The organism is Burkholderia sp. Ed8, from assembly GCF_040761425.1.
Lineage (GTDB): Bacteria > Pseudomonadota > Gammaproteobacteria > Burkholderiales > Burkholderiaceae > Burkholderia > Burkholderia seminalis.
Genome location: NZ_CP142886.1, coordinates 3534329 through 3591411 on the forward strand (window position 1 = coordinate 3534329; position 57083 = coordinate 3591411).

A 57083-nucleotide genomic window follows, 5' to 3' on the forward strand; every position below is an offset into this window, starting at 1 on the left:
CCAGTCGGGCTTCGCGCCGGCGATCTGCAGCACGAAGCGTTCGATGATCTGGCGGCCCTTCACCGTGTGCGTGACTTCCGGGTGGAACTGCACCGCATAGTAGCCGCGCGCCTCGTCGGCCATGCCGGCGATCGGGCAGCTCGGCGTCGACGCCATCAGCGCGAAGCCCGGCGGCAGCTCGGCAACCTTGTCGCCGTGGCTCATCCAGACCTTCAGCATCCCGTGGCCTTCGGCCGTCGTGAAATCCTCGATGCCGTCGAGCAGGCGCGTATGGCCGTGCGCACGCATTTCCGCGTAGCCGAATTCGCGATGGTCGCTCCACTCGACCTTGCCGCCGAGCTGCACGGCCATCGTCTGCATGCCGTAGCAGATGCCCAGCACCGGCACGCCGATATCCCACACGGCCTGCGGCGCGCGCAGCTGATGGTCTTCGTACGTGCTCGCGTGGCTGCCCGACAGGATCACCGCCTTCGGCGCGAACTCGCGGACGAAGTCGTCGGACACATCGTTCGGGTGGATTTCGCAGTAGACGTGCGCTTCACGCACGCGCCGCGCAATCAGTTGGGTGACTTGCGAACCGAAGTCGAGAATCAGGATTTTGTCGTGCATGGCTGCGGACGGGATGAAGAGAATAAGAAAAGCAGCGCATCGAGCGCTGCGTCAAAAGCATGGACAGCGGCGTCGGGCGGCAGGCGGCTCGCGCGACGCATCGCCGGTCAATCCTGCATCGGCGGGCGTTCGTCGAGTGCGACGCCGCCGGACGATCGACTGGAACCGGATGACGCCGGCGACGATGCTTCGGGTGCCGCGGGACGGCCGACGACGGGCTCCACGCGCTGCGGTGCGGGCGACGCCGCCGGCGCCATCGCCGGCTCGGCCGGACGCTGGGCCGGTGCGCGTGCCTCGAGCGCCTGCGCCTTCTCCCGTCGGCGCACGGCCGCTGCGATCCTCACGCCGCCGAGGCCGAGCACGATCAGCGCGACGCCGGCCACGACCGACAGCACCCTGCCGGCGGCCGCCAGCGCGGGACCGCTGCCGGCGCCGAGCGACCAGACGATCGTCAGCACGCCGGTCAGCCAGTACACGTGGCCGACCGACCGCGCCACCGGCGCCGTGAGGTCACCGTTGAACGCCGCATGAAACGCGAGCCACGCGAGCCCGAGCAACGCGATGCCGAACGCCTGGCCAAGCATGACCGGCTGGATGTTCTGCAACTGCAGCGCGTTGAACAGCGACTGCCAGGGCGTCAGCACGAACAGCACGCCGAACGCCAGCAGCAGCACGGCATCGAGGATCAGCACGGCTCGCAGCAGCGGTTTCATCGGCGATCAGTCCACGTGGTAGTTCGGCGCTTCCTTCGTGATCTGCACGTCGTGCACATGCGACTCGCGCATGCCCGCCGCGGTGATCTGGACGAATTCGGCCTTGTCGTGCAGCTCGTCGATCGTGCGGCAGCCGCAGTAGCCCATGCTGGCGCGCACGCCGCCGACCAGCTGGAACAGGATCGCGTTGACCGAACCCTTGTACGCGACGCGGCCTTCGATGCCTTCCGGCACGAGCTTGTCGATGTTCGCCGAGTTGTCCTGGAAGTAGCGGTCCGCCGCGCCGTCCTTCATCGCGCCGACCGAACCCATGCCGCGGTACGACTTGTACTGGCGGCCCTGGTACAGGAACACGTCGCCCGGCGCCTCTTCGGTGCCCGCGAACATGCTGCCCATCATCACCGCGTTCGCGCCGGCCGCGAGAGCCTTCGACACGTCGCCCGAGAAACGCACGCCGCCGTCGGCGATGCACGGCACGCCGGTACCCTTCAGCGCATCCGCGACGTTCGCGATCGCGCTGATCTGCGGCACGCCGACCCCCGCGACGATCCGCGTCGTGCAGATCGAGCCCGGGCCGATACCGACCTTGACCGCGTCCGCGCCGTATTCGACCAGCGCCTTCGCGGCGGCGGCCGTCGCGATGTTGCCGCCGATCACCTCCACGTGCGGGAAGTTCTGCTTGACCCAGCGCACGCGCTCGAGCACGCCCTTGCTGTGACCGTGCGCGGTATCGACGACGATCACGTCGACGCCGGCCTGCACCAGCAGCTCGACACGCTCTTCGTTGTCCGGGCCGACACCGACCGCCGCGCCAGCGCGCAGCTTGCCGTGTTCGTCCTTGCACGCGTCCGGGTGCTCGGTCTGCTTCGTGATGTCCTTGACGGTCATCAGGCCGCGCAGTTCGAACGCGTCGTTGACGACCAGCACGCGCTCGAGGCGGTGGCTGTGCATCAGCGCCTTCGCTTCGGCGAGCGGCGTGCCTTCCTTGACCGTGACGAGGCGCTCGCGCGGCGTCATGATCGACTTGACCGGTTCGTCGAGGCGCGTTTCGAAGCGCAGGTCGCGGTTCGTGACGATCCCGACGAGCTGCGGGCCTTCGACGACCGGGAAACCCGAGATGCCATGCTGGCGCGACAGCGCGATCACGTCGCGCACCTTCATTTGCGGCGGCACGGTGATCGGGTCGCGGACGACGCCCGACTCGAAACGCTTGACCTTCGCGACTTCGCGGGCCTGTTCGGCCGGCGTGAGGTTCTTGTGGACGATACCGACGCCACCCTGCTGTGCCATCGCGATCGCGAGGCGACCTTCGGTGACCGTGTCCATCGCGGCGGACACGAGCGGCATGTTCAGGGAGATGTTGCGGGTCAGCTTGGTCTTGAGGCTGGTGTCGCGCGGGAGAACGTCGGAGAAGGCGGGAACGAGGAGCACGTCATCGAAAGTGAGTGCTTTTTGGATCAGACGCATGGCAAATCCTATGGGCGCAAAAGCGAATTATACGCGAAGCGCCGTGAATTTTCACAACACGAACAACGGCTTAGCCGGTTTCGGCCGTTCGGGGGCCGAATCGTTCGGATCGCCGTTCGGTTCGTTTTCGATCGCCTTTCGTTTCACCGCCGCATCGAACGATTCGCGCAACAGCCGGCAAAACGGCCGTCCCGCCTGTTGTGAGCAGGCCACGCGGCGGTCGCCGCCGCGCTGAAGCGAGGCCGGCGACGTGTCGAGGCGACCTGTCTGCCATGTGTTACAGCAGCCCTGCCGCGCGCGCGATCATCGCGATGCCGCCGCCGACCGCCGCGCAGCCGGCGATCCGCGCCACGCGCCAACTGGCCGGCGCAAGGCGCTCGGCGGCGACGGCGACCGTCACGGCGGCCATGACGCGCAAGTCCATCATGCCGGCCGCCAGCGCGACCACCATCAGGTTCCCGCAACAGGCGCTGCAGTGCCTGGCGGCCCGCACACCAAACCGCCAGGCTGCGCCGGCAACAACCGGCGACCGGTGCGTGTCGCCTGCCGCGTGCCGGCAGCACGCCAGCCGCCGCGCTTTCCACGCGGTGAATTGCAGCATGCCCGCGGCCAATACGACCGCACCGGCCGCGAACGGCAGCGCACGCGCCAGCACCGGCAGCCGCGCGGCGGCGGCCGTCAACGCCGCGCCAGCCGGAAACACGAGCGCCCCGAGCGCCATCCACACCGAGAAATACCCGACGCCCGCGACGACGACGAGCCAGGCCGAACGCGCCGTGGCCAGCGGGCCGACGCGCCGTGCATATCGCCAGAGCGTCGGCGCCAGCACCGGCAGCATCATCGCCACCGTCATCGCTCCCCACATTCCGGCGAACGCCGCGAACGCGTGCCCGGCGCCCCGCCCGCACGGCCGCAGCCATGCGGCCGAAGCCATCCAGCCGCCGGCCATCGGTTCGCTGCCCATCGCGGCCATCGACGCGTGCTGCGCGAGGGTCGCCATGACCGCGACGGCGAACACGACGGCGACCACCCCACCGAATGCCCGCGGATCGGGGCCGGTGTCGCCGGTCGCCGGTCGGCGGTCGGCGGTCGGCGGTCGGCGGTCGGCGGTCGGCGGTCGGCGGTCGCATCGTCGCACGCCCCGTCCGTCGCCGGCCCGCTCAGCCGCGCGCGTACTCGTCGTGGCGGCGCCACCACGGGCCGGCCTCGTTGCGTCCGCGCGGCGCGCGATCGAGCCACTGGTACATTCCCCACAGCCCGTCGAGCCCGCGCGCATAGGTCGAATACGTGTGATAGACGGCGCCGTCCTCGCGCACGAACGCGCTCATCCCCGGCCGGTCGAGCGAATAGGTGCGCGCGTCGGTGCCGCACGTCGCCGCGAACTGCACGACGGGCGCCGGCGGCGGATCCCTGTCCATCGCGTGGCCGGCCCGCGCGTAGTTGTATTCGACGTCGCCCGCGCGCTGCTGCGTTTCGGTGAACGACACGTTGAAATCGAAGTTGAAATCGCTGCCGACCGACGACGCCCACGGGAAGGCCCACCCCATCCGCTCGCGGTAGGCGAGCAGCTTCGCGAGCGGGGCGCGCGACACGGCCGCAAGCGTCACGTCGTGGTGCGCGAGATGCACGGCAAAACCGTCGAAGCCGTCGGCAAGCGCCGAGCACGACGGACAGCCGGCCTTGTAGTCGGGGCCGAACATGAAGTGATAGACGAGCAGTTGCGAGCGGCCGCGAAACAGGTCGTCGAGCGTCGCCTGCCCGTCTTCGGTGTCGAACCGGTAGGTCTTGTCGACACGCACCCACGGCAACGCCTGGCGCCGCCGCGCGAGTTCGTCGCTTTGCCGCGTCAGCGCCTTTTCGGCATCGAGCAAGGCGCGGCGCTCGGCCAGCCATTCGTCGCGTGTTCCGGTGAGATGGGTCGTCATTGCGGGGTCCTCCTTCGGTGGGTATCCGGCACGGCGGACGGCGCCGTGTGCGTGGTGCTAGATTAGTGGCGGGCATCGGACCGGAGGGAGTGACAAGTGTGTCGGGATTCGGATGGATTCGCTGATCACCGCGGCCGCGCGCGCACTCGCGGCCGGTGACGCGCTCGGCGCGCTGAACCGCGTCGCGCTGCGCGACGATGCGCCGGCGCTCGCGCTGCGCGGCATCGCGATGGCGCAGCTCGGCGATTTCGAGCGCGCGCGCACCCTCGTGCGCAGCGCCGCCCGCGCATTCGGCACGAAGGAAGCCGTCGCACGCGCGCGCTGCGTCGTCGCGGAAGCGGAGATCGCCCTCGCGTCGCGCGACTTGCGCTGGCCGACGCGCGCACTCGATGCGGCCTGCGCGACGCTCGACGCGCACGGCGACCGCGCGAATGCCGCGCATGCACGCTATCTCGGCGTACGCCGACTGCTGCTGATCGGCCATGTCGACGACGCCGAGCGGCTGCTCGCGCATCTCGATCCCGCACCGCTGCCGTCCGCGTCGCGCGCCGCCCATGAACTGATCGCGGCCGGCATCGCGATGCGCCGCCTCCGCACGCACGCGGCCCGCGCGGCGCTCGCCCGGGCACGCGCGGCCGCCCGCGACGCCGGCATCGCCGCGCTGACGGCCGAGGTCGACACCGCCGCCCGCGTGCTCGACGCACCGGCCGCGCGACTCATCGCACGCGGCACGTCGCGACTCGTGCCGCTCGACGAAGTCGAGACGCTGTTCGCATCGAACACGCTCGTCGTCGACGCGTGCCGCCACACCGTGCGCGATGCGCGCACGACCGTGTCGCTCGCGCGCCGCCCCGTGCTGTTCGTGCTCGCCCGCGCGCTCGGCGAAGCGTGGCCGGCCGACGTGTCGCGCAATGCGCTCGTGGCCGCCGCGTTCCGCGCCAAACAGGCGGACGAATCGCATCGCGCGCGGCTGCGCGTCGAGATCGGCCGGCTGCGCGCGGTGCTGCGCCCGCTCGCGAACGTCGTCGCGACACCGCGCGGCTTTGCGCTCGAGCCGCTCGGCGTACGCGAGACCGTCGTCCTCGCACGCCCGGTCGACGATCGCCACGCGGCCGTCCTCGCGCTGCTCGCCGACGGCGAAGCGTGGTCGAGTTCCGCGCTGGCGCTCGCGCTCGGCGCGAGCCAGCGCACCGTGCAACGCGCGCTCGACACGCTCGCGGAGGCCGGCAAGGTGCAGGCGCTCGGCCGCGGCCGCGCGCGCCGCTGGATGACGCCGCCGCTGCCCGGATTCGCGACGACCTTGTTACTCCCGGCGCCGCTGCCGGGCGATTAGGATGGCCGCATTGAACGACGAGGGGACGAACATGAAACGCTCCACGGCAGAGATCATTCGCGAATACGGCCCGTTTCCGGGCGTCGACGGCGTGCACGGCGTCACGTTCGACGGACGGCACGTGTGGTACGCGTCCGGCGACAAGCTGAATGCGCTCGATCCCGAGCGCGGCACGACCGTGCGCTCGCTCGACGTTGCCGCGCATGCAGGCACGGCGTTCGACGGCCGCCACCTGTTCCAGATCGTCGAGGACCGCATCGAGAAGCTCGATCCCGAATCGGGCCGCGTGCTCGCGACGATCCCGGCCCCCGGCGGCGGCGCCGACTCGGGGCTCGCGTGGGCCGAAGGCACGCTGTGGGTCGGCCAGTACCGCGAACGCAAGATTCATCAGATCGATCCGGAATCGGGCGCCGTGCTGCGCACGATCGAATCGAACCGCTTCGTCACCGGCGTGACGTGGGTCGACGGCGAGCTGTGGCACGGCACGTGGGAAGCCGACCAGAGCGACCTGCGGCACGTCGACCCGCACACGGGCCAGGTCCTCGAACAGGTCGACATGCCGGCTGGCGTCGGCGTATCGGGGCTCGAATCCGACGGCCGCGACCGCTTCTACTGCGGCGGCGGCAACAGCGGCACGCTGCGCGCCGTGCGGCGCCCGGCACGCGCGCGTGCAGCGGGCGACGGCGCGCCCGCCTCGCCCGATCCGGCCGAGGGCTGATTCGCCGCAGCCGGCCGACGCGCCGCGCCCCATGCCGAGTGCAGGAATGAACAAGACACCGCCGCGACGGCGTCGCTAAGATGCGCGCACATCAGTCATTCGTTCGGAGCGGTCGATGCAGCGCGGCGTGGTTTATGGTGTCCTGGCAGGCGCCCTGTGGGGCATGGTGTTTCTCGTTCCGCGGCTGCTGACCGACTTCTCGCCGCTGCTGCTGAGCGCCGGCCGCTACGCGATGTACGGCCTCGTGTCGCTCGCGGCCGCCCTGCCCGCCGCCCGCTCGCTGCTCGCGCGGCTGACCCGCGAAGACCTCGTCGCGCTGGTAAGGCTCGCCGTCATCGGCAACGTCGCGTATTACATACTGCTGTCCGGCGCCGTGCATCTGATCGGCATCGCGCCCAGCTCGCTGATCGTCGGCGTGCTGCCCGTGACCGTCACGCTCGCGGGCCTCGGCGACCACGGCGCCGTGCCGCTGCGGCGGCTCGCCGCCCCGCTAGCGCTGGTGATCGCGGGCATCGCCTGCATCAACGTCGACCTGTTCACGTCCGAAGCCGCGCATGCGACCACCCTCGGCCAGAAACTCGCCGGCATCGCCTGCGCGGCCGGAGCGCTCGCCAGCTGGACCTGGTACGCGGTCGCGAACGCACGCTACCTGCAGCGCCATCATCATTTCGACGGCAACGAATGGTCGGTGCTATGGGGTGTCGTGACGGGCCTGATCGGCGCGCTCTGCTGGATCGCGATCCTCGCGCTGCCCGCCGGCACGGTGCAGGCGGCCGTCCCGGCGTCGCGCTGGCAGCTGTTCTGGCTGCTGAATCTCGGGCTCGCGATCGGCGCGTCGTGGCTCGGCAACGGCCTGTGGAATGCGGCGTCGAAGCGCTTGCCGCTCACGCTGTCGGGGCAGCTGATCGTGTTCGAAACCGTGTTCGCGATGCTATACGCGTTCGTGTACGACCAGCGGATGCCGCACGCGCTCGAAATCACCGCGCTCGTGCTGCTGCTCGCCGGCGTGTACGGCTCGGTGCGGCAGCACGGCGACACGCCGGGCAGCGCGCCGACAAACGCAAACGCCGCGGCCCACTGAGCGCGCCGCGGCGTGCGATCAGGCGAATCGGAACGAAAAACGCGTCAGCGCGCGTCCTTGTGCATCCACTTGCGGCCCTCGATCGAGCCGTCGCGGCGGGACTTGTCGACGCGCCGCTGGCGCGCCAGCTTCGGGTCGACGATCAGCGGGCGGTAGATCTCGACGCGATCGTGATCGGCGAGCGGCGCGTCGAGCGGCGCGAGCTTGCCGTACACGCCCGTCTTCGCGTGCGCGAGATCGATCTCCGGATGCAGCGCGAGCACGCCGCTCGCGTCGATCGCCGAGCGTACGGTCGCGCCTTCGGGCAGCGACAGCGGAATCAGCGTCTGGCGGTCCGGCAGCGCATAGCAGACTTCGATCGACAGCATCGCGTCACCCCTTCCCGTAGCGCTGGTCCGCGCGCTTCACGAACGAATCGACGAACGTGTTCGCGATGTGGCTGAACACGGGCCCGATGATCTTTTCGAGCAGGATGCTCGAAAATTCGTAATGCAGCGCGAATTCGATCTTGCACGCATCGGCGCGCAGCGCGGTGAAGCGCCACGAGCCCGTGAACTTCTTGAACGGGCCGTCCGTGAACTCCATGTCGATCCGCGTCGGGCGCTGCTGCGTGTTGCGCGTCGCGAAATGCTGCTTGATGCCCTTGAAGTTGATGTCGATGCGCGCTTCCATCCCGCTCTCGTCCTGACGGCGAATCTCGACACCGCCGCACCAGGGCAGGAAATTGGGGTAGTCGGCCACGTCGGTGACGAGGTCGAACATCTGTTCCGCCGAATGGCGGATCAATACGGTTTTCTGGACATCTGCCATAAATCGCGCGGCATCGCTTGAGGTGGGAACGCAAGCCGGGCGATTCCCGCCCCGCTTTGCTAAAATCGTGATTTTAAACGAGTTGGGCCGATCCTTTCATGAGCATCATCGACAACAGGAAAGCGCACTTCGATTATCACATCGAGGAACGCTACGAGGCGGGGCTCGTGCTGGAGGGCTGGGAAGTCAAGGCGCTGCGCGCCGGGCGCGGCCAGATCAAGGAAGGCTACGTCGTGGTGAAGAACGCCGAGATCTTCCTGATCGGTACCCATATCAGCCCGCTGCCCGAAGCCTCGACGCACATCAAGCCCGACCCGGTTCGCACGCGCAAGCTGCTGCTGCACCGCGAGGAAATCAAGAAACTGATCGGCAAGGTCGAGCAGCGCGGCTACACGCTCGTGCCGCTGAACTTCCACTACAAGGGTGGTCGCGTGAAGTGCGACATCGCGCTCGCGAAGGGCAAGAAGTTGCACGACAAGCGCGAAACCGAGAAAAAGCGCGACTGGGAACGCGAAAAGGCACGCATCATGCGCGCCGGCACCTGACGCGCGCGACCTGCCACGCAGACGACACGGCCCGCTCGAAGCGGGCCGTGTTGCTTTGGGCGATCTGATTCCTGCCTGCCGGTCGCCCGGCTGCGCGACGATTCGCCGCACGCCGATCGCACGCGGCGGCCGCCTGGGCCGCGGTTGCGCGCGGTTCAGCCCTTCGCGGGCGTCGATGCGTTCTTGACGATCGTCAGCGCCGACGAGATCGCCGTACCGAGGTCCGACAGGTTCGACGGCACGATCAGCGTGTTGCCCTGCTTCGCGAGATTCGAGAACGCGTTCACATACTGCTCGGCGACCTTCAGGTTCACCGCATCCATCCCGCCTTGCGACTGGATCGCATTCGCGATCTTCTGGATCGCCTGCGCGTTCGCCTCGGCCACCGCCAGGATCGCGGCGGCCTCGCCCTGCGCCTGGTTGATCGCGGCCTGCCGCTCGCCTTCGGACTTCTGGATGGCCGCTTCACGCGCGCCCGACGCGAGGTTGATCTGCTCCTGCTTGCGGCCTTCCGAAGCGGCGATCAGCGCGCGCTTCTCGCGCTCCGCGGTGATCTGCGCCTGCATCGCGTGCAGGATTTCCTTCGGCGGCGTCAGGTCCTTGATCTCGTAGCGCAGCACCTTCACGCCCCAGTTCGCCGCGGCCTGGTCGAGCGCCGACACGATGTTGTGGTTGATGAAGTCGCGCTCCTCGAACGTCTTGTCGAGTTCGAGCTTGCCGACCACCGAGCGCAGCGTGGTTTGCGCGAGCTGCGTGATCGCGAGCACGAAGTTGCTCGACCCGTACGACGCCTTCATCGGATCGGTCACCTGGAAGTACAGCACGCCGTCGACCTGCAGCTGCGTGTTGTCGCGCGTGATGCAGACCTGGCTCGGCACGTCGAGCGGAATTTCCTTCAGCACGTGCCGGTACGCGATGCGATCGACGAACGGCAGCACGATGTTCAGGCCGGGCGACAGCGTCGCGTGATAGCGCCCGAAGCGCTCCAGCACCCATGCATGCTGCTGCGGCACGATCTTCACCGTCTTCGACACGATCACGATCGCGATGACGAGCAGGACAACCCAGATGATCAGCGAATCCATGAAGTATTCCCTCCTTGTTGTATCAGCGGACGATCAGCCCGCGGGTTTCGCCACGACCACGAGACAATTGCCGCGCACGGCGCTCACCTGATAGACGTGCGCATCGTCGCGCTCGCCGTGCGCGAGCTCGACATCCCAGTCGGCGCCGCGATACTGCACGCGCGCGCGGCCGTCGTGCCACGCGTCGACCGTGACGGTCGAGCCGATATCGAGATTGACGTCGGGATTCGTCGACGTGTCGCGCTTCTGCTTGCGGCCGAGCCCCGAACGGCGCAGCGCGATCATCGCGACGATCGCGACCGCGGCCGCCGCGCCGAACTGCACGTGCGGCGCGAAACCGGCCAGCTGCAGCAACCCGCCCGCGAGAAAGCCGAGCGCGATCATCAGCAGATAGAACGTACCGGTCAGCAACTCGGCGACGACCAGCACGCCCACCGCGACCCACCAGAACAGATGCCCCGACATGATTGTGGTCTCCTCGAAAACGCCCCCCGGCTTGCTCTCGCTCGCTACTCCCCGCAGGGGCGGCCCGGCGTGTACCTGTACCGACAAACAAAAACACCCCGGTGCTTACCGGGGTGTTTATAGCATGAACCTTGCATTTTGCCTTCACCGAAGGAGCGACGTTGCCGCTCCTTCGCCGATGATGCATTACCGGGCGTTACTTCCGGTTCGCGGCGAGCGCTTGCCACGTGTCGATGATCGTGTCCGGGTTCAGCGAGATCGACACGATGCCTTCGTCGGTCAGCCACTGCGCGAAGTCCGGGTGATCGGACGGGCCCTGGCCGCAGATACCGACGTACTTGCCCATCTTGCGGCAGGTATCGATCGCACGCTTGAGCAGGAACTTGACGGCCGGGTCGCGTTCGTCGAAGTCGACGGCCAGCAGTTCCATGCCCGAGTCGCGGTCGAGGCCGAGCGTGAGCTGCGTGAGGTCGTTCGAGCCGATCGAGAAACCGTCGAAGTGCTCCAGGAACTCTTCGGCGAGGATCGCGTTGGTCGGGACTTCGCACATCATCACGAGGCGCAGGCCGTTTTCGCCGCGCTTCAGGCCGAACTTCTCGAGCAGGCCGACGACACGCTCCGCCTGCTTCACGGTCCGCACGAACGGCACCATGATCTCGACGTTGGTCAGGCCCATCTCGTCGCGCACGCGCTTCAGTGCACGGCACTCCATCTCGAACGCCTGCGCGAAGTCCTCGGCGATGTAACGCGACGCACCGCGGAAGCCCAGCATCGGGTTTTCCTCGTCCGGCTCGTAACGCGAACCGCCGATCAGCTTCTTGTACTCGTTCGACTTGAAGTCGGACAGGCGCACGATCACGGGCTTCGGATAGAACGCCGCCGCGATCGTCGCGACGCCTTCGGTCAGCTTGTCGACGTAGAACTGACGCGGCGATGCGTGACCGCGCGCGACGCTCTCGACCGCCTTCTTCAGGTCCTGGTCGATGTTCGGGTACTCGAGAATCGCCTTCGGGTGAACGCCGATGTTGTTGTTGATGATGAACTCGAGACGCGCGAGACCCACGCCGCCGTTCGGCAGTTGCGAGAAGTCGAACGCGAGCTGCGGGTTGCCGACGTTCATCATGATCTTGACCGGGATTTCCGGCAGTTCGCCGCGCTGCACTTCCGTGACTTCCGTCTCGAGCAGGCCGTCGTAGATCTTGCCTTCGTCGCCTTCCGCGCACGATACCGTGACGAGCGCGCCGTCCTTCAGCACGTCGGTCGCGTCGCCGCAGCCGACGACTGCCGGCACGCCGAGCTCACGCGCGATGATCGCCGCGTGGCAGGTGCGGCCGCCGCGGTTCGTGACGATCGCGGCCGCACGCTTCATCACCGGCTCCCAGTTCGGGTCGGTCATGTCGGCCACCAGCACGTCGCCCGGCTGCACGCGTTCCATTTCCGACGGATCCTGGATCACGCGCACGGGGCCCGCGCCGATCTTCTGACCGATCGCACGGCCCGTCGCCAGCACCTGTGACTGGCCCTTCAGCTTGAAGCGCTGCTCGGCCTTGCCGGTTGCCTGGCTCTTCACCGTTTCCGGACGTGCCTGCAGGATGAAGATCTTGCCGTCGCGGCCGTCCTTGCCCCACTCGATGTCCATCGGACGCTGGTAGTGCTTCTCGATGATGACCGCGTACTTCGCCAGCTCGATCACGTCCTCGTCGGTGATCGAGTAGCGGTTGCGCTGTTCGTGCGGCACGTCGACCGTCTTCACGCGGCCCGGCTCGCCCGGTTGCGTGAATTCCATCTTGATCAGCTTCGAGCCGATCGAGCGGCGGATGATCGGGTATTTGTCCTGGGCGAGCGTCGTCTTGAACACGTAGAACTCGTCCGGGTTCACCGCGCCCTGCACGACGGTTTCGCCCAGGCCGTAGCTCGACGTGATGAACACGGCGTCCTTGAAGCCCGATTCGGTGTCGATCGTGAACATCACGCCGGCGGCGCCGACGTCCGAGCGGACCATGCGCTGCACGCCGGCCGACAGCGCGACTTCCGCGTGCGTGAAGCCCTTGTGCACGCGGTACGAGATCGCGCGGTCGTTGTACAGCGACGCGAACACGTGCTTCATGCGGTCGAGCACGTCCTCGATGCCGACGACGTTCAGGTAGGACTCCTGCTGACCGGCGAACGAGGCGTCGGGCAGGTCTTCCGCGGTCGCGGACGAACGCACGGCGAACGACAGTTCGCTCGGCGAGCCGTTCTTGAGGATGTCGAACTGCGCGCGGATTTCTTCCTCGAGGCGCGCCTGCAGCGGTGCGTCGACGATCCACTTGCGGATCTCGGCACCGGCTTCGGCGAGCGCCTTCACGTCGTCGATGTCGAGCGACTCGAGACGCTTGGCGATACGATCGGTGAGGTCGTTGTGCTTGAGGAAATCGCGGAACGCGAGCGCGGTCGTGGCGAAACCGGTGGGTACGCGAACGCCTGCTTCGGAAAGCTGGCTGATCATCTCGCCGAGCGACGCATTCTTGCCGCCCACGATCTCCACATCGGTCATCCGCAACTGCTCGAACGGAATTACATACGCCTGGTCCTTTGCGACGTTTGCTGCGTTAGTCATACAAGCCCCTAAGTGTGAAAAAAATGCTCGATCGCGCAAGTGGGCTCGAACGCGGGCGCTTGCAAAAAGGCGCGGCGCGTCTTGCGCAACCTGTTAGATAAACACTCGCAGCGGCGGAAAATATTCCGACCCGATTTGCAAAAATCCCGGCAGAAGGGCGATATATGCAGACAAATCGCCAGACTTGCCGGGAATTCTGGAATCCAGCGGTCAAGCCGCGGGCGCCGTTCGCGCCCTGCCCCCGCAATTGCTTATCCAACAGGTTGCCGCTATTCTACCGTGCCGGCTGCCGGATGTGGCGCGACCTTGTCACTGGGTCTGGAGGCGCACCTCCAGCCGCCCGCGCAACCGCCCTTCACGCTCGACGTCCAGATTCATGCTGCCTACCGTATTCATCGTCTCCGACGGCACCGGGATCACTGCCGAAACCTTCGCGCACTCGATCCTCTCCCAGTTCGACCAGAAATTCCGTCTCGTGCGCGTGCCGTTCGTCGACTCGCCCGACAAGGCCTATGCGACCGTCGAGAAGATCAACGAGGCCGCCGTGCACGACGGCCGCCGCGCGATCGTGTTCACGACGCTCGTCGACAGCGAATCGAACGACATCGTCAAGCGCTCGAACGCGCTCGTGCTCGACATGTTCCAGCGCTTCGTCGAACCGCTCGAGCAGGAACTGGAGCTCAAGTCGAGCCACGCGATGGGCCGCGGCCACCAGAATGCGGACACCGAGGAGTACAAGACGCGGATCGAGGCGATCAACTTCTCGCTCGCGCACGACGACGGCCAGTCGAACCGCAACCTGTCGGAAGCCGACGTGATCCTCGTCGGCGTGTCGCGCAGCGGCAAGACGCCGACGAGCCTGTACCTTGCGATGCAGTACGGCGTGAAGGCGGCAAACTATCCGCTGATTCCGGAGGATTTCGAGCGCGGCAAGCTGCCGTCGGCACTCTCCCCGCACCGCGAGAAGCTGTTCGGGCTGTCGATCGACCCGCAGCGCCTGTCGGAGATCCGCAACGAGCGCCGTCCCGGCAGCAAGTACGCGGCCCCCGAGAATTGCCGCTACGAGATCAACGAGGCCGAGGCGATGATGCGTCGCGAGGGGATCAAGTGGCTGTCGTCGACGCACAAGTCGATCGAGGAAATCGCGACGACGATCCTGCAGGAAATCCGTCTCGACCGGCAGTCGTACTGAGCACCGGCGCACGGGCGGCCGCATGGCCGCCGCCGGAAACGGCAAGGCCGCGTCGAACGCGGCCTTTTTTCGTCGTGCGGCGCTTGGCGCGCGCCGTGCGTCAGGCAGGCCGCTGCTGGCGCACCTGCTCGAACAGGCACACCGCGGCCGCCGCTGCGACGTTCAGCGACTCCATTCCACCTGGCTGCGGAATCGTCACGCGATGCGTGGCCGCGTCGCGCCAGAACGCCGACACGCCGGCGCCCTCGTTGCCGAACACCCAGGCAACCGGCCCCGACAGGTTGCAGTCGTAGACCGCCTGCGCGCCGTGCGAGTCGGTCAGCGCGACCGGCACGTCGAGCCGTTCGGCGAGCGCGGCAGCGTCGACATCCTCGTGGATCGACAGCAGGAAATGAGCGCCCATGCCCGAGCGCAGCACCTTCGACGACCACGCGTACGCCGTTCCCGGCGCACAGAACACGTGGCGCACGCCGGCCGCCGCCGCGCTGCGCAGGATCGAGCCGACGTTGCCGGCATCCTGCACGCCGTCGAGCACGATCGACGTATGCGCGACGCGCGCGGGCAGCGGATGTTCGGGCCGGTCGACGAGCAGCAGGAAGCCGACGCCGTTGACGACGTTCGACAACTGGCCGAACAGTGCGTCGGGCAGCGTGACGACCCGCTGCGCGTCGATACGCGCGACGATCGTCTGCGCTTCCGCGTGGCCGAGCGCGCCCTCGGTCGTCACGCACAGCTCGGGCGTCGCGCCCGTATCGAGGTACGCGCTCGCGAGATGGAAGCCTTCGAGCAGCGCCTGGCCGCTGCGGCGCTGATGGGGCGTCGAACCCGCCAGCGCCTTCAGGCGCTTGTACAGCGGGTTGTCGCGGGAAGTGATGCTTTTCATCGAATCAGGTCGAGTGCCGCACGCACCGGTGCGAAAGTGCGTCGATGCGCTTCGCACGGGCCGTGCTCGCGCAGTGCGGCAAGGTGTTTCGCGGTGCCGTAGCCCGCATGCACGTTGAAACCGTACACCGGGAAGCGCTCGTGCAGGTCGACGAGCATGCGGTCGCGCGTGACCTTCGCGAGGATCGACGCGGCCGAGATGCTCGGCACGAGCGCATCGCCGCTGACGATCGCTTCGGCCCGCACGGTCAGCGTCGGGCAGCGGTTGCCGTCGATCTGCGCGAGCGTCGGCAGGACCGACAGGCCCTCGACGGCCCGCTTCATCGCGAGCATCGTCGCGTGCAGGATGTTCAGCGTGTCGATCTCGTCGACGCTCGCCGACGCCACGCAATACGCGCGCGAACGCGTGACGATCAGCTCGTACAGCGCATCGCGCTTCTTCGCGGACAGCGCCTTCGAATCGTCGAGCCCGTCGATCGGCCGCGCCGGATCGAGAATCACCGCGGCGGCCACCACCGGCCCGGCGAGCGGGCCGCGGCCGGCTTCGTCGACGCCGCAGACGATCTCGTCGGGGCGGCTGAAGTCGAAACCGCCCTGCACGTCGATCGACGCGCGCCGGCGTGGGACGCGTACTGCGGTCATACGCGCCCCTTGCGATGTTCAAGCACGCGCACGACGGCTTCGGCCGCCTTCACGGCCGTATTCTGCCGCAGCGAAAGATGCATTTCGGTAAACACTTCGGTCAGCGTGCGGCGGTTCGCGTCGTCGCGCAACTGCGTGAGCGTCGCATCGGCGAGCGCCTCGGGCGTCGCGAAATGCTGCAGCAGCTCGGGCACGACGAACCGCCCCGCCAGGATGTTCGGCAAGCCGACGTACGGCAGGTAGCCCTGCCGGCGCATGATCTGCCCGGTCAGCCAGGGCACCTTGTACGAGATCACCATCGGCTTCTTCAGCAGCGCGGCTTCCAGCGTGACGGTGCCGCTCTTCACGAGGATCGCGTCGGCGGCCGTCATCGCGACCTGCGAGCGGCCGTCGGTGATCGTCAGCGCGAGTTGCGGATGCGCATCGACGAGCGGCTGCAGCAGTTCGCGCAGGGCGGGCGTCGCAGCCGGCATCACGAACCGCACGCCGGGCTCGCGCTGCTGCATCAGCGCCATCGCCGCGAAGAAGGTCGGGCCGATCAGCGCGATCTCGGAGCGCCGGCTGCCCGGCAGCACCGCGATCACGGGGCCGTCCGCGGGCAGCCCCAGTGCGATGCGCGCGCCGTGCGTGTCGGGTTCGAGCGGAATCTCGTCGGCCAGCGGATGGCCGACATAGGTCGATGCGACGCCGGCCTTGTCGAGGATCGCCGGCTCGAACGGGAACAGGCACAGCATGTGGTCGACGGACTTGGCGATCTTCTTGATCCGGCCGCCGCGCCATGCCCAGATCGACGGGCACACGAAGTGGATCGACGGAATGCCCGCGTCGCGCGCGGCCTGTTCGACGTTGAAGTTGAAGTCGGGCGCGTCGACGCCGATGAACGCGTCAGGCCGCTCGGCGAGCAGCTGGCGCTTCAGTTCGCCGCGAATCCGCAGGATCTCGGGAATCTGGCCGAGCGCCTCGACATAACCGCGCACGGTCAGCTTGTCCATCTGCCAGTGCGAGTCGAAGCCGTGCGCGATCATCCGCTGCCCGCCGATCCCGTAATACTGGGCCGATTCGGGCAGCCGCTCGCGCAGCCCGCCGAGCAGCGACGCCCCGAGCAGGTCGCCCGACGGCTCGCCGGCCACCATCGCGAGCCGGAGCTGATTGGTCGGAAGCGGCATCGCTTAGCGGATGATGCCGCGCTGCGACGCGTCGATGAAATCGACGAACGCCTTCACCGGCACGTCGCCGTCGCCGCCCGCCTCCGCCAGCTCGCGCAACTGCACCTTCGCTTCCTCGAACGACAGGCCGCTCTTGTAGAGCACGCGGTACGCGCTGCGCAGCGCCGAGATCGCATCGGGCGAGAAACCGCGCCGGCGCAGCCCCTCGACGTTGATCCCGTGCGGTTCGGCCTTGTTGCCGGCCGCGATCACGAACGGCGGGATGTCCTGCACGAGCGCCGATGCGCCGCCCAGCATCGAGTGCGCGCCGATGCGCACGAACTGGTGGACGCCCGACATGCCGCCGACGATCGCCCAGTCGCCGATCTCGACGTGGCCGGCCATCTGCGCGTTGCTCGACAGGATCACGTGGTTGCCGACGCGGCAGTCATGGCCGATGTGCACGTAGGCCATGATCCAGTTGTCGTCGCCGAGCGTCGTCACGCCGAGGTCCTGCACGGTACCCGTGTGGATCGTCGTGAACTCGCGGATCGTGTTGCGGTTGCCGATCACGAGCTTCGTGGGCTCGTCCTTGTACTTCATGTCCTGCGGACGGCCGCCGACCGACGCGTAATGGCCGATGCGGTTGTCTTCGCCGAGCGTCGTATGGCCTTCGATCACGCTGTGCGAGCCGATCGTCGTGCGCGCGCCGATCGTGACGTGCGGACCGACGATCGCGTACGGGCCGATCTCGACCGATTCGTCGATCTGCGCGCCCGGCTCGACGATCGCGGTGGGATGAATCCTGGTCATGCGCCGTTGCCTCTCGATGTGATGTGTCGCGTTGCGTTGCCCATGCGTGCCGCGTCGCTCAGGGCGCCGCGTCGGCCGTCTTGACCGTGCACATCAGTTCGGCTTCCGCCGCCACCTTGCCGTCCACTTCCGCCACCGCCTTGAACTTCCAGATGCCGCGGATGTAGCGTTCGAACGTCACGTTCAGAATCAGTTGATCGCCCGGCTCGACCACGCGCTTGAACCGCGCGCCGTCGATGCCGACGAAGTAGTACAGCGTGTTCTCCGGATCCTTCGGCTGCTCTTCCGCGAAGGTCAGCAACGCAGCCGCCTGCGCGAGCGCCTCGAGGATCAGCACGCCCGGCATCACCGGCCGCTTCGGGAAATGCCCCTGGAAAAACGGCTCGTTGATCGACACGTTCTTCAGCGCTTTGATCCCTTTGTGCGGTTCGAGTTCGAGCACGCGGTCGACGAGCAGAATCGGGTAGCGATGCGGCAGCAGCGTGAGGATCTTGTGGATGTCGAGATTGATTTTTTCAGTGCTCATGATGGTTCGTCTCACGCAGAGGCTGCGCGGTGGTGATGCAAAGGCTGAAGCGGGCCGCCGCGCGGCCCAGTCTGGCAAACCGGGCCGGTTGCGCTGGCCGTGCCCGGTTGGTGGTCTCGCATGATGCGCTCAGGCGCCCGTGCCGCCCTGGGCGGCGAGCGCGGCTTCGAGCGCCTTGATGCGCTCGCGCAGCTTGTCGAGGTTGCGCACGAGTGCGGCGCTCTTGTTCCATTCGCCGTGATCGACAGCCGGGAACGCGCTGGTATAGATGCCGGCCTTCGGCAGCGACTTCGATACGCCCGAGTTCGCGGTGATGATGACATAGTCGCCGAGCGTCACGTGGCCGGCGATCCCGGCCGCGCCGCCGATCATGCAGTGGCGGCCGATCGTCGTGCTGCCCGCGATGCCCGCCTTGCCGGCGATCACCGTGTACGCGCCGATCCGGCAGTTGTGGGCGATCTGCACCTGGTTGTCGATCTTCACGCATTCGTCGATGACGGTATCCGCCATCGCACCGCGGTCGATCGTCGTGTTCGCGCCGATTTCGACGTCCGGGCCGATCGTCACGCCGCCGACCTGCGGGATCTTGACCCAGCTGCCGGTGCGCGCATCGCCGTCGCCGACGAAATCCGGCGCGAAGCCGAAACCGTCGGAGCCGATCACGGCGCCCGCATGGACGATCGCGCGCGGGCCGATCTTGCAGCCGTGGTACACCGATGCGTTCGGATAGAAGTGCGAGCCGGCGCCGATCGTCGTGCCGCGGCCGACGAAGACGTTCGCGTCGAGTTGCACGCCGTCCTCGATCACCGCGCCGGCCTCGACCGTCACGTGCGGGCCGATCACCGCGCTCGCGGCGACCTTCGCGGCCGGATCGATCGTCGCGCTCGGATGCACGCCGGCGGCGCGCTGCGGCGTGGCCAGGTCGATGAACATCTGCGCGACGCGCGCGAAGTACGCGTACGGATTGGGCGTCACGATGAAGTTGCGGCCGCCGGCCGCCGCGCCCAGCTTTTCGAGATCCTTCGGTGCGATCAGCACCGCGCCCGCGCGGGTCGACTCGACCTGCGACAGGTACTTCGGGTTCGCGAGGAACGCGAGCTGCTGCGGGCCGGCCTGGTCGAGCGGCGCGAGCCCGCCCACCTTGCACTGTGCGTCGCCGGCGATCTCGCCGCCGAACCGCTTTACGAGTTCCTCAAGCGTCAATGCCATTCGTCGTCTGCTCCGTTCAGTTCGCCGAGCCGGACGCGAGCGCCTTGAGCACCTTGTCGGTGATGTCGATGCGCGGGCTGACGTACACGGCTTCCTGCACGATCAGGTCGTAATTCTGCTGCTCGGCGATCTGCTTGATGACCTTGTTCGCCCGCTCCAGCACGGCCGCCAGCTCCTCGTTGCGACGCTGGTTCAGGTCCTCGCGGAACTCGCGCTGCTTGCGCTGGAAGTCGGTATCGAGCTGGGCGAGGTCGCGCTGCTTCTGCGCGCGGTCGGCCGCCGACAGCGACGTGCCGTTCTTGTCCAGCGAGTCGGACATCGACTTCAGGCGCGCGGCCAGGTCCTGCAGATCCTTGTCGCGCTTCGCGAACTCGGCTTCGAGCTTCGTCTGCGCCGCCTTCGCGGGCGCCGACTCGCGCAGGATCCGATCCGAATTGACCGCCGCGATGCGGGCGACGTCCTGTGCGTGCACCGTTGCCGCGCCCAGGGCCAGCGCAACGGTCAGCGCGCACATCACTCGTTTCGAAAACTTACCGGTTAGCAAAATTACCCTCTCGTTGCTGTTGTCATGCGTTCGGTCAGAACGCCGTCCCGATCTGGAACTGGAATTTCTGGTACTGGTCGCCTTCGTGCTTCTGCAGCGGGAAGCCGAGGCTCAGCTTCAGCGGGCCGATCGGCGAGATCCACGCGAGACCCACACCGTAGCCGTAGCGCAGGCCGTTCGCGCCCGTACTCGTGCCGCCCGGCGCGTTGCCCCACACGTTACCGCCGTCGAGGAACGTGAACACGCGCAGCGTGCGGTCGTAGCCCGTGCCCGGCAGCGGGAACGTCAGTTCGATGTTGCCGACGACCATCTTCGAACCGCCGATCGGGTCGTTCGTCTTCGTGTCGCGCGGGCCCAGCGAGCTCGGCTCGTAGCCACGCACGGAGCCGATACCGCCCGCGTAGTAGTTCTTGAAGATCGGGTACGGGTTGCCGATACCGTTACCGTAGCCGCCTTGCAGGTTCAGGCCCAGGATGAAGCCGCGCGAGAACGAATAGTAGTACTGCGCCTGCAGGTCGGCCTTGTAGTACTGGATCTTGCCGACCGGCACGCCGTACTCCATGTTCGCCTGCGTGAAGTAGCCGCGGCTCGGAATCAGCGCGCTGTCGCGCGCGTCGCGCGACCATGCCACCGTCAGCGGCACCGTGTTCGACACGCGGCCGAACTGGTTCACGTAATCCTGGTAGCTCTGCGGCGTGTTCGAATCGACGTCGAGGCGGTTCTGCTCGAAGCCCGCGCCGAAGTAGACGGTGTCGACTTCCGAGAACGGGATGCCGAACTTCAGGTTGCCGCCCGCGCTGATGATCCGGAAGCTCGAGCTGGTCGAATAGTAGAGCGGCTGGTACGTGCGGTAGTAGACGTCCGTGATCCGCTTGATGCCGTCGACCGTGAAGTACGGGTCGACCTGCGTGACGGTCAGCGTCCGGTAGCTCTTCGCGGTGTTGACGTTCACCGACAGGCTGGTACCCGAACCGAACACGTTGTCCTGCGACACGCCGGCCGACAGCACGACCTTGTCCGTCGACGAGAAGCCGGCGCCCAGCGTGATCGCGCCGGTCGGCTTTTCGTCGACCTTCACGTTCACGTCGACCTGGTCGTTCGTGCCTTCGACCGGCACCGTCGTCACGTCGACGTTGGTGAAGTAGCCGAGACGGTTCACGCGGTCCTTCGACAGCGCGAGGCGGTTCGAATCGAACCACGAGCTTTCGAGCTGGCGCATTTCGCGACGCACCACTTCGTCGCGCGTGCGCGTGTTGCCGACCACGTTGATGCGGCGCACGTACACGCGGCGGCTCGGATCGACGACGAGGTTCAGGTTCACCTTGTGGTTCGCCTGGTCGATGTCCGGCTGCGCGTTGACGGTCGCGAATGCGTAACCGTATTCACCGAGCTTGTCGACGATCGACTTGGTGGTCTGCTGCAGCTTTTCGGCCGAGAAGCGGTCGCCCGGCTTGATCTTGATCAGCTTGTTGAGTTCGGCTTCGCGATCGAGCAGGTTGCCCGACAGCTTGATGCCCGACACCGTGTACGGCTCGCCTTCGTGCAGCGTGACCGTCAGGTACATGTCCTTCTTGTCGGGCGAGATCGACACCTGGGTCGACTCGATGTTGAACTCGAGGTAGCCGCGGTTCAGGTAGTACGAGCGTACGGCCTCGAGGTCGCCCGTGAGCTTTTCCTTCGAGTACAGGTCGTTCTTCGTATACCAGGAGAACCAGTTCGGCGTCGACAGCTGCATCTCGTCGCGCAGCGTGCTGGTGCTGAACGCCTTGTTGCCGATGAAGTTGATCTGGCGGATCTTCGCGCTCGGGCCTTCGGCCACCGCGAACAGGATCGACACGCGGTTCGCGTCGACCGGCGTGATCGTCGTCTTGACTTCGGCCGCATAGAAGCCGCGCGTCAGGTACTGGCGCTTGAGCTCCTGCTCGGCCTTGTCGACGAGCGCCTTGTCGTAGTAGCGGCCGTCGGCGAGACCGACCGCGCGCAGCGCCTTCGTCAGGTTGTCCTTGTCGAATTCCTTCGTGCCGGTGAAGTCGATCGACGCGATGGCCGGACGCTCCTGCACCTGCACGATGACGACGTTGCCTTGCGTGGCGATGCGCACGTCGTTGAAAAAGCCCGTCGCGTACAACGCGCGGATTGCTTCGGATGCCTTGTCGTCCGTGAAGGTATCGCCCTGCTTGATCGGCAGATAGGCGAACACCGAACCCGCTTCGACGCGCTGCAGCCCCTCGATCTTGATGTCTTGCACCACGAACGGTGCCGCTGCATGCGCCGCGAGGCCGTGAGCGGCGAGCGCGGCCGCTGCAACTGTCTTAGGTACAAAGCGATGAGGTTTGAACAACATGCATCCCCAATATTTAGCTGCATCAAATCGGGCGACTGCCGAGCGGCGGCCGCCTGACGCTTCAGAAATGGATTAACCGAGCCAGATCGTTGAACAGCGCGATCGCCGACAATGCGACGATGCAGATCAACCCGGCTCTTTGCAGAATCAGCTGCCAGCGCTCCGAGACGGCTTTCCCGGTCGCGGCTTCAACCGCATAATATAACAGATGCCCCCCGTCCAAAACGGGAATCGGCAACAAGTTCAGGACGCCAAGGCTAATGCTGACAAGGGCGAGGAACGACAGGAACGCCGACGGTCCGAGCCGCGCGCTCTTGCCCGCGTAGTCGGCGATCGTCACCGGGCCGGACAGGTTCTTCAGCGACGCGTTGCCCGTGATCATGCGCCCGAACATCTTCAGCGAATACACGGAGATGTCCCACGTGCGGTGCGCGCCGAGCCGCAGGCTCTCGATCGGCCCGTAGCGCACGTCGACGGACGGCGCGTGCATCGACAGCGCCGCGCCGATCCGGCCGACCTGCTGCCCCGATTCGTCGTCGCGCTGCATCTGCGGCACGATCGACACCGTCTGCGCGGCGCCGTTGCGCTCGATCCGCAGGTCGAGCGCCTGCCCCGCATGGTGCTTCACCGAATCGATGAAACGCGTCGCGCCGCCGATCGGCTTGCCGTCGAGCGCCACCAGCGTGTCGCCGGCCTTCAGGCCCGCCTGCTCCGCCGCGCTGCCCGGCTGCACGGACGCGACCGACAGCGTGCCGCCGCCGGTCTCGAAGCCCAGATGGGCCATGAAATCGTCGTCGAGCTGACTGTCGGGAACCTGCCGGAGGTCGACGCGGAAATCGAACGTCGTGTTGCCGTCGCGTGCGCCGAGCACGATCTCGCGGTGATCGAACGCGGCCGACAGCAGCTTCCAGCGCAGGTCCGACCACGACCGCACCGGCTCGGACTCGCCGCCCTGCGCGTCGCCGGTGCGCGCGTCGCGGATCGACACGACCGTCTCGCCGCCGTCGAAGCCCGCACGGGCCGCCACCGTTCCGGCGGCCGGCGGCGCGACGACCGCGGCCGGCTCGGTCACGCCGGTGGCAAACACGATCGAGAACAGCCCGATTGCCAACAGGAAGTTCGCAATCGGGCCGGCCGCGACGATCGCGATCCGCTTGTAGACGGACTGCCGGTTGAACGCCTGCCCGAGTTCGTCGGGCCGGATGCCGGGGCCCGGATCGCGCTCGTCGAGCATCTTCACGTAGCCGCCAAGCGGCAGCGAGGACAGCGTCCACTCGGTGCCCGTGCGGCGGCTGACCCAGCGTGCGACGGGCTGGCCGAAGCCGATGGAGAATCGCAGGACCTTCACGCCGCACCAGCGCGCGACACGATAGTGCCCGTACTCATGCACGACGACCAGTACCCCGATCGCCACCGCAAACGCGACCAGTTCGACCAGCACGTTCATGAGCACTCCATTCAGACGGTACGCTCCACGCGTGGCGCAGGCGCTTTTGCAATGATTTCGGCGGCGAGGCGGCGTGCCTCGGCGTCCGCCGCCAGGACGTCGTCGAGCCCGTCGGGCGCGCGGTTCGGCAGCGCGTTGAGCACCGCGTCGACCGTCGCCGCGATCGCCATGAAGCCGATCCGGCGCTCGAGAAATGCTTCGACCGCAACCTCGTTCGCCGCGTTCAATGCGGCGCTCGCGATGCCGCCTTCCTCGAGCGCCTTCAGCGCGAGCGCGAGGCACGGGAAGCGCGCGTAATCGGGCTTCTCGAACGACAGCTGCGCGATCTGCGCGAGGTCGAGCGGGCCGACGCCCGCGTCGACGCGCTCGGGGAACGCGAGCGCGTGCGCGATCGGCGTGCGCATGTCGGGGTTGCCGAGCTGCGCGAGCACCGAGCCGTCACGGTACGACACGAGCGAATGGATCACGCTCTGCGGATGGATCAGCACGTCGATGCGATCGCCCGGCAACCCGAAGATCCAGTGCGCCTCGATCACCTCGAGGCCCTTGTTCATCATCGTCGCCGAATCGACCGAGATCTTGCGGCCCATCACCCAGTTCGGATGCTTGCACGCCTCGTCCGGCGTCACGTCGGCGAGCGTGGCCGGTTCGCGCGTGCGGAACGGGCCGCCCGACGCGGTCAGGATGATCTTCGAGATCCCGCCGTGCTCGGCCGCGTCGCGCGGCATGCACTGGAAGATCGCGTTGTGTTCGCTGTCGACCGGCAGCAGGATCGCGCCATGATCGCGCACGGCGTCCATGAAGATCGCACCCGACATCACGAGCGATTCCTTGTTCGCGAGCAGGATCCGCTTGCCGGCGCGCGCGGCCGCGAGGCTCGGCGCGAGGCCGGCCGCGCCGACGATCGCCGCGACCACCGTATCGCAGCCGTCGCTCTTCGACACGTCGACGAGCGCCTGCGGGCCGTACAGCACGGTCGTCTTGCTGCCCGCCGCGCGCAGCTTCGTCTCGACGTGCGCGGCCGTCGCGGCATCGCCGACCACCGCCACTTCGGGCGCGAAGCGCAGACACTGCTCGACGAGCTTGTCGCCGTTGCGGTGCGCGGTCAGCGCGTAGACCGAGAAGCGTTCGGGATGGCGCGCGACCACGTCGAGCGTGCTGTCTCCGATCGAGCCCGTGGAACCGAGCAATGTCAGACGTTTTTGCATAAAAGAATGAATGGTTTAACCAAGCAGCAGCATCGCGAGCGGCAGCACCGGCAGCAGCGCGTCGACTCGGTCGAGCACGCCGCCATGGCCCGGCAGCAGTCCGCTCGAATCCTTCACGCCCGCCTGCCGCTTCAACAGTGACTCGAACAGGTCGCCGATCACGCTGTACACGACCAGCAGCGTCAGCGCGGCCCACGCGCCGGGCATCCCGTAGCGGGCGGCAAATGCGGAAAACAGGGTCGGCTCGAACGCATGCGCGGCCATCGCGACACCGGCGACGATCATCACGGCCAGCCAGCCGCCGATCGCGCCTTCCCAGCTCTTGCCGGGGCTGATCGTCACGGCCAGTTTACGCTTTCCGAAGGCCTTGCCCGCGAAGTATGCGCCGATATCGGCCAGCCAGACGACCAGCAGCAGCGACAGCACGAACGGCACGCCCTGCGCGCGTGCCGCGACAAGCGCATGCCAGCAGGCCGCGAACACGATCAGGCCGGCGGCGAGCAGGAACGGCCGCCAGACGCCGCCCGCGAGTTCGGGCTTGCGCCGCAGCGCGAACGGGCCGACCAGCAGCCAGAACACGCCGGCTGCCATGAAAAGGGGACGTGATCCGGCCGCGTCGACGCCGAGCGGCGTGGTGGCCGCCAGCGCAAGCGCCGCGACGACCGCATAGACGACGGGGCCGGCGCCGCCGAGTTTCAGCAGGCGCGCCCACTCCCACGCGGCGAACACGAGCACGGCGCCGATCAGCGCGCCGAACGCCGTGAGCGGCGCGAACAGCGTCACCGGCAGCAGCACTGCCAGCATCACGATCGCCGTGATCACACGGGTTTTCAGCATGAAAGGGAGTCGGCGTTCTGCGATTGCGGTTCGAGCTGCGCACTCGTGCGCCCGAAACGGCGCTCGCGCTCGGTATACGACGCCAACGCGTCGGCCAGGGCCGCGCCGTCGAAATCCGGCCAGTATTTGTCGGTGAAATAGAACTCGGCGTACGCGAGCTGCCACAGCAGGAAGTTGCTGACGCGCTGCTCGCCGCCCGTACGGATGAAGAGGTCGGGCTCCGGCGCATAGGCCATCGCCAGGTGCGGCGCGAATGCGTCCTCGGTCACCTCGACCTCGCGCCCCTCGCGCACGGCCTGCTCGACGAGCTTCTTCGTCGCCTGCAGGATGTCCCACCGGCCGCCGTAGTTGGCCGCGATGGTGAGCGTCAGGCGCGTATTGCGCGCCGTCTTGGTTTCGGCGCGGCGGATCAGCTCGCGGATGCGCGGCTCGAAACGGTCGAGATCGCCGACGACACGCAGGCGGATCCCGTTTGCATGCAGCTTGCCGACCTCGCGCTCGAGCGCGGTGATGAACAGCCGCATCAGGAACGACACTTCGTCGTTCGGCCGGCGCCAGTTTTCGGAACTGAACGCGAACAGCGTCAGGTATTCGACACCGGCGCGCGCGCAACCTTCGACCACTGCCCGTACGGCATCGACGCCGCGGGTGTGCCCCGCGACGCGCGGCAAGCGGCGTTCGGTCGCCCAACGGCCATTGCCGTCCATGATGATCGCGATGTGACGCGGCACGACGCCGACGTCAGGCACGCGAACGGTAGAGCTGGTATAGGTCATGGCCGTTGAGACAGTAATGCGGGAGGAAGGCGGCGCGCGAGGACGGTCGTCAGACCGTCATGATCTCGGCTTCCTTGGTCTGCACGAGCTTGTCGATTTCGGCGACGTGCTTGTCGGTCAGCTTCTGCACGTCGTCGCTCGCACGGCGCTCGTCGTCTTCCGAGATTTCCTTGTCCTTCACGAGCTTCTTGAGCGCTTCGTTCGCGTCGCGGCGCAGGTTGCGGATCGCGACCTTGGCCGTCTCGCCTTCGCCCTTCACGACCTTGGTCAGCTCGCGGCGGCGCTCTTCCGTCAGCGCGGGCATCGGCACGCGGATCAGGTCGCCGGCCGTTGCCGGGTTCAGGCCCAGGTCGGCTTCGCGGATGGCCTTCTCGACCTTCGCGACCATGTTCTTTTCCCACGGCTGCACGCCGATCGTGCGCGCGTCGACGAGCGTCAGGTTCGCGACCTGCGAGATCGGCACCATCGAGCCGTAGTAGTCGACCTGCACGTGATCGAGCAGACCGGTGTGTGCACGGCCCGTACGGATCTTGGCCAGATCGTTCTTGAACGCTTCGATCGAGCGCTGCATCTTTTGCTCGACGCCCTTCTTGGTATCAGCGACACTCATTTCAACCTCCGAACCTTCAAACCTTCAAAGAACGCGGGCCCCGCCCGGCGCAGGAGATACGCCGCGGCCGATGACCCGCATCCGCGGGAGTTTACACGTGGACGAGCGTACCTTCGTCCTCGCCCAGCACGATGCGCTTGAGCGCGCCCGGCTTGTTGATCGAAAACACGCGAATCGGCAGCTTCTGGTCGCGGCACAGCGCAAAGGCCGTCGCGTCCATCACCTGCAGGTTGCGGCTGATCGCCTCGTCGAAAGTGATCGTCGTGTAGCGCGTAGCCGACGGATCCTTCTTCGGATCGGCAGAATATACGCCATCGACCTTGGTTGCCTTCAGCACGACCTCGGCACCCACTTCCGACCCGCGCAGCGCGGCGGCGGTATCCGTCGTGAAGAACGGGTTGCCGGTACCGGCCGCGAAGATCACGACGCGGCCTTCCTCGAGCTGGCGGATCGCGCGGGGCCGGATGTACGGCTCGACGACCTGGTCCATGCGCAGCGCGGACTGCACGCGCGCCTCGATGCCGGCGTGGCGCATCGCGTCCTGCAGCGCCAGCGCGTTCATCATCGTCGCGAGCATCCCCATGTAGTCGGCCGTCGCGCGGTCCATGCCGGCCGCGCCGCCCGCGACACCGCGGAAAATATTACCGCCACCGATCACGACCGCGAGCTGCGTACCGAGACGCACGACTTCGGCGATATCGGCCACCATCCGTTCGATCGTCGCGCGATTGATGCCGAAGGCATCGTCGCCCATCAGCGCTTCGCCGGAGAGTTTGAGGAGGACGCGTTTATAGGCATTGGACATAGGGGCTTCCGAGCGACGAGAGGATGACAACCACGAACTGTAGGGGCGAAATACTGATTCGGGCAAGCGCCGCCGACCGGACCGGGGTTCCCGGCCGGCCGGCGGCGCCGCCGGCCGCGGCGGAGCGGACGCCCGCCGCGGATACTGCCTGACTGCTTACTGCTGCTTTGCTGCTGCGACTTGCGCGGCCACTTCGGCGGCGAAGTCGTCCTGGCGCTTCTCGATGCCCTCGCCGACGACGAACAGCGCGAACTTCTGCACGGCGGCATTGGCTGCCTTCAGCATCTGCTCGATCGTCTGCTTGTCGTTCTTCACGAACGTCTGGTTCAGCAGCGACACTTCCTTCAGGTACTTCTGGACGCTACCGTCGACCATCTTCGCGACGATTTCGGCCGGCTTGCCCGATTCGGCAGCCTTCTGCTCGGCCACGCGGCGTTCCGTTTCGATCAGTTCCGCCGGCACGTCGGCCGACGACAGCGCGACCGGCTTCATGGCCGCGATGTGCATCGCGACGTCCTTGCCGACCTGCTCTTCCGCGCCCGTGTACTCGACGATCACGCCGATCCGCGCGCCGTGCAGGTAGGTGGCGATCTTGTTCGCGGTTTCGAAACGGACGAAACGGCGGATCGACACGTTCTCGCCGATCTTGCCGATCAGTGCCAGACGCACCGCGTCGACCGTCGAACCGTCGAGCGGCAGCGCCGACAGCGCAGCCACGTCGGCCGGGTTTTGCGTCGCGACGAGCTCCGCCACCGTCTTCGAGAATGCGAGGAAGTCGTCGTTCTTCGCGACGAAGTCGGTTTCGCAGTTCAGTTCGACCAGCGCGCCTGCGTTGCCGCCGACGAACGATGCGACGACGCCTTCGGCCGTCACGCGCGATGCCGCCTTGCTCGCCTTGTTGCCGAGCTTGACGCGCAGCAGCTCTTCAGCCTTGGCCAGGTCGCCGTCGGCTTCCGTCAGCGCCTTCTTGCACTCCATCATCGGTGCGTCGGTCTTCGCGCGCAGTTCTGCCACCATGCTTGCGGTAATTGCCGCCATCATTCGCTCCTTGAGTCTGTATTCACAACGCCGCCCGCTTGGACGCGAACGGCCGAGATTCGTTTCCGGACCCGCGCCGATTCGGCGCGATCAGGTCCGGCGCACAAGCTTAAAAAAGGGGGCCTGTTCGAGAGCCCCCTTTTTGCGCCGGCTCGGGGCCAGTTACGCGTTTTCCTCGACGTACTCGTCGTCGCCGCGTGCGGCCTGGACCACTTCGTTGACCGCGTTCGCACGGCCTTCGAGGATCGCGTCGGCCACGCCTTCGGCGTACAGCGCGACTGCCTTGCTCGAGTCGTCGTTACCCGGGATCACGTAATCCACACCTTCCGGCGAGTGGTTCGTATCGACCACGGCGATGACCGGCACGCCCAGCTTGTTCGCTTCCGTGACGGCAATCTTGTGGTAGCCGACGTCGACGACGAAGATGGCGTCCGGAATGCCGCCCATGTCCTTCACGCCGCCGATCGACTTCTGCAGCTTCGCGATTTCGCGTTCGAACAGCAGCGCTTCCTTCTTGCTCATCTTCTCGAGCTCGCCTGCCTCGACTGCCGCTTCCATGTCCTTCAGGCGCTTGATCGATACCTTCAGCGTCTTGAAGTTGGTCATCATGCCGCCGAGCCAGCGTGCGTTGACGTACGGCATGCCTGCGCGCTGCGCTTCCTGGGCGATCGTGTCACGCGATTGACGCTTCGTGCCGACGAACAGGATCGTGCCGCGGTTCGCTGCCAGCTGGCGCACGTACTTCTGTGCGTCCGTGAACATCGGCAGCGTCTTTTCGAGGTTGATGATGTGAATCTTGTTGCGGTGACCGAAAATGAACGGAGCCATCTTCGGGTTCCAGAAGCGCGTCTGGTGACCGAAGTGGACACCCGCTTCCAGCATTTGGCGCATCGTAACTGCCATGTAAATTCTCCACGAGGGTTGGGTCTTAAGCCGGCCGCCGTACCGCCGCGCGAACCCGCCCCGAAGGGCGCGAATTCCGCGCGGCCGGCACCCTGGTTGCGCCGACTTGCGATTCGGCACGTGCAAAACGCCCGTGCCGCAAGCCTTTCGTCGCCATGCCGCCCCAAAATGAGGCAAGTTCGGCATTTGGACATCGACTTAGCCAAAGAGTATAGCACGCCGAGTTGTCCGCCCTCAAGTCGCCCGACACTTTCGCTGCCGCGCGCCAGCCGGCCGGACAATCCGCGAAAACCCGCATCCGCGCGGCCGGCAGGGGCTGCGAGGGCAGCCATAAGGTGCGATAATCCGTCAATTCACCGCATTCCAGGCATACCTCGATGGCTATTACGCTCAAAAACGAACACGATATCGCGGAGATGCGCGTCGCCTGCCGTCTCGCGAGCGAAGTGCTCGATTTCATCACGCCGCACGTCGTCGCGGGCATCACGACCGCCGAACTCGACCGTCTCTGCCACGAGTTCATGCTCAACGAACAGGGCACGATCCCCGCGCCGCTGAACTACCAGCCGCCCGGCTATCCGCCGTACCCGAAGGCCACCTGCATTTCGGTCAACGACGTGATCTGTCACGGCATTCCCGGCGAGAAGGTGATCAAGAACGGCGATGCGCTGAACATCGACATCACCGTGATCAAGAACGGCTACTTCGGCGACACCAGCCGGATGTTCATCGTCGGCGAAGGCTCGATCCTCGCGAAGCGCCTCGTGCAGACCACCTACGAGTGCATGTGGCTCGGCATCGACCAGGTCAAGCCCGGCGCGCACCTCGGCGACATCGGCTACGCGATCCAGAAGCACGCGGAAGCGCAGGGCTACAGCGTCGTGCGCGAATACTGCGGCCACGGCATCGGCACGGTGTTCCACGAGGATCCGCAGGTCGTCCATTACGGCCGCCCGGGCACCGGCATCGAGCTGAAGGCCGGGATGATCTTCACGATCGAGCCGATGATCAACGCCGGCAAGCGCGACATCCGCACGATGCCCGACCAGTGGACGGTCAAGACGCGCGACCGCAGCCTGTCGGCGCAGTGGGAGCACACGGTGCTCGTCACCGAAACCGGCTACGAGGTGCTGACCGTGTCGGCCGGCACGCCGGCGCGCCCCGTGTTCGCGCAACCGGCTGCCGCGGTCTGAGCGCCGTCGCGCCCGCCCGCCCCGCCCGCACCTGAACGGCTGCCCATGAGCGCTCACGCCGCCCCCTCGCCCGACGCGCTGTCGCGGCGCGCCGAATTCAAGGCCGCCAAGACGGAGCTGCTCGAGCGTTTTCGCCACGCAACGACCGTCGCATCGCTGATGCACGCGCTGTCGAAACTCACCGACGATGCGCTCAAGCGCGTGTGGGACGACTGCGGGCTGCCCGCGACGCTCGCGCTCGTCGCCGTCGGCGGCTACGGGCGCGGCGAGCTCGCGCCCTATTCCGACGTCGATATCCTCGTGCTGCTGCCCGATGCGCACGACCCGGCGCTCGACGCGCGCATCGAGCGCTTCATCGGGATGGCGTGGGATCTCGGCCTCGAGATCGGCAGCAGCGTGCGCACGGTCGCGCAGTGCATCGAGGAGGCGTCGCAGGACGTCACGGTGCAGACCTCGCTGCTGGAGGCTCGCCGCATCGTCGGCAGCACCGCGCTGTTCGAGCGCTTCACGGTGCGCTACCACGAGGCGCTCGACGCCCGCGCGTTCTTCACCGCGAAGGTGCTCGAGATGCGCCAGCGCCACGCGAAGTTCCAGGACACGCCGTACAGTCTCGAGCCGAACGTGAAGGAAAGCCCCGGCGGGCTGCGCGACCTGCAGACGATCCTGTGGATCGCGCGCGCGGCGGGCTTCGGCAGCAGTTGGCGCGAACTCGACACGCGCGGCCTCATCACCGATCGCGAAGCACGCGAGCTGCGCCGCAACGAGGGCTTCCTGAAGACGCTGCGCGCGCGGCTGCACGTGATCGCCGGCCGCCGCCAGGACATGCTCGTGTTCGACCTTCAGACGCAGGCCGCCGAGAGCTTCGGCTACCAGCCGACGCAGACCAAGCGAGCGAGCGAGCAGCTGATGCGCCGCTACTACTGGGCCGCGAAGGCCGTCACGCAGCTCGCGACGATCCTGATCCAGAACATCGAGGCGCAGCTCTTCCCCGCGACGAGCGGCATCACGCGCGTGCTGTCGCCCGATCGCTTCGTCGAGAAGCAGGGGATGCTCGAGATCGTCGATGACGGCGTGTTCGAGCGTCATCCCGACGCGATCCTCGAAGCGTTCCTGCTGTACGAGACGACCCGCGGCGTGAAGGGCTTCTCCGCCCGCACGCTGCGCGCGCTGTACAACTCGCGCGAAATCATGAACAACACGTGGCGCCGCGATCCGCAGAACCGCGACACGTTCATGCGGATCCTGCAGCAGCCCGAGGGCATCACGCACGCGTTCCGGCTGATGAACCAGACGAGCGTGCTCGGCCGCTATCTGCTGAACTTCCGCCGCATCGTCGGCCAGATGCAGCACGACCTGTACCACGTGTACACGGTCGACCAGCACATCCTGATGGTGTTGCGCAACATCCGCCGCTTCGCGGTGGCCGAGCATGCGCACGAATACCCGTTCTGCAGCCAGCTGATCGGCAACTTCGAGCGCCCGTGGGTGCTGTATGTCGCGGCGCTGTTCCACGACATCGCGAAGGGCCGCGGCGGCGACCATTCGACGCTCGGGATGGCCGATGCGCGGCGCTTCTGCCGCGAGCACGGCATCGCCGGCGACGACGCGTCGTTGATCGTGTGGCTCGTCCAGCATCACCTGACGATGAGCCAGGTCGCGCAGAAACAGGACACGAGCGACCCCGAGGTCATCAAGCGCTTTGCCGAAGTCGTCGGCAACGAACGCTACCTCACCGCGCTGTACCTGCTGACCGTCGCCGATATCCGCGGCACGAGCCCGAAGGTGTGGAACACGTGGAAGGGCAAGCTGCTCGAGGACCTGTACCGCATCACGCTCGCGGTGCTCGGCGGCGCGAACCCCGACGCGCACTCGGAGCTGAAGTCGCGGCAGGAACAGGCGCTCGCGCTACTGCGCCTCGAGACCGTGCCCGACGACGCGCATCGCGCGCTGTGGGATCAGCTCGACGTCGGCTTCTTCCTGCGTCACGATGCGGCCGACATCGCGTGGCAGACGCGCGTGCTGTACCGGCACGTGAACGCCGAAACCGCGATCGTCCGCGCGCGGCCGTCGCCGATCGGCGACGCGCTGCAGGTGCTCGTGTACGTGAAGGATCGCCCCGACCTGTTCGCGGGCATCTGCGCGTATTTCGACCGCAACGGGCTGTCGGTGCTCGATGCACGCGTCAGCACGACGCGGCACGGTTATGCGCTCGACAACTTCATCGTCACGCAGACCGAACGCGACGTGCGTTACCGCGACATCGCGAATCTCGTCGAGCAGCAGCTCGCGACGCGGCTTGCCGAAACCGCCCCGCTGCCGGAGCCGTCCAAGGGCCGCCTGTCGAGGCTGTCGCGGACGTTTCCGATCACGCCGCGCGTCGACCTGCGGGCCGACGAGCGCGGCCAGTACTACATCCTGTCCGTGTCGGCCAACGACCGGCCGGGCCTTCTCTATTCGATCGCGCGCGTACTCGCCGAGCATCGGGTCGGCGTCCATGCGGCGCGGATCAATACGCTCGGCGAGCGCGTCGAAGACATCTTCCTGCTCGCGGGCGCCGGCCTGTCCGACAACCGCCTGCAGATCCAGCTCGAAACCGAATTGCTGCGTGCGATCGCAGTCTGAATGAATTCCAGCGTTTATGCGCACCAAACTAACCGTCAAGAATCCGAAGCCGGCGTCGCCGACCCGCGCCCCTGTCCGCTCCGGCAGCCTCGTCGCCCGCAAGGCGGTGCGTCCCGCCGCGCCGCCCGCGGGGGACAAGCCGGCCCGTCCGAAGAAGGCCGCCCCGGCCGCCGCTGGCGAACGCTCGTTCAAGCCGCGCGGCGCCGCCGGCGCCGAGCGCCCGGGCACGGATCGCGCACCGGCCAAGCGTGCGCCGCGTGACGGCGGTGCCGAACGCGGCACGCGCGCGCCTTATCGCGACAACGCCGCCGGCGAAGGTGCGAAGCGCAGCTTCGGCGACCGCCGCCCGTCGTCCGATCGTCCGCCGCGTCGTGACGACGATGCCCGCCCGCGCCGCGCGGGTGGCGACGACGATAAACGCCCGTCCTATCGCGACAAGGCTGCCGGCGAAGGTGCAAAACGCAGCTTCGGCGACCGCCGCCCGTCGTCCGATCGTCCGCCGCGTCGTGACGACGATGCCCGCCCGCGCCGCGCGGGTGGCGACGACGACAAACGCCCGTCCTATCGCGACAAGGCTGCCGGCGAAGGCGCAAAACGCAGCTTCGGCGACCGCCGCCCGTCGTCCGATCGTCCGCCGCGTCGTGACGACGATGCCCGCCCGCGCCGCGCGGGTGGCGACGACGACAAACGCCCGTCCTATCGCGACAAGGCTGCCGGCGAAGCTGCAAAGCGCAGCTTCGGCGACCGCCGCCCGTCGTCCGACCGTCCGCCGCGCCGCGATGACGATGCGCGCCCGCGCCGCGCAGGCGCCGACGACGGCAAGCGTCCGTCCTATCGCGACAAGGCATCCGGCGAAGGCGCGAAACGCAGCTTCGGCGACCGTCCGGCTCGTCCCGCACGCGATGGCGAGCGCCGCTCGTTCGGCGCGGTCAAGACCGCGCAACCGGTCAAGCGTGCGTCGGCCGACGTCGACTACGGCGACGAAACGGGCCTGATGCGCCTGTCGAAGCGGATGTCCGAGCTCGGCATGTGCTCGCGCCGCGAAGCCGACGAATGGATCGAAAAAGGCTGGGTGCTCGTCGACGGCGAACGCATCGACACGCTCGGCACCAAGGTCCGCGCGGACCAGAAGATCGAGATCGACGAGCGCGCGAGCGCCGCGCAGGCCGCGCAGGTGACGATCCTGCTGCACAAGCCGGTCGGCTACGTCTCGGGTCAGGCCGAAGACGGCTACGAGCCGGCGGCCGTGCTGATCACGCGCGCGAACCGCTGGAGCGGCGACCATTCGCCGGTGCGCTTCTCGCCGCAACACCTGCACGCGCTCGCGCCGGCCGGCCGGCTCGACATCGACTCGACCGGCCTGCTCGTGCTGACGCAGAACGGCGTGATCGCGAAGCAGTTGATCGGCGAGCAGTCGGACATCGACAAGGAGTACCTGGTGCGCGTGCGCTTCGGCGAGCGGCTCATCGACATCGACCAGCACTTCCCGGCGGAATCGCTCGCGAAGCTGCGCCACGGCCTCGAACTCGACGGCGTCGCGCTGAAGCCCGCGATGGTCAGTTGGCAGAACGGCGAGCAACTGCGCTTCGTGCTGCGCGAAGGCAAGAAGCGCCAGATCCGCCGCATGTGCGAACTGGTCGGCCTCGACGTGATCGGCCTGAAGCGCGTGCGCATGGGCCGCGTGATGCTCGGCGCGCTGCCGCAAGGCCAATGGCGCTACCTGTCGGCCGACGAGACGTTCTGAGCGCGGGCACACCCGGTGCGCCATGCAATGAAAAAGCCCGCGCAAGCGGGCTTTTTTCTTGTCCGCCGGACGCGGACGATCAGTCGTCGTCGGTCGGGTCGAGCCCCGGGAACAGCACCTCGGTGAAGCCGAAGCGCGTGAAGTCGGTGATCCGCATCGGATACAGCTTGCCGATCAGGTGATCGTATTCATGCTGGACCACGCGCGCGTGGAACCCGTCGGCGACGCGGTCGATCTTCGCGCCGAACTGGTCGAAGCCGCTGTAGCGCACCTTCGCGTAGCGGCTGACGACGCCACGCATGCCCGGCACCGACAGGCAGCCTTCCCAGCCCTCTTCCATGTCCGGCGGCATGTACTCGACCTTCGGGTTGATCAGCACGGTCTCCGGCACCGGCGGCGCGTCCGGGTAGCGGTTGTTGTTGCCGAAGCCGAAGATGATGATCTGCAGGCCGATGCCGATCTGCGGCGCGGCCAGCCCGGCGCCGTTCGCGTGATGCATCGTCTCGAACATGTCCGCGACGATTTCGTGCAGTTCGGGGGTATCGAACTGCTCGACCGGCTTGGCGATGTCGAGCAGGCGCGGATCGCCCATCTTCAGGATCTCGCGAATCATGGCGTATTGCCCTCCAGGAGTTGGTGCAGACCGTCTTCGTCCAGCACGGGGATGCCGAGTTCCTCGGCCTTCGCGAGCTTGCTGCCGGCTTCGGCGCCCGCGACCACGTAATCCGTCTTCTTCGATACCGAGCCCGCGACCTTCGCGCCCGCCGCCTCGAGCATCTCCTTCGCGGCATCGCGCGTGAGGTTCGGCAGCGTGCCCGTCAGCACGACCGTCTTGCCGGCCAGCACGCCCTGCGGCGCCTTCGGCGCGGGCGGCCCTTCCGGCCACGTGACCTTGCCCGGCGCGCGCAGCTGCTCGATCACCGTCCGGTTGTGCGCTTCCGCGAAGAACTGGTGGATCGACTCGGCGACGATCGGGCCGACGTCGTTGACTTCGAGCAGTTCCTCGATCGACGCGTCCATGATCGGCGTCAGCGAGCCGAAATGCTTCGCGAGATCCTTCGCGGTCGATTCGCCGACGTGGCGGATGCCGAGGCCGTAGATGAAGCGCGCCAGCGTCGTATGCTTCGCCTTTTCGAGCGAGTCGAGCAGATTCTGCGCGGACTTCTCCGCGAAGCGGTCGAGCTCGGCCAGCGTCGCGAAACCGAGATTGAACAGGTCGGCCGGCGTGCGCACGAGCTTCAGTTCGACGAGCTGGTCGATGATCTTCTCGCCGAGCCCGTCGATGTCGAGCGCGCGGCGCTGCGCGAAGTGCCACAGCGCCTGCTTGCGTTGCGCCGGGCAGAACAGGCCGCCCGTGCAGCGGGCGATCGCCTCGTCCGGCAGGCGCTCGATCTTCGAGCCGCACACCGGGCATTCGGTCGGCATCACGAATTCGGCCGCGTCGGCCGGACGCCGGTCGAGCAGCGCGCCGACCACCTCGGGAATCACGTCGCCCGCGCGGCGCACGATCACGGTGTCGCCGATCCGGATGTCCTTGCGGCGCACTTCGTCCTCGTTGTGCAGCGTCGCATTGGTCACGGTCGCGCCGCCGACGAACACGGGCTCGAGGCGCGCGACCGGCGTGATCGCGCCGGTGCGGCCGACCTGCACGTCGATCGCGACGAGCTTCGTCAGCGCTTCCTGTGCGGGAAACTTGTGCGCGAGCGCGAAGCGCGGCGCACGCGACACGAAGCCCAGGCGCTCCTGCTCGTCGCGCCGGTTGACCTTGTAGACGACGCCGTCGATGTCGTACGGCAGCGACTCGCGCTTCTCGCCGACCTTGCGGAAGAAATCGAGCAAGCCCTCGGCGCCGTGCACGACCGCGCGCTCGCGGTTCACGGGCAGGCCGAGCGACTCGTACCAGTCGAGCAGCACGCTGTGCGTGTCGGGCATCGGCATCCCGTCGAGCACGCCGATCCCGTACGCGAAGAACGACAGCGGACGCTGCGCGGTGATCTTCGAATCGAGCTGGCGCAGGCTGCCGGCCGCCGCGTTGCGCGGGTTCGCGAATTCGCGCTGCTCGGCCGCGCGCTGGCGTTCGTTCAGGCGTGCGAAATCGCGCTTGAACATCAGCACCTCGCCGCGCACGTCGAGCACGGCCGGTACGTGCTTGCCCTTCAGTTTCAGCGGAATCGAGCGGATCGTGCGCACGTTCTCGGTCACGTCCTCGCCCGTCGTCCCGTCGCCGCGCGTCGAAGCCTGCACGAACACGCCCTGCTCGTAGCGCAGCGAGATCGCGAGACCGTCGAATTTCAGTTCGCACGCGTATTCGACGGGTTCCGTCACCGAGCCGGCGAGATCGGTCGGCTTGTCGAGCGCATCGGCGACACGCTTGTCGAATGCGACGATGTCCTCGTCGGCGAAGCCGTTGTTCAGCGACAGCATCGGCGCGTCGTGGACGACCGGCGTGAAGCCGCCGGCCGCCTCGCCGCCCACGCGCTGCGTCGGCGAATCGGGCGTCACGAGTTCGGGATGGTCGGTTTCGAGCTGCTGCAGTTCGAGGAACAGCCGGTCGTATTCGGCGTCGGGCAGATCCGGCTGGTCGAGCACGTAATAGGCGTGGTTCGCCCGCTCGAGTTGGTCGCGCAGCCACGCGGCACGCGCGTCGGGCTGGCTGGCTGGCGGTTCGGCTTGGGTTCGGGCCATGCTGGCGGCAGATTCGTTCTGAAAAATCGGATGCCCGATTATCTCAGTTTGACGCCGCGACGGGGCGTGCAATGCAAGCCCGACGAGCGTGTTGCGGCGCACACGGAAGGGGGTGCGCCGCAGCGGCGAACGGTGGCGCGCACGCCCGCCGTCCGCGCCGTCGCGTTACTGGCTGAAGAGGCGGCGCGTGACGGCCGAACCGGCCGGGATGCCGGCTTCCTCGAGCTTCGCGTACAACTTCATCAGCTGCTGCTCGATCGCGAGCAGCGTCGATTCCGGCAGCGGCCGGCGCGAATCGTCGACGACGCGCGCGCCGATCCGTTCGGACAGCGATTTCGCGTAGTCGCACATCAACCGGAACGGCAGGATGTCCTCTTCGGCAACCGGCACGTCGAGCACCAGCGTGATCATGTTGCCGCCCTTGTAGGTCAGGTCGTCGCGCAGGAAGTTCGTGTCACCGAACTGCAGCATGAACACCGGGTTCTGCTTCGCGTCGAGCTTCACGAACCGCGTGCCGTCACGCGACAGCAGCAGCCCGTCCTGCGACGCGACCGCCTGCACGTAGTTCGCCGACCACGGCGCGCCGTCCGACATCACGTTGATCGACAGCTGCGCGTCGCACTGCGCGGCGAACGCGTCGAGCTCGCGCGCCATCGCGACCGTTTCCATCATGTCCGGGAATTCCGGTGCGCCGTCGATCGTGTCGGCGAACTGCTGGACGCCCGTCACGAATTCCGAGAATTCGAGTTCGTTCAGCGCGCCGCTGCGGTTCGCGAGCTGCGCGGCCGCGCGCAGTTCCTCGTAGCGCACGCCGTTCTGCAGCAGCTCCCACTGGCCGCCTTCCGGCTTGCCTTCGATGTGCACGGGCTTGCTGCCCGCGCGGCGCAGCCGCTGCGCGGCCGGCAGGATCTTGTCGCCCGGCAGCGGCCCGGCGAGGCGGATCGGCACGATGCAATCGATCCGGCGATCGACGATCGCGGGCGGCGCCGACGAAATCGTCGTCGCGGCCGGGATCACGGGTTCGGTCGGCTCGACCGGTTCGCCGGTTGCCGCGTGCTCGGCGGCGTGTGCGGCCGCTTCACCGGCGGCCGGTTCGATCGCCTCGGACGGCGTATCGCCGCCGGTCGCCTCGGCCTGCAGATCGGCCGGCGTGTCGGCCGGTGCGACCCCGCCGAACGTCGGTTCGACGCGCGCGACATCCGCCGACGCAGCGGCGGCGGCCGCGACCGGGGCCGCGGGCTCGCGGCGCACCGGCTGACGCACCGGCTCGATGAACGGCAACTCTTCGTCGCGCTCGGGGCGGTTCATCGCCTCGGCCGCTTCCTCCGGCATCGGGCGCGGCATCCTGCGCCGTACTTTCGCGCCCTGCCACGCGTTGTAGACCACGACGCCGCCCACCACGACAGCACCCGCGCCGATCAAACCGAGTGTCAACTCGTCCATGCACGCTCCATCAGCAATTCTTTTTGTCGGGACCGCGAACGGGCGCGTCATGCGCCACGCGAACGCGATCCGGTTTCGTCAAACGTCAATTCTGGGCAAAACCCGCGGCCGTTTCCATGTCCACCGCGACGATCCGCGACACGCCCTGCTCCTGCATCGTCACGCCGATCAGTTGCTGCGCCATTTCCATCGCGATCTTGTTGTGCGAGATGAACAGGAACTGCGTCTTGTCGGACATCGCGCGCACGAGATTCGCGAAACGCTCGGTGTTCGCGTCGTCGAGCGGCGCGTCGACCTCGTCGAGCAGACAGAACGGCGCCGGGTTCAGCTGGAACATCGCGAACACCAGCGCGGTCGCGGTCAGCGCCTTCTCGCCGCCCGACAGCAGGTGAATCGTCGCGTTCTTCTTGCCCGGCGGCTGCGCCATCACCTGCACGCCGGCATCGAGAATCTCGTCGCCGGTCATGATCAGCTTCGCCTGGCCGCCGCCGAACAGACGCGGGAACAGGTCGCTGAAATGGCGGTTGACCTCGTCGAAGGTGCCCTGCAGCAGCGTGCGGGTTTCCTGGTCGATCTTGTGGATCGCATCCTCGAGCGTCGTGATCGCGTCGATCAGGTCGGCCGACTGCGCGTCGAGGAACACCTTGCGCTCGCTCGCGGCCTTCAGCTCGTCGAGCGCGGCCATGTTCACCGGGCCGAGCGCGTTGATCGCGTTGTTCAGGCGCGTGACTTCGCCCTGCAGGTACGACGGCTTCAGGTCCGGCGTCAGCTTCGCGGACAGCGCGGCCTCGTCGACCTCGGCCGTCGCGAGCTGCTCGGCGAACTGCTCGACGGACAGGCGCGCGGCCTGCTCCTTCAGCTGCAACTCGGTGATACGGTCGCGCAGCGGCTGCAGCGAGCGCTCGGCCACGAGGCGTTGCTCGTCCGACGCGCGCAGCTTCGCGGTCAGGTCGTCGAGCTCGATCCGTGCGGCCTGCAGCGCCTCTTCCTTCACCGCGCGAATCTCGAGCGCGTCCTGCAGGCCCGTGTGCGCGGTCTGCTCGTTGATCGTCTCGAGTTCGGCGCGCGCGTCTTCGAGCGACCCGGCGACGCGCTCGCTCTGCTCGTGCGCGACCTGGATGCTGCGCTTGAGCTCGTCGATCCGCGTCACCGCGTTGCGCGCGGCGAAGCGCGCGTCGTTCGCGCCGCGCTCGAGGTCGCGCGCTTCCTGGCGCGCCTGCGTCAGCGATTCGTCGAGCGATTCGAATGCGAGCTGGTTGTCTTCGAAGCGCGCCTGCAACTCCGCGAGCTCGCCGTCGAAGCGCTCGAAATTCGCTTCCGATTCCGCGCGCAGCGCGCGCTGCTCCTCGATCTGCGCGCCGATTTCCTCGAGTTCCTCGCGGATCTGCGTGCTGCGCTGCGTGTAACGTTCGTGCGCCTGCGCCAGCTTCAGCACGTCCATCTGCAGCGCGTGCACGCGCTGGGTCGCACGTTCGGCCTGCGCGCGCACGTCGCCGAGCGCCTGCGTGGCCTGCGTGTGCGCGGCTTCCGCACGCACGGCGGCGGTGCGCGCCTCGTCGGCGAGCAATGCCTGCGCGCGCACCTGGCGCGTCAGGTTTTCGATTTCCTGCTGGCGGGCCAGCATCCCGGCCTGCTCCGAATCGGCGGCGTACAGCTGCACGCCGACACGCGTGACGATATGGCCGGCCTTGACGACGAACGCGCCGCCTGCCGGCAGCTGCGCACGCGCGGCAAGCGCCTGCGCGACGTCGTCGGCGACGTACACGCTGCCGAGCCAGTCGTTGAGCACCGCGCGGATGCCCGCGTCGTCGATGCGCACGAGCGACAGCACCGGACGCAGCCCGGCCACCGCGGCGAGCGGCTCACCGGCCGCGGGCGGCGCGTAGAACGCGAGCTTCGCCGGCGGCGCATCGGTCGCGAACGCCTTCACCCAGTCGAGATTCGACACTTCGAGCGCCGCGAGGCGCTCGCGCAGCACGGCCTCGAGCGCCGCTTCCCAGCCGGCCTCGACGTGCAGCTTCTTCCACAGACGCGGCAACGCGCCCAGCTCGTGCTTGTCGAGCCACGGCTGCACCTTGCCTTCGGTCTGCACGTTTTCCTGCAGCTGCTTCAGCGCGGCGAGGCGCGCCTCGAGCTGGTGGATCTGCGCGGCTTCGGCCTGCACGCGCTCCTGCGCGGCGCGGCGCTCGCCGTCGAGGCGCGGCACGGTTTCCTGCGCGTCGGCCAGGCGCGCCTGCGCTTCGGCGAGGATCTCTTCCTGCTCGGCCAGCTGCATGCGCAGCTCCTCGAGCTGCGCCTCGTCCGGCGCGTCGAGCCCGCCCGCTTCGCTCTTCAGGCGCTCGTGGCGCTGCTGAAGCTGCTGCAGCTGCTGGTCGGCGTTGCGCTGGTGCGCCGCCTCGAGCTTCAGCGACTGCTCGGTCTGCGCGATCCGCGCGCGCTCGTCGTTGAGCTGCGCCTGCGCGTCGCGCCACTTCGCTTCGAGCGCCGGCAGCGCATCGTGCTTCGCGGCCGCGTTGTCTTCGGCGAGCGCGGCCTTTTCGTCGGCCATCGCGCGGGCCTCCTCGGCCTCCTCCAGCTCGTCCTGCGACTTCTCGGCCTGCGCGCGCCATTGCTCGCGCTGCGCGTTCAGCGCGGCGATCTGCGCCTGCACGCGATTGCGCGATTCGACGATGAACTTGATCTCGGCTTCGAGGCGGCTGACCTCGGCGTTGGCCTCGTAGAGCGCGCCCTGCGCGCCCTGCATCGCGTCGCTTGCCGAGTAGTGCGCGACGCGCAGCGTCTCGAGCTGCGCCTCGACTTCGCGCAGCTTCGCCGTCTGCGCCTCGAGGTCGATCTGCGCCTGCTCGATCGCGCGCTGCTGCTTCTGCTGCTCGCCGGCGGCCTCGTTCTTGCGCAGCAGCCACAGCAGGCGCTGCTTCTCCTCGCCGTCGGCGACGAGTTCCTTGTACCGGGTCGCGACGACGGCCTGCGCCTCGAGCTTCTCGAGGTTCGCGCCGAGCTCGCGGACGATGTCCTCGACGCGCGTCAGGTTCTCGCGCGTGTCGTGCAGGCGGTTCTCGGTTTCGCGGCGGCGCTCCTTGTACTTCGACACGCCGGCGGCTTCCTCGAGGAACACGCGCAGCTCTTCCGGCTTCGCCTCGATGATCCGCGCGATCATGCCCTGCCCGATGATCGCGTAGGCGCGCGGCCCGAGGCCCGTGCCGAGGAAGATGTCCTGGATGTCGCGGCGGCGCGCCGGCAGGTTGTTGATGTAGTAGCTCGACGTGCCGTCGCGCGTGAGCACGCGCTTCACGGCGATCTCGCCGTACTGGCCCCACTGCCCGGCCGCGCGGCCGTCGGAGTTGTCGAAGATCAGCTCGACGCTGGCCCGGCTGCCGGGCTTGCGTGCGGTCGAGCCGTTGAAGATCACGTCCTGCATCGATTCGCCGCGCAGCTCGGAGGCGCGCGACTCGCCGAGCACCCAGCGCACGGCATCGATGATGTTGGACTTGCCGCACCCGTTCGGGCCCACCACGCCGACAAGCTGGCCCGGAACCTGGAAATGCGTGGGATCGACGAAGGATTTGAAGCCAGCGAGTTTGATCGAGCTCAGACGCACGGCGGTATCGGATGTGAAGAAGGTGTGAAACGGACGAGGCCGCACTGCGCGGGGCCGGAGGGCCCCTGCGCGCGACGCGCCCCGGAATTCAAAAACGGGGCCGCGCGCATCCAGCGTTGGGCCCCGCAAACGGCTTCCATCATACCATCGCGCGTGCGCCGTCCCGACCGTCGCGGGGTTTGCCCGATGCGGGCGCGGCACGATGGACCCGGCTCGACAGCAGCGTGGCCAGCACGATGCACGCGCCGCCCGCCCATTCGCGCGCGGTCGGCAGCTCGCTGGCGAACACCCACGCCGACAGCGCGGTGATCACGATCTCGAACAGCATGATGATCGACGCGCGGTTCGCCGGCACGCGGGCGAGGCCGTATTGCACGAGCAGGTTGTTCGACGCCATCGTCACGCCGATCGCGGCGATGATCAGCGCGGCCACGCCGAGCTGGCCGCCTGCCGGCGCGGCCGGCAGCCCTTCGAACAGCGACGCGATCGCGCCGAACACGGCCGCGCCGCCGAACAGCGTCGCGGTGCGCATTTCCGCGCGCATCTCCGGCAGTTCGCGGCTTGCCTTGATCACGAGCACGTTGCTCATCGCGAAGCTCAGCCCGGCCGCGAGGCCGGCCCATTCGGCCGGGTTGGCCGGCAGCGGCAGGCCGAGCTTCGGCGACCACAGCATCAGCATCGCCCCGCCGATCGACAGCGCCGCGAGCCCCGCGCCGGCCCAGGTCAGCCGCTCGCGCAACAGGAAGTGCGCGTAGACCGCGGTCCAGGCCGGGGTCAGGTAGAACAGCAGCATCACGCGCAGCACCTCGCCGTGGATCGTGCCCCACACGAAGCCGAGGTTCGTCACGCCGGCCGTCAACGCGATGCCCGGCAGCACCCAGTGCCAGCGCAGCGTCGCGATCGTGCGGCGCCGCGCGACGACCACGAACAGGAAGGCGACGAGGCTCGTCAGCGCGCTGGCCAGCGTACCCGTCACGCCGAGCGACGCGAGGATCCGCAACGGATACCAGATCAGGCCCCATACCGATGCGCCGATCAGGATGGCCAGCGTCGGCAGGCTGCCGCGTACCGCGTTATTCATTTGGTTCAATACCCTTCATTCCCTTTATTCGGCGGGCCTGGCCGCCGTTCCGGCCGGCCGTGACCGCATTCCGTCACGCTATAATCGTCCGTTGCGACCCGCGCCGTCGGCGCCCGTTCGCAGCCGTGCGGCACGCCCGCCGCTTCTTTCGCTCCAACCGGCCGCGATGGCCGCTTCGCCCGTGAACCCTCGACTCGACTCGCTCCAGCCCTATCCCTTCGAAAAGCTGCGCGCCCTGTTCAAGGACGTGACGCCTTCCGGCGACCTCAAACCGATCAGCTTCGGCATCGGCGAGCCCAAGCACGCGACGCCGGCGTTGATCCGCGACGCCGTGGTGGCCGCCCTCGACGGCCTCGCGTCGTACCCGGCCACGGCCGGCTCGGACGCGCTGCGCACGTCGATCGCGCACTGGCTCGAGCGCCGCTACGGGCTGCCGGCGATCGATCCGGCCACGCAGGTGCTGCCCGTGTCGGGGTCGCGCGAGGCGCTGTTCTCGCTCGCGCAGACGGTGATCGACGCCCGCCCGACCGCGCACGGCGAGAAGGCGATCGTACTCTGTCCGAATCCGTTCTATCAAATTTACGAAGGCGCGGCGCTGCTGGCCGGTGCCGAACCCTATTTCGCGAACAGCGACCCGGCCCGCAGCTTCGCGTGCGACTACGCGGCCGTGCCGGATGACGTCTGGGCGCGCACGCAGCTGCTGTACGTGTGCTCGCCGGGCAACCCGACGGGCGCCGTGCTGACGCTCGACGACTGGCGCGAACTGTTCGCGCTGTCCGACCGCCACGGTTTCGTGATCGCGTCCGACGAGTGCTACTCGGAAATCTATTTCGACGAAGCCGCACCGCCGCTCGGCGGCCTCGAGGCCGCGCACCGCCTCGGCCGTGGCTTCGAGCGGCTCGTGATGCTGTCGAGCCTGTCGAAGCGCTCGAACGTGCCGGGCATGCGCTCGGGCTTCGTCGCCGGCGACGCGGCGCTGCTGAAGCAATTCCTGCTGTATCGCACGTACCACGGCGCGGCGCTGTCGCCGGTCTGGCAGCACGCGAGCATCGCCGCGTGGAACGACGAGGCGCACGTGCGCGAGAACCGCGCGCTGTACCTGCAGAAGTTCAATACGGTCACCCCGATGCTCGCCGACGTGATCGACGTGAAACTGCCCGACGCCGCGTTCTACCTGTGGGCCAACGTGTCGCGCACCGGCCTGTCGGACACCGAGTTCGCCCGCCGCCTGTACGCCGACTATAATGTGACGGTTCTGCCCGGCTCGTACCTGGCGCGCGATGCGCACGGCACGAATCCGGGCCGCGATTTCATCCGGATCGCGCTCGTCGCGGGCACCCCCGAATGCGTCGAGGGCGCGCAACGCATCGTCGATTTCTGCCGGGCTCTCGCGCGGTAATCGTCCATCCCGATCAATTCCATCCATCTCCTGCGAAAACGAACATGTCGCAACAACTTCAGCAAATCATCGATACCGCCTGGGAAAACCGCGCCGAGCTGTCGCCCAAGGCCGCGCCCGCCGACGTCCGCGAAGCCGTCGCTCACGCGATCGAACAACTCGACCGCGGCGCCCTGCGCGTCGCCGAGAAGATCGACGGCAACTGGACCGTGCACCAGTGGCTGAAGAAGGCCGTGCTGCTGTCGTTCCGCCTGGAAGACAACGCGCCGATGCCGGCCGGCGGCTACTCGCAGTTCTACGACAAGGTGCCGTCGAAGTTCGCGAACTACACGGCCGAAGATTTCGCCGCGGGCGGCTTCCGCGTCGTGCCGCCGGCGATCGCACGCCGCGGCTCGTTCATCGCGAAGAACGTCGTGCTGATGCCGTCGTACACCAACATCGGCGCGTACGTCGACGAAGGCACGATGGTCGATACGTGGGCAACGGTCGGTTCGTGCGCGCAGATCGGCAAGAACGTGCACCTGTCGGGCGGCGTCGGCATCGGCGGCGTGCTCGAGCCGCTGCAGGCGAACCCGGTCATCATCGAAGACAACTGCTTCATCGGCGCACGCTCGGAAGTCGTCGAAGGCGTGATCGTCGAGGAAAACTCGGTGATCTCGATGGGCGTGTACCTCGGCCAGAGCACGAAGATCTACGATCGCGAGACGGGCGAGGTCAGCTACGGCCGCATCCCGGCCGGCTCGGTCGTCGTCGCCGGCAACCTGCCGTCGAAGGACGGTTCGCACAGCCTGTACTGCGCGGTGATCGTCAAGAAGGTCGACGCGAAGACGCGCGCGAAGGTCGGCCTGAACGAGCTGCTGCGAGGCGACTGATGGCCAAGCCGCACACCGTGGTCGTCTACGGCATTCCGAACTGCGACACCGTGAAGAAGGCCCGCGTGTGGCTCGACGATCACGGCGTCGAGTTCGAGTTTCACGACTTCAAGAAGCTCGGCGTCAGCGCGCCGCTGATCGAGGACTGGCTGAAGGACGTGTCGCTCGACGCGCTCGTGAACAAGCGCGGCACCACGTGGCGCGGCCTGGACGACGCCATGAAGGCGGCCGCCGAAACGAAGACCGGCGCGGTCGCGCTGATGATCCACAAGCCGTCGGTGATCAAGCGCCCCGTGCTCGTCGTCAACGGCCGCGTGAAGTCGCTCGGCTTCGTGGCCGATCAATACGCGGCGCTGTTCGCCGCCTAGGGCCGCCCGCGCTGCGCCCGTCGGCGCAGCCCGACGTCCCGTCGCTGCCGGCCACCGCGCCGGCATTTTTTATCGAAAGTGGTCCGAACCATGTCCGCCACCCTAGCCCTTACCGAACAGCTGATCGCCCGCGCGTCCGTGACGCCCGACGACCAGCACTGCCAGCAGATCATGACCGAGCGCCTCGCCGCGCTCGGCTTCGAATGCGAGACCATCGCGTCGCACGGCGTGACCAACCTGTGGGCCGTCAAGCGCGGCGCCGACGGCCGCGCCGGCAAGCTGCTCGCGTTCGCGGGCCACACCGACGTCGTGCCGACCGGCCCGCTCGAGCAATGGACCTCGCCGCCGTTCATTCCCGCCCATCGCGACGGCAAGCTGTACGGCCGCGGCGCGGCCGACATGAAGACGTCGCTCGCGGCGTTCGTCGTCGCGTCCGAGGAATTCGTCGCGGCCCACCCCGGCCACCGCGGCGCGATCGCGTTCCTGATCACGAGCGACGAGGAAGGCCCGGCCACCGACGGCACCGTGAAGGTCGTCGAATTGCTGCAGGAACGCGGCGAACGCCTCGACTACTGCATCGTCGGCGAGCCGACGTCGACGACCGAGCTCGGCGATGTCGTCAAGAACGGCCGCCGCGGGTCGATGTCGGGCGAACTGGTCGTCAAGGGCGTGCAGGGCCACATCGCGTACCCGCATCTCGCGAAGAACCCGATCCACCTGCTCGCGCCGGCGCTCGCCGAGCTCGCCGCCGAGCAGTGGGACGAAGGCAACGAATATTTCCCGCCGACCACCTGGCAGGTGTCGAACCTGCACGCCGGCACCGGCGCGACCAACGTGATCCCCGGCCACGCCGACCTGATGTTCAACTTCCGCTTCTCGACCGCCAGCACGGTCGAGGGCCTGCAGGCACGCGTGCACGCGATTCTCGACAAGCACGGCCTCGAATACACGCTGAAGTGGTCGGTCAGCGGCCTGCCGTTCCTCACGCCGCGCGGCGAACTGTCGGGCGCGCTGGAGAACGCGATCCGCACCGAGACCGGCATCACGACCGAGCTGTCGACGACGGGCGGCACGTCGGACGGCCGCTTCATCGCACGCATCTGCCCGCAAGTGATCGAATTCGGCCCGCCGAACGGCAGCATCCACAAGATCGACGAGCACATCGAGGTGCGCTTCGTCGATCCGCTGAAGAACGTGTACCGCCGCGTGCTCGAACAACTGATCGCCTGATGGAGCCTCGCATGACGACACCTTTTGCCACCGTTCGCGACCTGCTGCGCTACGCGGTCACGCGTTTCTCGAAGGCGAAGCTCGCGTTCGGCCACGGCTCGGACAATGCGTACGACGAAGCGGCCTACCTCGTGCTGCGCACGCTCGACCTGCCGCTCGACACGCTCGAGCCGTTCCTCGACGCGCGCCTGCTGCCCGACGAGATCGCGGCCGTGCTCGCGGTGATCGAGCGGCGCGCGGCCGACCGCGTGCCGGCCGCGTACCTCACGCATGAAGCGTGGATGCACGGCCACCGCTTCTACGTCGACGAACGCGTGATCGTGCCGCGCTCGTTCATCGGCGAGCTGCTCGACGACGGCCTGCAGCCGTATGTCGCCGACCCCGAGCAGGTCGGCGCGGTGCTCGAACTGTGCACGGGCTCGGGCTGCCTCGCGATCCTCGCCGCGAGCGCGTTCCCGAATGCCGAGATCGACGCGGTCGACCTGTCGGACAAGGCGCTCGAAGTCGCCGAGATCAACGTGCGCGACTACGGCCTCGAGGACCGCATCGGGTTGTACCACGGCGACCTCTACGCACCGCTGCCCGCCTTCCGCACCGACCCGGGCTCGCGCTACGACGTGATCCTGACGAACCCGCCGTACGTGAACGCGGCGTCGATGGCCGCGCTGCCGCCCGAATACCGGCACGAGCCGGAGATGGCGCTCGCGGGCGGCGACGACGGCATGGACATCGTGCGGCGCATCGTCGCCGAAGCGCACCGCTGGCTGCACGACGACGGCGTGCTCGTCGTCGAGATCGGCAACGAGCGCGAGCACGTCGAAGCCGCGTTCGGCGGCCTCGAACTCACGTGGCTGCCCACCAGCGCGGGCGACGACGCCGTCTTCCTGATCCAGGCGTCGGACCTGCCGCGCAAGGCCTGAGCCTTTCCGGCCCGCCCGCCGTGCGGCGCACCATTGCGCCGCACGGTTGGGTAAGATGCGCGTAGGCGGCCGCCCGGCCGCCCGACTTCAGGAGTCCGTCACGCGCCCATGACCCTCGACTGGCTACATCTCGGCACCCTGATCCTGACCGTCCATGTGCTCGGGATCGTCGCGGCGTGCCACGCGATCATGAACACGCGCACATCGCAAGGCGCGATCGCGTGGGCCGTCTCGCTTGCGGCCATGCCGTACCTGACGCTCGTTCCGTACCTGTTCCTCGGCCGCAGCAAGTTCTCCGGCTACGTCGACGCGCGGCGCCACGAGCTGGAAATGTTGCGCATGCACACACCGCGCTCGCCGTGGCTCAGCACCGACGCGACCGACGGTCCGGCCGCCGACGCGCTCGGCCAGTCCGCCGTGCTCGCGCTGACGCGGCTCGGCGGCATGCCGTTCCTCGGCGGCAACTCGGTGCGCACGCTCGTGAACGGCGACGCGACGTTCTCGGCAATCCTGTCGGCGATCGACGCCGCGCGCGACTACGTGGTCGTCCAGTTCTTCATCGTGCGCGACGATGCGCTCGGCCAGACGCTGCGCGACTCGCTGCTCGCGCGCGCGGCCGCCGGCGTGCGCTGCTGCCTGCTGTACGACAGCATCGGCAGCTTCGACCTGCCGCACAGCTACGTCGACACCTTGCGCCGCGGCGGTGTCGAGGTCCATCCGTTCGCGACCAACCGGAAGTTCGTCAACCGCTTCCAGCTGAACTTCCGCAACCATCGCAAGATCGTCGTGGTCGACGGCAATCGCGCGTTCGTCGGCGGCCACAACGTCGGCGTCGAGTATCTCGGCGCGAAACCGCGCCTGTCGCCGTGGCGCGACACGCACATCGAGATCCGCGGCCCGGTGGTCGCGAGCGTCCAGTACGTGTTCGCCGAAGACTGGCACTGGGCGACGCAGAAGCTGCCGCCGATCGCGCTGCCGCCGCCGGCCGAGCCCGGCGACGGCATGCATTGCCTCGCGGTGCCGATGGGGCCGGCCGACAAGCAGGAAACCGGCTCGCTGTTCTTCGTCGAGGCGATCAATGCCGCACGCGAGCGGGTCTGGATCACCACGCCGTATCTCGTCCCCGACGAGGCGGTGATCTCCGCGCTGAAGCTCGCGGTAATGCGCGGCGTCGACGTGCGCATCCTGATCCCGAGCCGGCGCGATCACTACGTGGTGTTCGAGGCGTCGAAGCTGTACGCGCGCGACCTCGTCGATGCGGGCGTGAAGGTATTCCGCTACCGGCCCGGCTTCCTGCACCAGAAGGTCGTGCTGATCGACCGCATCGCCGCGGCGATCGGCAGCGCCAATCTCGACAACCGCTCGTTCCGGCTCAATTTCGAGATCATGGTGCTGACCGTCGACCGCGCGTTCGCCGGCGAGGTCGAGACGATGCTCGAGGCCGACTTCGCGCAGGCTTACGAGGTCGACGCGAACGAATACCGCCAGTCGCCCGCGTGGCGGCGCATCGCGATGCACGTCGCGCGGCTGTTCGCGCCGATCCTGTAGCGGCCCGGGCAACATCGGAGCCTCCCGGCCGCCGCCCTCACAGCAGCTTGTCGATGTCGGCGGCGATTTCCTCGGGCTTCGTCGACGGCGCGTAGCGCTTGACGATGCGCCCGTCGCGATCGACCAGGAACTTCGTGAAATTCCACTTGATCGCCTTGAGGCCGAGAATGCCCGGCGCCTCGTCGGTCAGGTAGCGGTACAGCGGATGCGCGTGATCGCCCTTCACGTCGATCTTCGCGAACATCGGGAACGTGACGCCGTAGTTGCGCTCGCAGAACGCGCCGATCTGCGCGGCGTCGCCCGGCTCCTGCTTGCCGAACTGGTTGCACGGGAAACCGAGCACGAAGAAGCCGCGCGCCGCGTACTGGTCGTACAGCTTCTGCAGGCCCGCGTACTGCGGCGTGAAACCGCACTCGCTCGCGGTGTTGACGATCAGCAGCACCTTGCCGCGATACGCGTCGAGCGGGGCCGGCGCGCCGGCGAGCGTCTCTGCGCTGAACGAATACAGGGTGGACATCGGGCACTCCTTTTACGAAACCGGATCGACGTGGAGTCTAGGCGAAATTGCGCGGTTGCGGCATTCGCCGAGCGGCCGATGCCCGGCGAGCGCGGCGCGCAGTCTAGAATAGCGGTTTTGGCCAGTTATTTCCGCCGTGATCCGTTTCAATCAGTTCAGTCTTGCGCGCGGCACCAAGCCGCTGTTCGAGTCGACCTCGTTCGTGCTCAATCCCGGCGAGAAAGCCGGCCTGATCGGCGCGAACGGCGCCGGCAAGTCGACGCTGTTCGCGGTCCTGCGCGGCGAGCTGCACTCGGACGGCGGCGATTTCTCGATGCCGCCGTCGTGGCGAATCGCCCATGTGTCGCAGGAAACGCCCGCCGTCGACCGCTCGGCGCTCGACTACACGCTCGACGGCGACGCCGCACTGCGCGAGATCGAAGCGCGCATCGCCGCTGCCTCCGCCGCGCATGACGGGGCGGCGGAAGCCGACGCGCACGCGGCGTTCGCCGACGCCGACGGCTACACCGCGCCGGCCCGCGCCGAAGCGCTGCTGCTCGGCCTCGGCTTCACGCTCGCGCAGACGCGCGAATCCGTCGCGAGCTTCTCCGGCGGCTGGCGCATGCGCCTGAACCTCGCGCAGGCGCTGATGTGCCGTTCCGATCTCCTGCTGCTCGACGAACCGACGAACCACCTCGACCTCGACGCGATCGTCTGGCTCGAAGACTGGCTGCACCGCTACCCCGGCACGCTCGTCGTGATTTCGCACGACCGCGAGTTCCTCGATTCGATCTGCAACGTCACGCTGCATCTGGAAAACCGCCAGGTGAAGCGCTACGGCGGCAACTACTCGCAGTTCGAAGTGCTGCGCGCGCAACAACTGGCGCTGCAGCAAAGCGCATACGAAAAGCAGCAGAAGACGATCGAACACCTGCAGAGCTTCGTCGACCGCTTCAAGGCCAAGGCGACCAAGGCCAAGCAGGCGCAGAGCCGGATGAAGGCGCTCGAGAAGATGGAGCTGATCGCGCCCGCGCACATCGCGTCGCCGTTCACGTTCGAATTCCGCACGCCCGACGCCGCGCCGAACCCGATGATGGTGATGGAAGACGTCCGCTGCGGCTACCATGCCGACGACGGCGCAGACATCCCGATCGTCGAGCGCGTCGCGCTGTCGATCCAGAACGGGCAGCGCATCGGCCTGCTCGGCGCGAACGGCCAGGGCAAGTCGACGCTGATCAAGACGCTGGCCGGCACGCTCGCGCCGCTGTCGGGGCATGTCCGCGACGGCAAGGGCCTGACGATCGGCTATTTCGCGCAGCACCAGCTCGAAACGCTGCGCGAGGACGATTCGCCGCTCGCCCATCTGGCGCGGCTCGCGCCCGACACGCGCGAGCAGGAACTGCGGGACTTCCTCGGCGGCTTCAATTTCTCGGGCGACATGGCGACGAGCCCGGTCGGCCCGTTCTCCGGCGGCGAAAAGGCGCGCCTCGCGCTGGCGCTGATCATCTGGCAGAAGCCGAACCTGTTGCTGCTCGACGAACCGACGAACCACCTCGACCTCGAAACGCGCCACGCGCTGACGATGGCGCTCGCGCAGTTCGAAGGCACGCTGATCCTCGTGTCGCACGACCGCCACCTGCTGCGCGCGACGACCGACCAGTTCATGCTGGTCGCGAAGCACCGGCTGCAACCGTTCGACGGCGACCTCGACGACTACCGCGACTGGCTGCTGCAGCACGCGGCCGAGCAACGCGCGGCCGCGAAGGCCGATAGCGCGGCTTCGCCGGGCGCCGGTGCCGCGGCCACCCGCAAGGACCAGAAGCGGCAGGCCGCCGAGGAACGGCAACGCCTGTCGGTGCTGAAAAAGCCGCTGCAGACGCGCATCACGAAGCTCGAAAAGGAAATGGAGACGCTGCACGCGGAGAAGGCGCGGCTCGACGCGTTCGTCGCCGATCCGGCCAGCTACGAGGCCGAGCGCAAGACGGCGCTGACCGACGCGATCCGCAAGCTCGGCGACGTCAACACGCGTCTCGAAACGGTCGAGGCCGACTGGCTCGCCGCACAGGAAGAACTCGAGCAGATCGGCTGATACACGCGCGCGGCGCGCCGGCTGCCCCGGGGGCGATTCGACACGTCGCCGGGCACGCTCCGACCCCGGATACGACAAGGCCGGACGCACCGGCCCGGCCTTGCAGACTGGATTGCCGCAGCCCGGCGGTTCGCCGCGCCACCGGCTCAGCGCCGCGGCAACGTATCGCGCGGCATCTGCTCGTCGTCACTCATCAGGTATCGGCGCCCTTCGGTCGGCCGCCGGATCGCGGCAGCGACTTCCGCTTCCGTCACGTCCTCGGACACGACCTTGCGCGCGAGGCGCCCTTCGTCGTCGATCCATTCGACGATCCGGCATCCGCCGCCCCACGGCTGGCGAATCGGCTCCGACACGCGGCAGCCGCGCAGGTTGTAAAGGCGTCCGCCCGGCGCTTCACCATACGATTTCAACATAGGTTCCCTTCGCATTGCGCGGTTCGACAACCCGGCAAAGGATAGGGAAAAGCGATGTCCGGCGGGTTACAGGAGCCTACATATTCTTTACAACGAATTACGCGCCAGATCGCCGGGCATGCCCGGCCCGCATGCCTGCCCGGCCGGTCACTCGAGATCGCGCACGCGGTCGATCGCCTGCTCGAGGCGATCGACGGCCATCACGTTCAGCCCTTCGATCGGCTGCTTCGGCGCATTCGCCTTCGGGATCAGCGCGGACGTGAAACCGAGCTTCGCGGCCTCGCGCAGCCGCTCCTGCCCGCGCGGCGACGGCCGGATCTCGCCCGCCAGCCCCACTTCGCCGAACACGATCAGCCCCTTCGGCAGCGCCTTGTTGCGCATCGACGAATGGATCGCGAGCAGCACCGCGAGGTCGGCCGCCGGCTCGGTGATCTTCACGCCGCCCACCGCATTGAGGAACACGTCCTGGTCGAAGCACGCGATGCCCGCATGCCGGTGCAGCACCGCGAGCAGCATCGCGAGCCGGTTCTGCTCGAGGCCGACCGCGAGCCGTCGCGGGTTCGGCACGTGCGCGGTATCGACGAGCGCCTGGACTTCGACGAGCAGCGGCCGCGTGCCTTCCTGCGTGACGAGCACGCACGAGCCGGGCACGACCTGCTCGTGCTGCGACAGGAACAGCGCGGACGGATTCGCGACGCCGCGCAGCCCGCGCTCGGTCATCGCGAACACGCCGAGTTCGTTGACCGCGCCGAAGCGGTTCTTGAACGCGCGCACGAGCCGGAACGACGAGTGCGTATCGCCTTCGAAGTACAGCACGGTGTCGACGATGTGTTCGAGCACGCGCGGGCCGGCCAGGTTGCCTTCCTTCGTCACGTGACCGACCATGATGATCGCGGTGCCCGACTGTTTCGCGATGCGCGTGAGCTGCGCCGCGCACTCGCGCACCTGCGCGACCGAGCCCGGCGCCGACGTGAGCGCTTCCGAATAGACGGTCTGGATCGAGTCGATCACGGCCACGTCCGGCCGTTCCGTATCGATCGCGGCCTGGATCTTCTCGAGCTGGATCTCGGCGAGCAGCTTCAGCTCGTCGGCCGGCGTGCCGCCGTCGAGCAGCGCAAGCCGTTGCGCGCGCAGCGCGATCTGCGCGGCCGACTCCTCGCCGCTGATATAAAGCGCGCGCCGCTCGCTCGCGATATCCGCGAGCGACTGCAGCAGCAGCGTCGACTTGCCGATGCCGGGATCGCCGCCGATCAGGACGACACCGCCCGGGACCAGCCCGCCGCCAAGTACACGGTCGAATTCGCCGATGCCGGTCGAGAAGCGCGGCACGTCGGCCGCTTCGATATCGACGAGACGCTGCACGGGCGCCCGCTTCGCGAGCGACTGGAAACGATGGGCAGCCGGCGATTCGGCGACCGATTCGACGAGCGTGTTCCAGGCCTGGCACGACGGGCACTGGCCCTGCCACTTCGGGGTCTGTCCGCCGCACTCGCTGCAGACATAAACGGTTTTCTGTTTGGCCACGCGCGACGCCCTTATTCCGCTCGCACGGGCACGCGGCCGGCGACCGCGCACATCAGCTCGTAACCGATCGTCCCGCAATGGCGCGCGACGTCGTCGATCGGCAGCGCGTTGCCCCACAGCTCGACACGCGCGCCGACGCCGGCCTGCGGGCACGGGGTCAGGTCGACCGTAATCATGTCCATCGACACGCGGCCGACGATCCGCGTGCGGATGCCGTCGACGATCACCGGCGTGCCTTCGGGCGCGACGCGCGGATAGCCGTCCGCGTAACCGCACGCGACGACGCCGATCCGCATCTGCGCCTGCGCGGAGAAGGTCGAGCCATAACCGATCGCCTGGCCCTTCGCGATCGTCTGCACGGCGATCAGCTCGGACGCGAGCGTCATCGCGGGCTTCAGCCCGGTGTCGGCGATATCGGACGACAGCCCGGACGGCGACGCGCCGTACAGCACGATCCCCGGCCGCACCCAGTCGAAGTGCGTATCCGGATGCCACAGCACGGCCGCCGAATTCGCGAGGCTGCGCGCGCCGGCGATGCTCTCCGCGCCGCGCTCGAAGGTCGCGAGCTGCTCGGCGACGCCGCGCTCGTTGTCCGCATCCGAAAAATGGGTCATCAACGTGATCTGGCCGATGCCGGGACACGCCCGGGCACGCTCCCACGCCGCACGATATTTTTCCGGCACGTAGCCGAGCCGGTTCATCCCGCTGTTCATCTTGAGCTGCACGTTGACGGGCTTCGACAGCCGCGCCGTTTCCAGCATCCGCATCTGCTCGTCGTTGTGGACGGTCGTGGTCAGGCTGTAGCGGTCGATCACGTCGATGTCGGTCGACCGGAAGAAGCCTTCGAGCAGCAGGATCGGGCCGGCCCAGCCGAGCTCGCGCAGCTTCACGGCTTCGTCGAGGTCGAGCAGCCCGAAGCCGTCGGTGCCGCGCAGGCCCGGAAACACGCGGGCGAGACCGTGCCCGTAAGCGTTGGCCTTGACGACCGCCCAGACCTTGGACGGGCCGGCAAATCGACGGACGACGGAGAGATTGTTCGCGAGAGCGGCGGTGTGGATGGTGGCGGAGATCGGGCGCGGCATGGGAAATTTACGTAAAGACGCTTGCGAATCATCAGCTTACCGCGCCTTTTGAGCACCGAAGCCGACAATTTGCGGAACGATCGGGGAATCTTGCTAGTCCGAATTGGCGTATTTTCATGTTATAAAGCCGTGCGCACAACCCATTTCGAACGGAATAAGCCGATCGCATACCAGGCGGCCTACGCGGCCCTGCCGCAGCGACGAAAGCATCGCATCAGATGAAAAAAGGTTTTTACACCATCATGGCCGCGCAGTTTTTCTCGTCGCTGGCCGACAATGCGCTCCTCATCGCCGCCATCGCCCTGCTGAAAGACCTCCACGCCCCCAACTGGATGACACCGCTGCTGAAGCTGTTCTTCGTGTTGTCGTACGTGGTGCTGGCGGCGTATGTCGGTGCGTTCGCGGATTCGCGCCCGAAGGGCCGCGTGATGTTCATCACGAACTCGATCAAGGTGATCGGCTGCCTGATCATGCTGCTCGGCGCCCATCCGCTGATCGCGTACGG

52 protein-coding genes (2 of these 52 running past the window's edge) are annotated in these 57083 nt (G+C 67.6%); 17 read left to right on the forward strand and 35 right to left on the reverse strand.

Translation table 11 applies throughout. The features are described 5' to 3' along the window. The 3 genes from guaA to guaB all read right to left on the reverse strand — a co-directional run. A protein-coding gene (guaA, locus tag VXM69_RS30245; protein ID WP_367189704.1) for a glutamine-hydrolyzing GMP synthase crosses the window boundary here: on the reverse strand, positions 1 to 609 show its 5' end (the start). The gene continues 1011 nt to the left of window position 1, outside the view; the window shows 609 of its 1620 coding nt (coding positions 1–609); it begins with the start codon at positions 607 to 609; its stop codon lies beyond the left edge, outside the window. A gap of 107 nt (positions 610 to 716) precedes the next feature. Continuing rightward, positions 717 to 1322 (reverse strand): hypothetical protein, encoded by a 606-nt coding sequence (locus tag VXM69_RS30250; protein WP_034188824.1) that lies wholly within the window; start codon positions 1320 to 1322, stop codon positions 717 to 719. 6 nt (positions 1323 to 1328) lie between these two features. Next, positions 1329 to 2789: an IMP dehydrogenase gene (gene guaB, locus VXM69_RS30255; protein WP_034188825.1), complete on the reverse strand. Its 1461-nt coding sequence runs from the start codon at positions 2787 to 2789 to the stop codon at positions 1329 to 1331. A 10-nt stretch (positions 2790 to 2799) separates the two neighbouring features. Between guaB and VXM69_RS30260 the strand changes: the two genes are divergently transcribed. Next, positions 2800 to 3024 (forward strand): hypothetical protein, encoded by a 225-nt coding sequence (locus VXM69_RS30260; protein WP_049029869.1) that lies wholly within the window; start codon positions 2800 to 2802, stop codon positions 3022 to 3024. A gap of 42 nt (positions 3025 to 3066) precedes the next feature. Here the strand turns inward: VXM69_RS30260 and VXM69_RS30265 are convergent, their stop codons facing one another. Beyond that, on the reverse strand, positions 3067 to 3789 hold the full coding sequence (locus VXM69_RS30265; RefSeq protein ID WP_367189705.1) for a DUF2182 domain-containing protein: 723 nt from the start codon (positions 3787 to 3789) through the stop codon (positions 3067 to 3069). Between the two features lie 160 nt (positions 3790 to 3949). Next, positions 3950 to 4714 carry a DUF899 domain-containing protein gene (locus VXM69_RS30270; RefSeq protein WP_367189706.1) on the reverse strand — a complete coding sequence of 255 codons (765 nt, stop codon included), beginning with the start codon at positions 4712 to 4714 and terminating at the stop codon, positions 3950 to 3952. Positions 4715 to 4826: 112 nt separating this feature from the next. Between VXM69_RS30270 and VXM69_RS30275 the strand changes: the two genes are divergently transcribed. From VXM69_RS30275 to VXM69_RS30285, 3 genes are all read left to right on the forward strand, one after another. Next, complete coding sequence (locus tag VXM69_RS30275) at positions 4827 to 6047, forward strand: DNA-binding protein (protein ID WP_069706321.1); 1221 nt, start codon at positions 4827 to 4829, stop codon at positions 6045 to 6047. Positions 6048 to 6078: 31 nt separating this feature from the next. Continuing rightward, entirely contained in the window at positions 6079 to 6765 is a 687-nt protein-coding gene (locus tag VXM69_RS30280; RefSeq protein ID WP_049030793.1) for a glutaminyl-peptide cyclotransferase, read from the forward strand. Positions 6766 to 6880: 115 nt separating this feature from the next. Beyond that, positions 6881 to 7846 carry a DMT family transporter gene (locus tag VXM69_RS30285; protein ID WP_367189707.1) on the forward strand — a complete coding sequence of 322 codons (966 nt, stop codon included), beginning with the start codon at positions 6881 to 6883 and terminating at the stop codon, positions 7844 to 7846. 44 nt (positions 7847 to 7890) lie between these two features. On the opposite strand, the gene VXM69_RS30290 is transcribed toward VXM69_RS30285, so the two are convergent. Both VXM69_RS30290 and VXM69_RS30295 read right to left on the reverse strand, forming a co-directional pair. Continuing rightward, complete coding sequence (locus tag VXM69_RS30290; RefSeq protein ID WP_034188831.1) at positions 7891 to 8214, reverse strand: RnfH family protein; 324 nt, start codon at positions 8212 to 8214, stop codon at positions 7891 to 7893. A gap of 4 nt (positions 8215 to 8218) precedes the next feature. Continuing rightward, on the reverse strand, positions 8219 to 8656 hold the full coding sequence (locus tag VXM69_RS30295) for a type II toxin-antitoxin system RatA family toxin (RefSeq protein ID WP_034188832.1): 438 nt from the start codon (positions 8654 to 8656) through the stop codon (positions 8219 to 8221). A gap of 98 nt (positions 8657 to 8754) precedes the next feature. On the opposite strand from VXM69_RS30295, the gene smpB reads away from it, so the two are divergent. After that, positions 8755 to 9201, forward strand: coding sequence for an SsrA-binding protein SmpB (gene smpB, locus VXM69_RS30300; RefSeq protein WP_006478511.1), 447 nt, complete (start codon positions 8755 to 8757; stop codon positions 9199 to 9201). A gap of 155 nt (positions 9202 to 9356) precedes the next feature. On the opposite strand, the gene VXM69_RS30305 is transcribed toward smpB, so the two are convergent. From VXM69_RS30305 to ppsA, 3 genes are all read right to left on the reverse strand, one after another. Then, on the reverse strand, positions 9357 to 10286 hold the full coding sequence (locus VXM69_RS30305) for an SPFH domain-containing protein (protein ID WP_034188833.1): 930 nt from the start codon (positions 10284 to 10286) through the stop codon (positions 9357 to 9359). Positions 10287 to 10319: 33 nt separating this feature from the next. Next, the gene (locus tag VXM69_RS30310; protein WP_034188834.1) at positions 10320 to 10754 is read right to left on the reverse strand and encodes an NfeD family protein; all 435 of its coding nucleotides are present in this window, start codon (positions 10752 to 10754) and stop codon (positions 10320 to 10322) included. A gap of 193 nt (positions 10755 to 10947) precedes the next feature. Further along, entirely contained in the window at positions 10948 to 13350 is a 2403-nt protein-coding gene (gene ppsA / locus VXM69_RS30315) for a phosphoenolpyruvate synthase (protein WP_059561843.1), read from the reverse strand. Positions 13351 to 13726: 376 nt separating this feature from the next. Between ppsA and VXM69_RS30320 the strand changes: the two genes are divergently transcribed. Then, positions 13727 to 14542, forward strand: a complete 816-nt coding sequence (locus tag VXM69_RS30320; RefSeq protein WP_034188836.1) for a pyruvate, water dikinase regulatory protein — start codon at positions 13727 to 13729, stop codon at positions 14540 to 14542. Between the two features lie 100 nt (positions 14543 to 14642). Here VXM69_RS30320 and VXM69_RS30325 read toward each other — a convergent pair whose 3' ends face one another. The 16 genes from VXM69_RS30325 to rpsB form a co-directional block, all read right to left on the reverse strand. Next, the gene (locus tag VXM69_RS30325; RefSeq protein ID WP_049031460.1) at positions 14643 to 15425 is read right to left on the reverse strand and encodes an RNA methyltransferase; all 783 of its coding nucleotides are present in this window, start codon (positions 15423 to 15425) and stop codon (positions 14643 to 14645) included. Continuing rightward, on the reverse strand, positions 15422 to 16066 hold the full coding sequence (gene rnhB, locus VXM69_RS30330) for a ribonuclease HII (RefSeq protein WP_034188838.1): 645 nt from the start codon (positions 16064 to 16066) through the stop codon (positions 15422 to 15424). Before rnhB ends, VXM69_RS30325 begins: the two co-directional genes overlap by 4 nt. Beyond that, entirely contained in the window at positions 16063 to 17232 is a 1170-nt protein-coding gene (gene lpxB, locus VXM69_RS30335) for a lipid-A-disaccharide synthase (protein WP_049031461.1), read from the reverse strand. The genes rnhB and lpxB overlap by 4 nt, the downstream gene beginning before the upstream one ends. 3 nt (positions 17233 to 17235) lie before the next feature. Beyond that, on the reverse strand, positions 17236 to 18024 hold the full coding sequence (gene lpxA / locus VXM69_RS30340) for an acyl-ACP--UDP-N-acetylglucosamine O-acyltransferase (protein ID WP_034188840.1): 789 nt from the start codon (positions 18022 to 18024) through the stop codon (positions 17236 to 17238). A 58-nt stretch (positions 18025 to 18082) separates the two neighbouring features. Then, positions 18083 to 18550 (reverse strand): 3-hydroxyacyl-ACP dehydratase FabZ, encoded by a 468-nt coding sequence (gene fabZ, locus VXM69_RS30345; RefSeq protein WP_006495559.1) that lies wholly within the window; start codon positions 18548 to 18550, stop codon positions 18083 to 18085. 129 nt (positions 18551 to 18679) lie between these two features. Then, on the reverse strand, positions 18680 to 19759 hold the full coding sequence (lpxD, locus tag VXM69_RS30350) for a UDP-3-O-(3-hydroxymyristoyl)glucosamine N-acyltransferase (RefSeq protein ID WP_034188841.1): 1080 nt from the start codon (positions 19757 to 19759) through the stop codon (positions 18680 to 18682). 16 nt (positions 19760 to 19775) lie between these two features. After that, entirely contained in the window at positions 19776 to 20273 is a 498-nt protein-coding gene (locus VXM69_RS30355; protein WP_034188842.1) for an OmpH family outer membrane protein, read from the reverse strand. A gap of 64 nt (positions 20274 to 20337) precedes the next feature. After that, positions 20338 to 22647: an outer membrane protein assembly factor BamA gene (gene bamA, locus VXM69_RS30360; RefSeq protein WP_034188843.1), complete on the reverse strand. Its 2310-nt coding sequence runs from the start codon at positions 22645 to 22647 to the stop codon at positions 20338 to 20340. Positions 22648 to 22708: 61 nt separating this feature from the next. Next, on the reverse strand, positions 22709 to 24094 hold the full coding sequence (rseP, locus tag VXM69_RS30365) for an RIP metalloprotease RseP (RefSeq protein ID WP_367189708.1): 1386 nt from the start codon (positions 24092 to 24094) through the stop codon (positions 22709 to 22711). A gap of 11 nt (positions 24095 to 24105) precedes the next feature. Next, positions 24106 to 25302, reverse strand: a complete 1197-nt coding sequence (locus VXM69_RS30370) for a 1-deoxy-D-xylulose-5-phosphate reductoisomerase (protein WP_367189709.1) — start codon at positions 25300 to 25302, stop codon at positions 24106 to 24108. A gap of 15 nt (positions 25303 to 25317) precedes the next feature. Then, the gene (locus VXM69_RS30375; protein WP_034188846.1) at positions 25318 to 26139 is read right to left on the reverse strand and encodes a phosphatidate cytidylyltransferase; all 822 of its coding nucleotides are present in this window, start codon (positions 26137 to 26139) and stop codon (positions 25318 to 25320) included. After that, positions 26133 to 26915, reverse strand: coding sequence for a polyprenyl diphosphate synthase (gene uppS, locus VXM69_RS30380; RefSeq protein ID WP_034188847.1), 783 nt, complete (start codon positions 26913 to 26915; stop codon positions 26133 to 26135). The genes VXM69_RS30375 and uppS overlap by 7 nt, the downstream gene beginning before the upstream one ends. A 49-nt stretch (positions 26916 to 26964) precedes the next feature. Beyond that, complete coding sequence (frr, locus tag VXM69_RS30385) at positions 26965 to 27525, reverse strand: ribosome recycling factor (protein WP_027787089.1); 561 nt, start codon at positions 27523 to 27525, stop codon at positions 26965 to 26967. A 91-nt stretch (positions 27526 to 27616) separates the two neighbouring features. Next, positions 27617 to 28330: a UMP kinase gene (pyrH, locus tag VXM69_RS30390; protein WP_011352459.1), complete on the reverse strand. Its 714-nt coding sequence runs from the start codon at positions 28328 to 28330 to the stop codon at positions 27617 to 27619. 156 nt (positions 28331 to 28486) lie between these two features. Then, positions 28487 to 29368 carry a translation elongation factor Ts gene (tsf, locus tag VXM69_RS30395; protein WP_034188848.1) on the reverse strand — a complete coding sequence of 294 codons (882 nt, stop codon included), beginning with the start codon at positions 29366 to 29368 and terminating at the stop codon, positions 28487 to 28489. 162 nt (positions 29369 to 29530) lie between these two features. Further along, a complete protein-coding gene (rpsB, locus tag VXM69_RS30400) occupies positions 29531 to 30271 on the reverse strand; it encodes a 30S ribosomal protein S2 (protein WP_006483818.1) in 741 nt (246 codons plus the stop codon). A gap of 377 nt (positions 30272 to 30648) precedes the next feature. On the opposite strand from rpsB, the gene map reads away from it, so the two are divergent. From map to VXM69_RS30415, 3 genes are read left to right on the forward strand one after another with little or no spacing between them, the layout of a single operon-like run. Continuing rightward, positions 30649 to 31464 carry a type I methionyl aminopeptidase gene (map, locus tag VXM69_RS30405; RefSeq protein WP_021159103.1) on the forward strand — a complete coding sequence of 272 codons (816 nt, stop codon included), beginning with the start codon at positions 30649 to 30651 and terminating at the stop codon, positions 31462 to 31464. A 45-nt stretch (positions 31465 to 31509) separates the two neighbouring features. Then, positions 31510 to 34086, forward strand: a complete 2577-nt coding sequence (locus tag VXM69_RS30410; protein ID WP_301741536.1) for a [protein-PII] uridylyltransferase — start codon at positions 31510 to 31512, stop codon at positions 34084 to 34086. A 16-nt stretch (positions 34087 to 34102) separates the two neighbouring features. Next, complete coding sequence (locus VXM69_RS30415) at positions 34103 to 35830, forward strand: pseudouridine synthase (protein ID WP_367189710.1); 1728 nt, start codon at positions 34103 to 34105, stop codon at positions 35828 to 35830. Between the two features lie 79 nt (positions 35831 to 35909). Here VXM69_RS30415 and def read toward each other — a convergent pair whose 3' ends face one another. The 5 genes from def to VXM69_RS30440 form a co-directional block, all read right to left on the reverse strand. Continuing rightward, positions 35910 to 36443 (reverse strand): peptide deformylase, encoded by a 534-nt coding sequence (gene def / locus VXM69_RS30420; protein WP_034188851.1) that lies wholly within the window; start codon positions 36441 to 36443, stop codon positions 35910 to 35912. Further along, complete coding sequence (gene ligA / locus VXM69_RS30425; RefSeq protein ID WP_367189711.1) at positions 36440 to 38515, reverse strand: NAD-dependent DNA ligase LigA; 2076 nt, start codon at positions 38513 to 38515, stop codon at positions 36440 to 36442. The genes def and ligA overlap by 4 nt, the downstream gene beginning before the upstream one ends. 165 nt (positions 38516 to 38680) lie before the next feature. Beyond that, positions 38681 to 39958 carry a cell division protein ZipA C-terminal FtsZ-binding domain-containing protein gene (locus tag VXM69_RS30430; RefSeq protein ID WP_367189712.1) on the reverse strand — a complete coding sequence of 426 codons (1278 nt, stop codon included), beginning with the start codon at positions 39956 to 39958 and terminating at the stop codon, positions 38681 to 38683. Between the two features lie 85 nt (positions 39959 to 40043). Beyond that, complete coding sequence (gene smc, locus VXM69_RS30435; RefSeq protein ID WP_367189713.1) at positions 40044 to 43556, reverse strand: chromosome segregation protein SMC; 3513 nt, start codon at positions 43554 to 43556, stop codon at positions 40044 to 40046. Positions 43557 to 43695: 139 nt separating this feature from the next. Then, the gene (locus tag VXM69_RS30440) at positions 43696 to 44637 is read right to left on the reverse strand and encodes a DMT family transporter (RefSeq protein WP_367190229.1); all 942 of its coding nucleotides are present in this window, start codon (positions 44635 to 44637) and stop codon (positions 43696 to 43698) included. A 166-nt stretch (positions 44638 to 44803) separates the two neighbouring features. Between VXM69_RS30440 and dapC the strand changes: the two genes are divergently transcribed. The 6 genes from dapC to cls all read left to right on the forward strand — a co-directional run bounded on the left by dapC (position 44804) and on the right by cls (position 50974). Next, positions 44804 to 46036: a succinyldiaminopimelate transaminase gene (gene dapC, locus VXM69_RS30445; protein ID WP_367189714.1), complete on the forward strand. Its 1233-nt coding sequence runs from the start codon at positions 44804 to 44806 to the stop codon at positions 46034 to 46036. A 44-nt stretch (positions 46037 to 46080) separates the two neighbouring features. Further along, positions 46081 to 46908 carry a 2,3,4,5-tetrahydropyridine-2,6-dicarboxylate N-succinyltransferase gene (dapD, locus tag VXM69_RS30450; protein WP_006759623.1) on the forward strand — a complete coding sequence of 276 codons (828 nt, stop codon included), beginning with the start codon at positions 46081 to 46083 and terminating at the stop codon, positions 46906 to 46908. After that, positions 46908 to 47276 carry an ArsC family reductase gene (locus tag VXM69_RS30455; protein WP_006478478.1) on the forward strand — a complete coding sequence of 123 codons (369 nt, stop codon included), beginning with the start codon at positions 46908 to 46910 and terminating at the stop codon, positions 47274 to 47276. Before dapD ends, VXM69_RS30455 begins: the two co-directional genes overlap by 1 nt. 90 nt (positions 47277 to 47366) lie before the next feature. Beyond that, complete coding sequence (gene dapE / locus VXM69_RS30460) at positions 47367 to 48506, forward strand: succinyl-diaminopimelate desuccinylase (RefSeq protein WP_049030978.1); 1140 nt, start codon at positions 47367 to 47369, stop codon at positions 48504 to 48506. 11 nt (positions 48507 to 48517) lie between these two features. Next, complete coding sequence (gene prmB / locus VXM69_RS30465; RefSeq protein WP_367189715.1) at positions 48518 to 49426, forward strand: 50S ribosomal protein L3 N(5)-glutamine methyltransferase; 909 nt, start codon at positions 48518 to 48520, stop codon at positions 49424 to 49426. A 108-nt stretch (positions 49427 to 49534) separates the two neighbouring features. After that, positions 49535 to 50974 carry a cardiolipin synthase gene (gene cls, locus VXM69_RS30470; protein WP_367189716.1) on the forward strand — a complete coding sequence of 480 codons (1440 nt, stop codon included), beginning with the start codon at positions 49535 to 49537 and terminating at the stop codon, positions 50972 to 50974. A 37-nt stretch (positions 50975 to 51011) separates the two neighbouring features. On the opposite strand, the gene VXM69_RS30475 is transcribed toward cls, so the two are convergent. Further along, on the reverse strand, positions 51012 to 51491 hold the full coding sequence (locus VXM69_RS30475; RefSeq protein WP_034188860.1) for a glutathione peroxidase: 480 nt from the start codon (positions 51489 to 51491) through the stop codon (positions 51012 to 51014). A 136-nt stretch (positions 51492 to 51627) separates the two neighbouring features. Between VXM69_RS30475 and VXM69_RS30480 the strand changes: the two genes are divergently transcribed. Next, positions 51628 to 53559, forward strand: coding sequence for an ATP-binding cassette domain-containing protein (locus tag VXM69_RS30480; RefSeq protein WP_034188861.1), 1932 nt, complete (start codon positions 51628 to 51630; stop codon positions 53557 to 53559). Between the two features lie 146 nt (positions 53560 to 53705). Here VXM69_RS30480 and VXM69_RS30485 read toward each other — a convergent pair whose 3' ends face one another. The 3 genes from VXM69_RS30485 to alr all read right to left on the reverse strand — a co-directional run bounded on the left by VXM69_RS30485 (position 53706) and on the right by alr (position 56578). Continuing rightward, positions 53706 to 53972: a DUF2866 domain-containing protein gene (locus VXM69_RS30485; RefSeq protein WP_034188862.1), complete on the reverse strand. Its 267-nt coding sequence runs from the start codon at positions 53970 to 53972 to the stop codon at positions 53706 to 53708. Positions 53973 to 54119: 147 nt separating this feature from the next. Then, positions 54120 to 55496, reverse strand: coding sequence for a DNA repair protein RadA (gene radA / locus VXM69_RS30490; protein ID WP_367189717.1), 1377 nt, complete (start codon positions 55494 to 55496; stop codon positions 54120 to 54122). An 11-nt stretch (positions 55497 to 55507) separates the two neighbouring features. Next, positions 55508 to 56578, reverse strand: a complete 1071-nt coding sequence (gene alr, locus VXM69_RS30495; protein ID WP_034188864.1) for an alanine racemase — start codon at positions 56576 to 56578, stop codon at positions 55508 to 55510. Between the two features lie 218 nt (positions 56579 to 56796). Here alr and lplT point away from each other — a divergent pair, with 218 nt between their 5' ends. Continuing rightward, positions 56797 to 57083 carry the 5' portion of a lysophospholipid transporter LplT gene (gene lplT, locus VXM69_RS30500; RefSeq protein ID WP_034188865.1) on the forward strand. It continues 1021 nt past the right edge of the window, so 287 of the gene's 1308 nt are visible here — the first part of the coding sequence; the start codon lies at positions 56797 to 56799; the stop codon falls past the right edge of the window.

Coding starts and splice junctions, on each gene's coding strand:
- lpxB (WP_049031461.1), bottom strand. CDS start 17,232: ATGCCGCTTCCGACCAATCAGCTCCGGCTCGCGATGGTGGCCGGCGAG.
- VXM69_RS30370 (WP_367189709.1), bottom strand. CDS start 25,302: ATGCAAAAACGTCTGACATTGCTCGGTTCCACGGGCTCGATCGGAGAC.
- VXM69_RS30455 (WP_006478478.1), top strand. CDS start 46,908: ATGGCCAAGCCGCACACCGTGGTCGTCTACGGCATTCCGAACTGCGAC.
- VXM69_RS30280 (WP_049030793.1), top strand. CDS start 6,079: ATGAAACGCTCCACGGCAGAGATCATTCGCGAATACGGCCCGTTTCCG.
- guaB (WP_034188825.1), bottom strand. CDS start 2,789: ATGCGTCTGATCCAAAAAGCACTCACTTTCGATGACGTGCTCCTCGTT.
- VXM69_RS30250 (WP_034188824.1), bottom strand. CDS start 1,322: ATGAAACCGCTGCTGCGAGCCGTGCTGATCCTCGATGCCGTGCTGCTG.
- rpsB (WP_006483818.1), bottom strand. CDS start 30,271: ATGGCAGTTACGATGCGCCAAATGCTGGAAGCGGGTGTCCACTTCGGT.
- frr (WP_027787089.1), bottom strand. CDS start 27,525: ATGAGTGTCGCTGATACCAAGAAGGGCGTCGAGCAAAAGATGCAGCGC.
- VXM69_RS30285 (WP_367189707.1), top strand. CDS start 6,881: ATGCAGCGCGGCGTGGTTTATGGTGTCCTGGCAGGCGCCCTGTGGGGC.
- prmB (WP_367189715.1), top strand. CDS start 48,518: ATGACGACACCTTTTGCCACCGTTCGCGACCTGCTGCGCTACGCGGTC.
- dapE (WP_049030978.1), top strand. CDS start 47,367: ATGTCCGCCACCCTAGCCCTTACCGAACAGCTGATCGCCCGCGCGTCC.
- VXM69_RS30270 (WP_367189706.1), bottom strand. CDS start 4,714: ATGACGACCCATCTCACCGGAACACGCGACGAATGGCTGGCCGAGCGC.
- smpB (WP_006478511.1), top strand. CDS start 8,755: ATGAGCATCATCGACAACAGGAAAGCGCACTTCGATTATCACATCGAG.
- lpxA (WP_034188840.1), bottom strand. CDS start 18,024: ATGACCAGGATTCATCCCACCGCGATCGTCGAGCCGGGCGCGCAGATC.
- lpxD (WP_034188841.1), bottom strand. CDS start 19,759: ATGGCATTGACGCTTGAGGAACTCGTAAAGCGGTTCGGCGGCGAGATC.
- uppS (WP_034188847.1), bottom strand. CDS start 26,915: ATGACCTATACCAGCTCTACCGTTCGCGTGCCTGACGTCGGCGTCGTG.
- rnhB (WP_034188838.1), bottom strand. CDS start 16,066: ATGACCGCAGTACGCGTCCCACGCCGGCGCGCGTCGATCGACGTGCAG.
- bamA (WP_034188843.1), bottom strand. CDS start 22,647: ATGTTGTTCAAACCTCATCGCTTTGTACCTAAGACAGTTGCAGCGGCC.
- ligA (WP_367189711.1), bottom strand. CDS start 38,515: ATGGCCCGAACCCAAGCCGAACCGCCAGCCAGCCAGCCCGACGCGCGT.
- VXM69_RS30260 (WP_049029869.1), top strand. CDS start 2,800: ATGGGCGCAAAAGCGAATTATACGCGAAGCGCCGTGAATTTTCACAAC.
- dapC (WP_367189714.1), top strand. CDS start 44,804: ATGGCCGCTTCGCCCGTGAACCCTCGACTCGACTCGCTCCAGCCCTAT.
- VXM69_RS30410 (WP_301741536.1), top strand. CDS start 31,510: ATGAGCGCTCACGCCGCCCCCTCGCCCGACGCGCTGTCGCGGCGCGCC.
- VXM69_RS30265 (WP_367189705.1), bottom strand. CDS start 3,789: ATGGCGACCCTCGCGCAGCACGCGTCGATGGCCGCGATGGGCAGCGAA.
- rseP (WP_367189708.1), bottom strand. CDS start 24,094: ATGAACGTGCTGGTCGAACTGGTCGCGTTTGCGGTGGCGATCGGGGTA.
- fabZ (WP_006495559.1), bottom strand. CDS start 18,550: ATGAGCACTGAAAAAATCAATCTCGACATCCACAAGATCCTCACGCTG.
- VXM69_RS30305 (WP_034188833.1), bottom strand. CDS start 10,286: ATGGATTCGCTGATCATCTGGGTTGTCCTGCTCGTCATCGCGATCGTG.
- cls (WP_367189716.1), top strand. CDS start 49,535: ATGACCCTCGACTGGCTACATCTCGGCACCCTGATCCTGACCGTCCAT.
- VXM69_RS30440 (WP_367190229.1), bottom strand. CDS start 44,637: ATGAATAACGCGGTACGCGGCAGCCTGCCGACGCTGGCCATCCTGATC.
- map (WP_021159103.1), top strand. CDS start 30,649: ATGGCTATTACGCTCAAAAACGAACACGATATCGCGGAGATGCGCGTC.
- VXM69_RS30325 (WP_049031460.1), bottom strand. CDS start 15,425: ATGAAAAGCATCACTTCCCGCGACAACCCGCTGTACAAGCGCCTGAAG.
- VXM69_RS30275 (WP_069706321.1), top strand. CDS start 4,827: ATGGATTCGCTGATCACCGCGGCCGCGCGCGCACTCGCGGCCGGTGAC.
- alr (WP_034188864.1), bottom strand. CDS start 56,578: ATGCCGCGCCCGATCTCCGCCACCATCCACACCGCCGCTCTCGCGAAC.
- VXM69_RS30430 (WP_367189712.1), bottom strand. CDS start 39,958: ATGGACGAGTTGACACTCGGTTTGATCGGCGCGGGTGCTGTCGTGGTG.
- VXM69_RS30375 (WP_034188846.1), bottom strand. CDS start 26,139: ATGCTGAAAACCCGTGTGATCACGGCGATCGTGATGCTGGCAGTGCTG.
- pyrH (WP_011352459.1), bottom strand. CDS start 28,330: ATGTCCAATGCCTATAAACGCGTCCTCCTCAAACTCTCCGGCGAAGCG.
- VXM69_RS30415 (WP_367189710.1), top strand. CDS start 34,103: ATGCGCACCAAACTAACCGTCAAGAATCCGAAGCCGGCGTCGCCGACC.
- VXM69_RS30355 (WP_034188842.1), bottom strand. CDS start 20,273: ATGTGCGCGCTGACCGTTGCGCTGGCCCTGGGCGCGGCAACGGTGCAC.
- VXM69_RS30475 (WP_034188860.1), bottom strand. CDS start 51,491: ATGTCCACCCTGTATTCGTTCAGCGCAGAGACGCTCGCCGGCGCGCCG.
- def (WP_034188851.1), bottom strand. CDS start 36,443: ATGATTCGCGAGATCCTGAAGATGGGCGATCCGCGCCTGCTCGACATC.
- VXM69_RS30320 (WP_034188836.1), top strand. CDS start 13,727: ATGCTGCCTACCGTATTCATCGTCTCCGACGGCACCGGGATCACTGCC.
- ppsA (WP_059561843.1), bottom strand. CDS start 13,350: ATGACTAACGCAGCAAACGTCGCAAAGGACCAGGCGTATGTAATTCCG.
- dapD (WP_006759623.1), top strand. CDS start 46,081: ATGTCGCAACAACTTCAGCAAATCATCGATACCGCCTGGGAAAACCGC.
- tsf (WP_034188848.1), bottom strand. CDS start 29,368: ATGGCGGCAATTACCGCAAGCATGGTGGCAGAACTGCGCGCGAAGACC.
- VXM69_RS30485 (WP_034188862.1), bottom strand. CDS start 53,972: ATGTTGAAATCGTATGGTGAAGCGCCGGGCGGACGCCTTTACAACCTG.
- VXM69_RS30290 (WP_034188831.1), bottom strand. CDS start 8,214: ATGCTGTCGATCGAAGTCTGCTATGCGCTGCCGGACCGCCAGACGCTG.
- VXM69_RS30295 (WP_034188832.1), bottom strand. CDS start 8,656: ATGGCAGATGTCCAGAAAACCGTATTGATCCGCCATTCGGCGGAACAG.